Source organism: Brevibacterium permense (assembly GCF_025506275.1).
In the GTDB taxonomy this organism is placed as follows: Bacteria; Actinomycetota; Actinomycetes; order Actinomycetales; family Brevibacteriaceae; genus Brevibacterium; species Brevibacterium permense_A.
This window is the reverse complement of sequence record NZ_QYCP01000091.1, coordinates 57,672-115,342: the sequence shown is the minus strand read 5'-3', so window position 1 is coordinate 115,342 and position 57,671 is coordinate 57,672. Positions and strand designations below refer to the sequence as shown.

Genomic DNA, 57,671 nt, shown 5'->3' with positions numbered 1-57,671 from the left:
GGTCTTCCCTGTCATCGAGGCCGCCAGCCGTCTGGCCGGTCGGACCTACGGAGAGGACGAACACGCCGATGTGCAGCTGCGCGTCGTCGCCGATCATGTCCGTTCGGCCCTGATCATCATCGGCGACGGGGTCCGCCCCGGCAACGAAGGCCGCGGCTACATCCTCCGCCGCCTTCTCCGCCGTGCCGTGCGTGCCATGCGTCTGCTCGGAGTCAAGAAGGAAGTCCTGCCCGAGCTGCTGCCCGTCTCCATGCAGGCCATGAAGCTGTCCTACCCGGAACTCGAAACCGACTTCGATCGCATCTCCCGGGTCGCCTACGCCGAGGAGAAGGCGTTCCTGCGCACCCTCGAATCCGGCACTCAGCTGTTCGCCAATGCCGCGAAGTCACTCGACGGCGCGGACAAGACCATCAGCGGAGACATCGCCTTCGCCCTCCACGACACCCACGGATTCCCCATCGACCTCACTCTCGAGATGGCCTCCGAAGCCGGACTGAGCGTCGACGAGGCCGGGTTCCGTGAGCTGATGAGCGAACAGCGCACCCGCGCCAAGGCCGATGCAAAAGCGAAGAAGGGCGGCGGCCACACCGACCTGTCCGCCTATTCGGCGCTGCTCGACGAAGGTGCCAGTGAATTCGTCGGCTATGACCGACTCGAGTCCGACTCCCGCGTGCGAGGAATCGTCGTCGATGGGGTCGCCGCCGAGGTGCTCACCGCCGGTCAGAGCGGCGACGTCGTCCTCGACCTGACCCCGTTCTACGCCGAATCCGGCGGTCAGCGCGCCGACGTCGGCCTCATCTCCGGCCATGGCTTCACCGCCCGGGTCAGCGACGTGCAGAATCCGGTCAAGGGACTGCCCGCCCACCGGGTCGAGGTCATCGACGGAGAGCTGCGCGTCGGCGACGAGGTACTCGCCGCCGTCGACCACGACCACCGGTTCCAAGGAGCACAGGCCCACACCGCCACTCACCTCGTCCACGCCGCGCTGCGCGAGATCCTCGGCAGCCACGCTGTGCAGGCCGGTTCGCTCAATCAGCCCGGATACATGCGCTTCGACTACTCGTTCCCCGAAGCCCCGAGCATCCAGATGCGCGCCGAGATCGAAGAGGTCGCGAACCTCGCGGTGCGCTCGAACTACGAAGTCGGCACCGAGTACATGTCCTTCGACGACGCAAAGAAGTCCGGTGCCATGGCGCTCTTCGGCGAGAAGTACCCGAATGTCGTGCGCGTCGTCGACATCGGCGGGCCCTTCTCCCGAGAGCTCTGCGGCGGCACCCACGTCGGAGCCTCCGCGGAGGTCGGCCCGATCTCCGTGCTCTCCGAAGCCTCCGTCGGCTCCGGAGTCCGACGTATCGAAGCCGCGGTCGGCATGGACGCCTTCCGGTCCCTGGCCGCCGAGCGGACCATCGTGTCCTCGCTCTCGGAGATGCTCAAGGTCCCCGGCACCGATGTCACTTCACGCGTGTCCGACCTGATGAGCCGGCTCAAGGACGCTGAGAAGGAGATCGCCCGACTCAACGCCCAGCAGCTGCTCGCCTCGGCCGGGAAGTTCCTCGATGAGGCGCAGACCGTGGGCCAGACGCTGTTCGTGCACGCCGAACTCGGCGACATCGCCAATGCCGGAGACATCCGCACACTGGTCACCGACCTGCGCAACCGGGTCGCCGATCGTCAGGCGGTGATCTTCGGCATCGGAGTCAGCAGCGGAAAGCCGGTCGTCGTCATCGCCACCACCGAGGCGGCCCGTGCCGCCGGTCTGCAGGCAGGGAAGCTCGTGTCGCTGGCCTGCGGCAAACTCGGTGGTGGAGGCGGGGGCAAGCCCGACCTCGCCCAAGGCGGCGGCAGCAATCCCGCGGCGATCCCGTCAGCCATCGCGGCGGTCAAGGCAGCCATCCAGTGAGTTTCCGCCGAGGTCGCCGGCTGGGTCTCGACATCGGTTCCGTGCGGATCGGTGTCGCCTCCAGCGACCCCGACGGGATTCTGGCCACTCCGCTCACCGTCGTTCGTCGAGTGGACGAACCGGCGGCGCTGCGGCAGCTGCGCGACATCGTCGACGAATACGAACCCATCGAACTCCTGGTGGGGGACCCGAAGTCCCTTGACGGCGCCGCCCGGGCCGCAGCCACCTCGGCGTTGGAATTCGCCCGCCGGATCGCCGCGGCCACCGGCACGTCTGTTCGCCTCGTCGACGAACGCTTCACCACCGTCGAGGCCCACCAGGCTCTCGCCGCAGCCGGGAAATCGTCACGCCAGCGACGCGAGATCGTCGATGCCCAAGCCGCCGTGATCATCCTCCAGAACGCCCTCGAGCTCGAACACAACACCGGTGTCCCCGCCGGCCGTGAGATGCCCGACGAGGAGAACGACGTATGAGCCCGATCACCGAAGAGTTCTCGACCGACGAAGGACTGTCCCGCGCAGAGATCCGCGCGAAGAAGCGGCGCAGAATGATGCGTCGGCGACGGACGACGACGATCGTGATCATCTGCATCCTCGTCTTCGGCATCGGGGGATTCTTCGGTGTGCGCGCGGCCGGGGGAGTCCTCGACGACCTGTTCGGGCCGAAGGGCGACTACGAGGGTCAGGGCACGAACGAGGTCTCGATCGAGATCGCTCCCGGCTCCTCGGCCCGCACCGTGGCCAACCAGCTCGTCGAAGCCGGAGTGATCATGAACTCCGAGCCCTTCCTCGACGAGATCGAACGCCGTGAGGCGACCATCCAGGCCGGAACCTGGACGATGCGGGAGAAGATGAGCTCGAAGGCCGCGGTCGAAGCGCTCATCAACCCCATCGCCCCGCCGAAGATCACGGTCGCCGAAGGCAAACAAGTTGAAGAGATCAAGGCGATCATGATCGAATCGGGGATGAACGCCGACGAGGTCGACAAAGCCATCGACGATAAGACCCCGAAGGACTACGGACTCGAGATCGAAGCACCGAGCCTCGAAGGCTATCTGTACCCGGCGACGTACGAACTGAACAAGCAGAAGACCGCCGAGGACATCGTCCAGGAGATGGTCGACAAGACCGAGACCGAACTCGACGAACTGGGAATCGAGAGCAAGGACGCCAACCGCATCCTCACTCTGGCCAGCCTCGTGGAAAAGGAATCCCCGGGAGACCCCGAGGTGCGCGCGAAGGTGGCAAGGTCCTTCCTCAACCGCATCTCCGACAAATCGCAGACCGGGGGACTGCTCCAATCGGATGCGACCGTGGCCTATATCCACGGTGCCCGCTCCGACCTGACGACGACGAAGAAGGAACGCCAGTCCGACTCGCCGTACAACACCTACAAGAAGAAGGGTCTGCCTCCCGGGCCCATCAACTCGCCGAGCAAGGGCGCCGTCGAAGCCGCGCTCGAACCCGCCGACGGTGATTGGCAGTTCTTCGTCGCGACGAACCCGGACACGGGGGAGACCAAGTTCGCCGACAACTACGAGGACCACAAGAAGAACGTCGAGATCTATCGCAAGTGGCTGCGCGAACACAGCAAGGACGACGGATAGCCGGTGAGGATACTTGCCGCAGTGCTCGGTTCGCCGATCGCACACTCGAAATCCCCGCTGCTCCACCGCGCCGCCTTCGTTGCGCTGAACCTGGACTCCAGTGAGTACTCCCGGTACGAACTCGGAGCCGACGAGCTCGAGGGATTCCTCGACTCCCACACCGATCACACCGGCTTCTCACTGACGATGCCGTTGAAGGACCGGCTCGTCACACTCGCCGCCGAACGCGGGTGGAACCTCGACGAGACGGCGGCACTGACGGCCGCCGGCAATACGATTGTGCGCCACCGCGGAGACGTTCAGGTGGCGAACACCGACGTCGAGGGCATCGTGCGTGCCATCGCCCCGCACAAGGAATCAGGACCGGCCGCGGCCGGAGGTGCAGGAGACGGTCGGGCGACGATCCTCGGCGCCGGAGCCACGGCCGCCTCGGCGCTCGTGGCCTGCCGCGATCTCGGGATCACACACGTGGACTTCCGCGTCCGCAGCCCGGACCGTGCCCGCCGGGTTCTCGACCTGGCCGAGCGGATCGGTCTGACCGCCTCGGTGGACGACCTGACTCGGATCGGTCCATCGTCGATAGTCATCTCGACGCTGCCCGCCGAGGCGGCGCCCGACCCGATCTGGGATGACTCCTTCGCCCCCGGCGCGATCGCCCTCGACGTCGCCTACGCCGCCGATTCGACCTTCCTCGCCGCGGCAGCCGCACATGGTCTGCGCCCCGTCGCGGGAACCGCCATGCTCGTCGAACAGGCCGTCGCCCAGTTCGAGATGTTCCTCGCCGCAGCCAGGGCCGACGACCCAACCGCGACGGAGACCATGCCGACGTCGAAGACCCTGCCGGCAGCAGACGACCTGACCGCGCGGGTCACGGCGGCCATGTACGCAGCACTCGAGGTCCCGCCGGTCCGGGCGCAGGACTGAACCGGCGATCGCGATGGACACCGGAGTGCTGCACGGGATGACCATCGGTGTCACGGTACTGGTCGCTCTGGCCTGCGGTCTCGTCCTCTCCGCGACCCCGCGGGCCTGGCTCAAGGACGCCTCGCACCTGCAGCGGTGGCAGGCCTCCAGATGGGCACGTGGTCCGGGTCCGGTGATGGGCGGCGTCATCATCGCCGCAGGATCCGCCGTCGTCTTCACCCTCACCGTGCTCGCACCACTTGAGACCGGGTGGAGCGCCTATGCGCCGCTGAGCGAGACGACGTTCGCCCCACTGCAGCCGAACTCGGCCGATCGCATCGTCTCCGCCCTGCTGCTGGGCCTCATCGCAGGCGCCACATCATTCCTCGTCACCGCGGATATCAGCGTACGCAGGCTGCCTGATCGGATCGTCATCCCCCTGTCTCTGGTCGCCCTCGGATTCATCATCACAGGGTCCGTGCTCGGAGCGCTGCCGATGTGGTTCGCGTCATTCTTCGCAGGACTCATCGGCCTCGTCTTCTTCACGGCAGTGCACCTGGTGGGTCGAGCGCTGCGGGCACGGACGATGGGGCTCGGGGACGTCAAGCTCGCGTTCATCGTCTTCGCCGTGCCCGGTCTCTTCGCCCCGTGGGCCCCTGCCCTCGTGCTTGTCGCCATGATGCTCATCAGCGGGGTCTGGGCGCTCATCGGCGCGATCCGAGCCGGTCGGGTGCGCGGGGTGACCATCGCCTTCGGACCGGCCATGCTTTTCGGTATGTGGCTCGGGTGCCTGTTCGCCCCAATCCTTTTGTAGAATCGGTGGAATGTTGAGATGGCTGACTGCAGGCGAATCCCACGGCGAAGCGCTGACCGGGATCATTGAGGGGCTTCCCGCCCATGTACCGATCACCAGGGACGATATTCGTGCGAGCCTGGCTCGCCGCCGACTCGGCTATGGCCGCGGCGCACGGATGAAGTTCGAAGCCGACGAGGTGCGTCTCCTCGGCGGTGTCCGCCACGGGCAGACCTTGGGCTCACCGGTGGCGATCGAGGTCGGCAACACCGAATGGCCGAAGTGGGAATCCGTGATGAGCCCGGATCCCGTCGACGCGTCCGAACTCGAAGGACTGGCGCGCAACGCCCCGCTGACCCGGCCGCGTCCGGGCCATGCCGATATCGTCGGCATGCAGAAGTACGGCTTTGACGAAGCCCGCCCCGTGCTGGAGCGCGCCTCTGCGCGTGAGACCGCGATGCGCGTGGCACTGGGCACGGTGGCCGCGAAGTTCCTCGGCGAACTGGGCATCACCCTCGTCTCCCACACCGTGGCCATCGGCGGCGCCGAACACGCAGCCGATGCGCTGCCCGGACTGCCGACCGCGGCCGATGTCGAAGCCCTCGACGCCGATCCGGTCCGCTGCTTCGACGCCGACCTCTCGGCGGCGATGGTCACCGAGATCGACGCGGCGAAGAAGGCCGGGGACACCCTCGGCGGAGTCGTCGAAGTCCTCGCCTACGACCTGCCTCCGGGCCTGGGCTCCCACGTGCATTGGGACCGTCGTCTCGACTCCCGCCTGGCCGGTGCCCTCATGGGCATCCAGGCGATCAAGGGCGTCGAGGTCGGAGACGGTTTCCTCACCACGAAGCGTCCCGGCTCGCAGGCCCATGACGAACTGGAAGTCGGACCCGACGGATTCCGTCGCACGAGCAATCGTGCCGGCGGCACGGAAGGCGGAATGTCCACTGGCGGTCCGCTGCGCGTGCGGGCGGGGATGAAGCCGATCGCCACGGTGCCGCGTGCCCTGGCGACGGTTGACGTCGAAACCGGTGAGGCCGCGAAGGCGAACCATCAGCGTTCCGACGTGTGCGCAGTTCCCGCCTCGGGAGTCGTCGCCGAAGCCATGGTGGCACTGGTGCTCGCCGAAGCCGTCGCCGAGAAGTTCGGCGGAGACTCCGTTGCCGAGACGAAGCGGAACCTGGACGCCTACGTCGCGGCCATTCCGGAGAACCTCCGCATCGGACAATGAACCACACCCCGCTGCCCAAACCGGTTCCGCCCTTGGAACCGGTCCCCGCCGCGCTCTCGCGCATCGTGCTCTCCGGTCCGCCGGCGGCAGGGAAATCGACGATCGGTCGGCTGCTCGCCGACCGGCTCGGCCTGCCGCTGACGGACACGGACGCGAACATCGTCGACAAGTACGGGGTCATCTCGGAGATCTTCGTCGAACGCGGCGAAGATCACTTCCGACGCATCGAACGCGAGGTCGTGCGCAGAGCACTGCGTCGTCTGCTCGATCGTCCGGGCATCGTGTCCCTGGGCGGAGGAGCGATCCTCAACCCCGGCACCCGAGCTCAGCTGCGACACCCGGCGATCAAGGTCGTGCACATCGATATCGATGTCGACACCGTGGCACAGCGGCTGACCGCCCCGCATCGGCCGCTGCTGCGCGGTGCCGGCAGCCCGGTGGAGAACTGGCTGGCACTGGTCAACGAACGAGAACCTCTGTACGAGCAGGTCGCGACCTTCCGGGTTCAGGCCTCGAACTCACCGCCGTCGACGGTGGTCAATCGAGTCGTCGACGTCCTCACCGGTCTGCAGCGAGCCGAGGAGTATGCGAAATACGCCGATCCCGACGACGACGGATCCGGCCAGCAGCGTTGAGCACAGCCCCGGCGGTGAGAAGCCTGCGACCACATCGGTCACCCGTTTCGCCGCCGGGACCCTGTGAGGGCTAGGCTGGATCCGGCCCATGGAGCAGGTGCCTCGACTCCGAGCACTCACCGGGCGGCCGAGCCTTGAGAGAAGACGATGAACGATCAGGAAGACGGACGAATGAGCCTCACACGCATCAATGTGGACGCCGGCGGGAAGTACCCCGTCCTCGTCGGCCAGGGACTGCTCGGCGAACTGCCCGAGCTGCTCGGAAACCGCGTCGAGAAGGTCCTCGTCATCCACCCCCGCGCACTGCGCACCACCGGCGAGACCGTTCGCGACGACCTCGCCGCCGCCGGTCTCGAGGCCGTGGCTGCGGAGATCCCCGACGCCGAAGAGGCCAAACACGTCCAGGTCGCCGCATTCTGCTGGCAGGTCCTCGGCCAATCCGACTTCACCCGCACGGACGCGATCATCACCGTCGGCGGGGGAGCGGTGAGCGACCTCGGCGGATTCGTCGCCGCCACCTGGCTGCGCGGAATCAAGGTCATCCACATCCCCACCACCGTGCTCGGCATGGTCGATGCCTCCGTCGGCGGCAAGACCGGGATCAACACTGCCGAAGGCAAGAACCTCGTCGGCTCCTTCCATGCACCCGCCGGTGTCCTCGTCGACCTCGACACGCTCGGAACACTGCCGGAGAACGAACTGTTCACTGGCCTCGCCGAGGTGGTCAAGACCGGATTCATCGCCGACCCCGCGATCCTCGATCTCGTGTCGAACCATTCGAAGGACGAGATCGCCGATGTGCACGGCCCCGTGCTGCGCGAACTCATCGAACGCTCCATTCGGGTCAAGGCCGAAGTCGTCTCCGGAGACTTCAAGGAGTCCGGACGCCGGGAGATACTCAACTACGGCCACACCCTCGGCCATGCGATCGAGCACAAGGAGCGCTACCAGTGGCGACACGGTGCCGCCGTATCGGTGGGCATGGTCTTCGCCGCCGAGGTGGCGTCGATGATCAAGAGCCTGCCCTATGAAGTCGTCGACCTCCACCGTGAACTGCTCGGCAAGCTCGGACTGCCGGTGGGCTACCGTTCCGACGTGTGGCCGCAGCTGCTGGACACGATGAAGAGAGACAAGAAGGCCCGCGGAGCGATGCTGCGAATGGTGCTGCTCAGCGACATCGGCGAACCGAGCACCGTGGAGATCCCCGATGCCTCCATCCTCTTCACCGCCTACCAGGAGATCGGCGAGGATTCGCCTACGGTTCCCCTCGGCATCGGCCTCGGCCTCAACTGACCCCGCCCGGATGGAAGCGTCCCGCGCGGCTTGCTAGACTTGCCCAGTGGCGCGTTCGTCGACCCCGCACCTCGGGGTTCTCCGGCGCGTCGTGCCGACTGCGATCACCATTCGGTGATCAGGACTGAACCGAAGAAGGACGAATTAGTGGCGACAACGAACGACCTGAAGAACGGCCTTGTGCTCAACCTCGACAACCAGCTGTGGCAGGTGCTCGAATTCCAGCACGTCAAGCCCGGAAAAGGACCGGCCTTCGTCCGCACCAAGCTGAAGCATGTCATCTCCGGCAAGATCATCGACAAGACCTTCAACGCCGGCACCAAGGTCGAGACCGCGAATGTCGACCGCCGCGATATGCAGTACCTCTACCATGACGGCACCGACTACGTGTTCATGGATGCCAAGGACTACGACCAGGTCAACATCTCCGCAGAGCTCGTCGGCGACGCCGCGAACTACATGCTCGAGAACCAGGATCTGCAGATCTCCTTCCACGAGGGCACCCCGCTCTCTGTGGAGCTGCCGCCCTCGGTGGAACTGACTATCACCCACACGGAGCCCGGACTTCAGGGCGACCGTTCGACCGGCGGTTCGAAGCCCGCGACCCTCGAGACCGGCTACGAGATCCAGGTGCCCCTGTTCCTCGAAGAAGGCGTGAAGGTCAAGGTCGACACCCGCAGCGGCGACTACCTCGGTCGCGTCAAGTAAGTGGCGTCCGCACGTACCCGAGCCCGTCGCCGGGCTCTCGAGCTGCTCTTCGAAGCCGGGCAGCGTCGACTGGCCATGGACGAACTCGTCACCATGCGGTCGAACGATCCCGACTACCCGATGAAGGAATACGCGGTCGAGATCGTCAAGGGCATCACCGAGAAGCAGGCGGAGATCGACGAGATCATCTCCACCTACTCAGAAGGCTGGGCCCTGGATCGGATGCCGGCAGTCGACCGGTCGCTGCTGGAGATCGGAACCTGGGAGATGCTGTTCAACGACGAGGTTCCCGACAAAGTGGCCATCGACGAAGCAGTGTCTCTGGCCAGACAGTTCTCCACAGATGACTCTCCCGGCTTCGTCTCGGGGCTGCTCTCCCGCATCCTCGACGTCAAACCGACACTCATCTGAGGCGGTGGGTCCGCACTCCGGACCCGCCCGCCGGTGGGCACCCCACCGGGTCTACAATCGAATCGAACCACTCCTTTAACCACCGTCCAGAGAGGCGGAGAAGGGGAAATATGACACAGCGAACAGTGCTGGACGCCCCCGATATCTCGCGGGCGATCACCCGCATCGCGCACGAGATCATCGAATCCAACAAGGGCAGCGACGACCTCGTCCTCTTGGGCATTCCGCGGCGCGGAGTTCCGCTCGCCCACCGACTCGCCGAGGCGATCGCCTCAATCTCCGGTCGGCCTGAGACCGCAGGCGAACTCGCCGGCAGCCTCGACATCACGATGTACCGCGACGATCTGCGTGGCGGCTCCTACCGGGCCCCCGAACCCACCACCATCCCGAGTGCGGGAATCGACGCGAAGACCGTCGTCCTCGTCGACGATGTGCTCTTCTCCGGACGCACCATCCGCGCCGCCCTCGACGCTCTCGCCGATGTCGGTCGACCCGCCAAGGTCCGGCTCGCCGTCCTCGTCGACCGCGGCCACCGGGACCTGCCGATCCGTGCCGACCACGTCGGCAAGAACCTGCCGACCTCGAGCAGCGAACGCGTCTACGTCTCCCTGACCGAAATCGACGGAGACGACTCCGTGAGCATCTCGGGAGGCCGCGAATGAAGCATCTGCTCGACACCGCATCGCTGAGCCGAGACGACGCCATCGGCATCCTCGACATCGCCGAGGAGATGACTCTCGTCTCCGAGCGCGAGGTCAAGAAGCTCCCCGTGCTGCGCGGACGCACAGTGGTCAACCTGTTCTTCGAGGACTCCACACGCACCCGACTGTCCTTCGAAGCCGCAGCCAAACGGCTCTCGGCCGACGTGCTCAACTTCTCCGCCAAGGGCTCCTCCGTTTCGAAGGGCGAGAGCCTCCAGGACACGATTCAGACGATCTCGGCGATGGGTGCCGATGCCATCGTCGTCCGCCACTCCGGGGCGGGCACCGCCCACCGCCTCGCCCATACCGGGTGGATCGACGTCCCCGTCGTCAACGCCGGCGACGGCACCCACGAACACCCCACCCAGGCGCTCCTCGACGCGTTCACCCTGCGTCGGGCACTGGCCGGAGTCCCCGCCTCGGGCCCGGCGAAAGGGGGACCGCGCGGTCAGGGGCTCGACGGAGCGAAGGTCGCCATCGTCGGAGACATCCTGCACTCCCGAGTGGCTCGGTCGAACGTCCACCTGCTCGCCCGCCTCGGCGCGGACGTCCACCTCATCGCTCCACCCACCCTGCTGCCCTGGGGGGTGGAGAACTGGCCGGTGACCATCCACTACGACTTCGATTCGGCGCTGAGCGCCGAGGACTTCGCAGCCGTGATGATGCTGCGCGTCCAACATGAGCGGATGCACGAATCCTTCTTCCCCAACGAACGCGAATACGCTCGCTTGTGGGGACTGAGCGCGGCCCGTCTGGCCAAATTGCCGGGGACGAGCTTCATCATGCACCCAGGGCCCATGAATCGCGGCTTCGAAATCTCCGCTGCCGCAGCGGACTCACCCCGCGCCCTCGTCCTCGACCAAGTCGAGAACGGAGTGAGCGTGCGCATGGCGGTCCTCTACCGTCTGCTGACCGGTCAGGAGGAGACCAATGACTGATTACCTCATCCGCGGTGCCGATGTGCTCGGACGCGGAGTCGCCGATATCGCCATCCAGGACGGTCGCATCGTCGACCCCGAGCTGCTGAGCTCAAACGACTATGAGACCGTCGACGCCGCAGGACTCGTGGCCATGCCGGGACTCGTCGATATGCACACCCATCTGCGCGAGCCGGGCAAGGAAGACGCCGAGACCGTGCTCACCGGATCACGCTCAGCCGCCTCGGGCGGGTTCACCTGCGTTCACGCCATGGCGAACACCGCGCCCGTGGCCGACACCGCCGGTGTCGTCGAACAGGTTCACCGGCTCGGCCGCGCCGCCGGATTCACCGAAGTCGTACCTGTCGGTGCCGTGACCACCGGACTCGAAGGAAAGCAGCTCGCCGAGCTGGGAGCGATGGCGCGCTCCGGAGCTCGCGTGCGGATGTTCTCCGATGACGGAATCTGCGTCTCCGACCCGCTGCTCATGCGCCGCGCCCTCGAATACGTCAAGACCTTCGACGGGATCATCGCCCAGCACGCACAGGAACCTCGCCTGACCGAAGGCGCACAGATGAATGAGGGAACGGTCTCGGCCGAACTCGGACTGCCCGGCTGGCCCGCCGTCGCCGAGGAGTCGATCATCGCCCGCGACGTCCTCCTGGCCGAACACGTCGGGTCCCGGCTGCACATCTGCCACGTCTCCACGGCCGGCAGCGTCGACCTCATCCGCTGGGCCAAGGCCCGGGGAATCGCCGTGACCGCCGAGGTGACACCGCACCATCTCATGCTCACCGACGAACTCGTGCGCACGTTCGACCCCGTCTACAAGGTCAACCCGCCGCTGCGCACCGACCGTGACGTGCAGGCGCTGCGTGCAGCGCTGGCAGACGGCACGATCGACGTCGTCGGCACCGACCACGCCCCGCACACGGCCGAACACAAATGCAGCGAATGGACCGCAGCGGCCATGGGCATGGTCGGCATGGAATCCGCCCTGTCGATCGTCGTCGCCGCCATGGCCGACCACGACTTCGACTTCGGCGATGTGGCCCGCGTGATGTCCTCGGCTCCGGCCCGGATCACCGGAGCCTCCGGGCACGGGAGCCTCGAGATCGGGGCGAGTGCGAACATCGTCCTCGTCGACCCGACGGCACCGCACCGCATCGAACCCGCCGACCACGCCACGAAGGGACGCAACAACCCCTTCGCCGGCGTCGAAGTCACCGCGCAGGTCACCGACACCTTCTTCTACGGCCACCGGGTCTTGGCCGCAGGGGCACTCACCACACCCCACCCGGCAGGAGCAACATGGACACCACAGTAGGCACACTCATCGTCGCCGCCGTCATCCTCCTCGTGATCGTCGCGATCGCCTGGGGATGGAGCCGACGCAAACAGGCCCAGTCAGAGGTCGTCACCCCGCCGAAGCCCCATATGGGAATCAAGGCCGTGGGCGAACCCGTCGAAGGCTCCTATGTGTCGACCACGAAGGCCGGCCATCCGCTCGAACGCGTCGCCGTCCACGGTCTGGGCATCCGCACCACCGGGGAACTCGTCGTCACCGACGGGGGAGTGATCATGGACCTGGCCGGACGCGAAGACTTCCTCATCCCGCGCCGCGACATCGTCTCCGTGGACACCACGAACGGGATGATCGGGAAATTCGTCGAACGCGGAGGCATCATCCGCATCACCTGGCACCTCGGCGACACCCTCGTCGATACGGGCTTCCGCGCCCGCTACGCCGCATCCACCACCCCTACCGTCGACCGCATCCGCGAAATGATCGAAGAGGCACAATGAGCTTTTCCACCACCCCCGCCGTCCTCGTCCTCGAAGACGGCCGGACCTTCCACGGATCCGCGTACGGACACATCGGCGAAACCACCGGTGAGGCCGTGTTCGTCACCGCCATGTCCGGCTACCAGGAGACGCTGACAGACCCGTCCTACCACCGACAGATCATCATCCAGGCCGCTCCGCACATCGGCAACACCGGAGTCAACCGCACCGATGACGAATCCGCCCAGATCTGGGCCGCCGGCTACGTCGTCCGCGACGCCTCCCGCATCTCGTCGAACTGGCGGTCCGAAGGCGACCTGGCCGACTGGCTGACCGAATCCGGGATCGTCGGCATCTCCGACGTCGACACCCGAGCCCTGACCCGCCACCTGCGCGACAAGGGAGCCATGCGCGTGGGCATCTTCTCCGGACCCGCCGCCGAGGCGCCCGGATCCGAACTCCTCGCCCGTGTCCAGGCGTCTCCGCAGATGGCCGGAGCCAACCTCGTCGACGAAGTCTCGATCACCGAACCCCGACTCATCCCCGCCCGCGGGGAGAAGCGCTTCAGCGTCGCCGCCGTCGACCTCGGCATCAAATCGATGACCCCCGAACGACTGAGCGAACGCGGAATCGACGTGCACCTGCTGCCGTCGACGATCAGCTTCGAGGAGATCCGGGCCCTGGGCGTCGACGGAGTCTTCTTCTCCAACGGACCCGGCGACCCCGCCACCGCAGACGACCAAGTCGAACTGCTGCGCGCCGTGCTCGACGCCCGAATCCCGTTCTTCGGCATCTGCTTCGGCAACCAGCTGCTCGGTCGGGCCCTGGGCTTCGGCACCTATAAGCTGCCCTTCGGCCACCGCGGAATCAACGTGCCCGTGATGGACCGGACCACGGAGAAGGTCGAGATCACCTCGCAGAACCACGGCTTCGCCGTCGACGCTCCGCTGACAGGCGAGACCACCGCCCCGCACAAGGCCGACTACGGCCGGGTGACCGTCTCCCATGTATGCCTCAACGACGACGTCGTCGAGGGACTCGCCTGCCTCGACATTCCCGCCTTCTCCGTCCAATTCCACCCCGAGGCTGCGGCCGGCCCGCACGATTCGAGCTACCTGTTCGATCGCTTCGTCGACCTCATGTCCGCTTCCCAGGCCGATTCGGCTGCCCAGGCCTAAGGAGAATACCCAATGCCACTGAGACACGACCTCAACTCCGTCCTCGTCATCGGCTCCGGCCCCATCGTCATCGGCCAGGCCTGCGAATTCGACTACTCCGGCACCCAGGCCTGCCGCGTGCTGCGCTCCGAGGGCCTGCGCGTCATCCTCATCAATTCGAACCCGGCGACGATCATGACCGACCCGGACATCGCCGACGCCACCTACGTCGAGCCCATCGATCCGGACGTCATCGAGACGATCATCGAGAAGGAACGCCCCGACGCGCTCCTGCCCACCCTGGGCGGACAGACCGCACTCAACGCGGCCATCGCCCTCCACGACGCCGGAGTGCTCGAGAAGTACGGTGTCGAACTCATCGGTGCCGACGTCGACGCCATCCAGCGCGGCGAGGACCGACAGAAGTTCAAAGACATCGCCGAGGCCTGCGGCGCCGAAGTGGCCAGATCCGCCATCTGCCACACCCTCGACGAAGCCCTGGCATCCGCCGAAGAGCTCAACTACCCGGTCGTCGTCCGCCCCTCGTTCACCATGGGCGGCCTCGGCTCGGGCATGGCCTATGACGAAGCCGATCTGCGCCGCATCGCCGGCGCCGGACTGTCCGATTCCATCACCCACGAGGTGCTGCTCGAGGAATCGATCCTCGGGTGGAAGGAATACGAACTCGAGCTCATGCGCGACAACAAGGACAACGTCGTCGTCGTGTGCTCGATCGAGAACGTCGACCCCGTCGGCGTGCACACCGGCGACTCGATCACAGTGGCCCCGGCACTGACGCTGACCGATCGGGAATACCAGTCGATGCGCGATATCGGCATCGCCATCATCCGGGCCGTCGGCGTGGACACCGGCGGCTGCAACATCCAGTTCGCCGTCGACCCCAAGACCGGACGCATCATCACCATCGAGATGAACCCACGCGTCTCCCGGTCCTCGGCGCTGGCGTCGAAGGCCACCGGCTTCCCGATCGCCAAGATGGCCGCGAAGCTCGCCGTCGGCTACTCGCTCGACGAGATCCCCAACGACATCACGAAGGTCACTCCGGCCAGCTTCGAACCGACCCTGGACTATGTGGTCGTGAAGATCCCGCGCTTCACCTTCGAGAAATTCCCGGCCGCGGATCCGACTCTGACGACGACGATGAAATCCGTCGGCGAGGTCATGGCCCTGGGCCGCAACTTCACCACCGCGCTGCAGAAGGCGATGCGCTCGCTCGAGCAGAAGGACTCCGCGTTCAGCTGGACCGACCTGCCCGACGTCTCTGACGATGACGTCCGCGAATCCGTCCTCGAAGCGATCTCGCACGCCACTGCCGACCGCATCCACTCGGTCCAGCGCGGACTCGCCGCCGGCCTGAGCGCCGAAGAGGTCTTCGACGCCTGCGAGATCGATCCCTGGTACCTCGACCAGATCCAGCTCATCAACGAGGTGGCCGCCTATGTCCGCGACGCCGACGAACTCGACGAGCAGGTCCTGCGGGTCGCGAAGAACCACGGATTTTCCGACGAGCAGCTCGCGGGACTGCGCAGCCTCGACACGAGCGTCGTCACCGGCGTCCGCCACGCACTGCGCGTGCGACCGGTGTTCAAGACCGTCGACACCTGCGCCGGAGAATTCGAAGCGAAGACTCCCTACCACTACTCGAGCTACGACTCCGAGACCGAGGTCATGCCGCGCGAACGCCCGGCCGTGATCATCCTCGGTTCGGGCCCGAACCGCATCGGCCAGGGCATCGAGTTCGACTACTCGTGCGTGCATGCGACCATGGCGATCGGATCCGCCGACTACGAGACGATCATGGTCAACTGCAACCCGGAGACCGTGTCGACCGACTACGACACCGCCGATCGCCTGTACTTCGAACCCCTGACGTTCGAAGACGTCATGGAGGTCTACCACGCCGAACTCGCCGCCGGCGAGGTCCTCGGCGTCGTGTGCACTCTCGGCGGACAGACCCCGTTGGGCCTGGCCGACAAGCTGAAGGCCGCGGGTGTGCCGGTGCTCGGCACCCAGCCCGAAGCCATCGACCTGGCCGAGGACCGCGGAGAGTTCGGAGCCGTGCTGGAGAGGGCCGGACTCACAGCACCCAAACACGGCACCGCGGTGACCGCCGCGGAAGCCGCCGCGATCGCGGAGAACATCGGCTACCCGGTGCTCGTGCGGCCCTCCTACGTGCTCGGCGGACGCGGAATGCAGATCGTCTACGACCGCACCCAGCTGCTCGACTACATGGCCAGCGCCACGGAGATCTCGACCGATCGGCCGGTCCTGGTCGACCGGTTCCTCGAAGACGCCATCGAGATCGATGTCGACGCCCTCTACGACGGCAACGAGGTCTACATCGGCGGAATCATGGAGCACATCGAGGAGGCCGGCATCCACTCCGGTGACTCCGCCTGCGTACTGCCCTCGCTGACTCTGGGCGAGGACGTGCTCGAGCGCGTTCGCCAGGGCACGAAGGCCATCGCCGAAGGTGTGGGTGTGCGCGGACTGCTCAATATCCAGTTCGCCATCGCCGCGGATGTCCTCCACGTCATCGAAGCCAACCCACGTGCCTCGCGGACCGTGCCCTTCGTCTCGAAGGCGACCTCAACCCAGCTGGCCAAAGCCGCGGCGCTCATCGCCGTGGGCCGCACGATCGAGGATCTGCGCGGAGATCTGCTGGCAGCGGTCGGCGACGGCTCGACCCTGCCGCTCGACCATCCGATCGCCGTCAAGGAGGCAGTCCTGCCGTTCCGACGGTTCACCACCGTCGAAGGCAAGATCGTCGACTCGATCCTCGGCCCCGAGATGCGCTCGACCGGTGAGGTCATGGGCATCGACCACAACTTCCCGACCGCCTTCGCGAAGGGACTGCTCGGGGCATCCGTGAAGCTGCCGACCTCGGGCACCGTGTTCGTGTCGGTGGCCGATCGGGACAAGCGCGCCATGGTGCTGCCGGTCAAGGAGCTCGTCGATATGGGCTTCGACGTCGTCGCGACCACCGGCACCGCGACAGTGCTCTCCCGCTACGGAATCAAGACCACACAGGTGCACAAGCACTTCGAGGCCGACGCCGAAGACCGCACGGTCATCGACTACCTCACGGCGGGCACCATCGACATGGTCATCAACGTGCCGTCGGGTCGGCAGGAACGCGCCGACGGCTATGAGATCCGAGCCGCGGCGACCGCGAACTCCGTGCCGCTGATCACGACGCTGGCCGAATTCGCCGCCGCCGTGACCTCCCTCGAGGTCATCCGCGACTCGAAGTTCGACGTGCGCAGCCTGCAGGATTGGAACGCCTGATGTTCGGCACCCGACTGGCAGCCGCCATGGACGAGCACGGACCGCTGTGCGTGGGCATCGACCCGCACGAGCATCTTCTCGCCTCCTGGGGGCTGCCCGCCAGCGCCGCAGGCGTACGGGAGTTCGCCCTCCGCACGGTCTCCGAGCTCAAGGGCTCGGTGGCCGCCGTCAAACCGCAGTCCGCGTTCTTCGAACAGTACGGCTCCGCCGGAGTCGCTGCTCTCGAAGAGACGCTGGCCGCGACCCGGGACGCCGGACTGCTCACCGTCCTCGACATCAAACGCGGTGACATCGGGTCGACCATGGGTGCCTACGCGAAGGCCTACCTCGACCCCGCCTCGGCGCTGGCCGCGGACTCGATCACGGTCTCGCCCTACCTCGGATTCGGCTCCTTGGAGCCGGCCTTCGAACTAGCTGCCGCTCACGACAAGGGCGTGTTCGTCCTGGCACTGACCTCGAACCCGGAAGGGGCAGAAGTCCAGCATGCCGTGAGAGACCGCGAATCGGTGGCCGGATCGATCGTGTCCCGAGTCCGGCAGCGCAATGCTCAGGCACTGGGGACACCCGACGACCTCGGTCCCTTCGGACTCGTCGTCGGAGCGACCATCGGCACCGCCGCGCGCGATCTGGGATTCGATCCCAGCGACTGCGGGGGACCGATCCTCGCTCCGGGCGTCGGCGCACAGGGCGCGGGCCTGACCGAGCTGCGGGCCGTCTTCGGCGACCGGGCGCTGAAATCGGGACAGGTGCTCGCCACCGCCTCCCGGGCGGTGCTCGGTGCCGGACCCGACGGACTGGCCGAAACCGCCGCCGCGCTCAATCGTGCGCTGACGGTCACCGACTGAACAGCGGTGTTCGGATCGCGGGGGCGGTCCGAACACCGGATTCGGTGCTCCGTCGACGGGCGGATTCCGGCTCGCCACACCACAAATTTCTGCTCATATCGCCTCTCGGCAGGGATTTTGTCTTAGACTGAGACAACTTCCCTACCTGCCCGTTCATGGTGACAGAGGAGACAAAGTGGCACTCGAACCGTTGACCCCGCAACAGCGTTCCGCTGCGTTGGACAAAGCGTTCAAGGCACGTCAGGTACGAGCCGAAGTGAAGTCGGCGCTGAAGACCGGCGATACCGATCTCGCGGCCGTGCTCAAGAAGGCAGCAGACGACGAAGCACTGGCGAAAATGCGTGTGCTCGATCTGCTCAGAGCTCTGCCCGGAGTCGGCGACCGGCGCGCCGAAGCCGCCATGGAAGAGGTCGGCATCGCCACCTCCCGTCGGATCAAAGGTCTGGGCGTGCACCAGAAGTCCGCCCTGTTGGAGAAATATTCCTGAGTGTGACAACCTCAGATCTGTGAATAATCGACTCACCGTCCTCGCGGGTCCGACCGCCGTCGGAAAAGGCACCATCAGCACCTATATTCGGCAGAACCACCCCGAGGTCTGGTTCTCCGTGTCGGCCACGACTCGCCCCAGGCGCCCCGGTGAGATCGATGGTGTCCATTATCACTTCCTCACCGACGACGCCTTCGACGCCCTCATCGCCGAGGATCGCCTGCTCGAATACGCCGTCGTCCACGGACGCCACCGCTACGGCACGCCTTCGGCTCCGGTGGAGGAGAAGCTCGACCAGGGGATTCCCGCGCTGCTGGAGATCGATCTGCAGGGAGCCCGCCAGGTCAAAGAGAAGATGCCCGATGCCCGCTTCGTCTTCCTCGCCCCGCCCAGCTGGGAGGAACTCGTCTCCCGACTGACCGGTCGAGGCACCGAAACGGAGGAGGAGCAGGAGCGACGACTGGCCACCGCGAAACGCGAATTGGCCGCCGAATCGGAGTTCGATGTGACCATTGTGAACGACCACGTTCGCACTGCGGCCGAAGAACTCCTATCATTGATGGGTATATCCACTTCCGATTAGATGGGAATCTCCTTGCCCGCACAGCCTGAAGGCATCACCAACCCTCCGATCGACGATCTGCTCAACGTCACCGGTTCGAAGTACGAACTGGTCTCGATCGCGGCAAAGCGCGCCCGTCAGATCAACTCGTACTACGCCCAGCTGCAGGAGGGACTGCTCGAGAACGTCGGTCCGCTCGTCACGCCGGGCACCAACGAGAAGCCTCTGTCGATCGCTCTGCGTGAGGTCAACGAGTCGAAGATCGTCGCCCGCGAGGTCTCCGAAGCTGACTTCATCCAGGCCGCACCCGAGGCCGAAGCCACCGCTCCTGTGAGCAACGACGGCGCGATCGACTTCAGCGACCAGTGAGAATCGTACTCGGCGTCGCCGGTGGGATCGCCGCCTACAAAGCGGCACACATCATCCGGCGACTCCGGGAGCTCGACCACAGCGTCAAGGTCGTTCCGACGGCCAACGCACTGAAATTCATCGGTGCCCCCACTCTTGAGGCCCTGTCCGGTCAGACCGTGACCACCGATGTCTTCGACGAGATCGACACAGTCAATCACGTCCGCATCGGACAGGAAGCCGAACTCGTCATCATCGCCCCGGCGACCGCCGATCTGATCGCGAAGCTCGCCGCCGGACGTGCCGATGATCTGCTCACCGCCTCCGTGCTCACCACGACCGCCGAGGTGGTGGTGGCCCCCGCCATGCATACGGAGATGTGGCTCAACCCCGCCACAGTCGCCAACATCGCGACCCTGCGCTCCCGCGGCGTCCATGTCCTCGACCCTGCTGTCGGACGTCTCACCGGCCCCGATTCCGGTCCTGGCCGACTGCCCGAACCCGAGGAGATCGTCGACTTCGCGCTCTCGGTCAAGGACGGCACCGCCGGCGACTCGGCAGACGCGTCCACCGACCCCAGCGGTGCTCTGTCCGGTCGTCGCATTGTGATCAGCGCAGGCGGCACGCGGGAAGCACTCGACCCGGTGCGCTTCCTCGGCAACCGCTCCTCAGGCAAACAGGGCATCGCGCTGGCCAAGGCCGCTCATGCCGCGGGCGCATCAGTCGAACTCGTCGCCGCGAACATCGACACCGGTCTGCTGACGGGACTGCCTGCGGGCATCACGGTGACTCCAGTCGAATCCACATTGGAGCTGCAGTCGGCGATGCATATCGCCCAGACGCGCGCCGATGCCATCATCATGGCCGCTGCCGTCGCCGATTACCGACCTGCTGAGACCACCGAGTCGAAGATGAAGAAGTCCGGAGACGACGGTCTGACTCTGCGTCTCGTGCAGAACCCGGACATCCTGCGCGGACTCGTCGACGAGCGCAGCCGTCAGACCACCCTCCGCCATCAGATCATCGTCGGATTCGCCGCGGAGACCGGTGACGCCGCCACCGCTGCCCTCGACTACGCTCGAGCCAAGTTCGAGCGCAAAGGCATCGACCTTCTCGTATTCAACGACGTCTCCGACGACCGCGCCTTCGGCCACGATGACACCATGGTCCAGATCATCTCCTCCGATCGCGGCGCGATCGTCGTCGGCGAGGAATTCCACGGGTCGAAGGACCATGTTTCACAAAAGGTCATAGCGGCCGTCTCCGACCAATTCACCCACGTAGAATCGACAACGTGACACACACAAATCTGCGTTTCTTCTCATCCGAGTCCGTCACCGAGGGACATCCCGACAAGATCTGCGACCAGATCAGCGATGCGGTGCTCGACGACCTGCTCCGGCAGGACCCCAACGCCAAAGTGGCTGTGGAGACCATGGTCACCACCGGCCTCGTCCATGTCGCCGGTGAGGTGAATACGGCCGCCTACGCCGATGTCGCCGGAATCGTGCGCAGCCTCATCACGGGCATCGGCTACGACTCCTCGGACACCGGCTTCGACGGACACTCCTGCGGAGTCTCCGTGTCCATCGGCAGCCAGTCCACGGACATCCACTCGGGTGTGACGAATCCGCTGGACTTTCGCGAGGCTGTCGAATCCTCCGACCACGGCACCAGCCTCGGCGCCGGGGATCAGGGACTGATGTTCGGCTATGCCGACAACTCCACCGATGTGCTCATGCCGCTGCCCATCCACCTGGCCTCCCGGATGGCCGAGCAGCTCTCCGAGGTGCGCAAGTCCGGTCGGCTCGACTATCTGCGACCCGATGGGAAGACGCAGCTGACACTGGGCTATGACGGCGACGAAGCGGTGTCGATCGAGAACGTCGTCGTCTCCACCCAGCACTCGGCGGAGACCAGCCAGTCGCAGCTGCACACGGATATCAAGGAACTCGTCATCGATCCGGTGATCGCCGACTCCGGTCTTGACACCTCGGGCGCGAACATCCACATCAACCCTGCCGGCCCCTTCGTCACGGGCGGGCCGATGGGCGATGCAGGCCTGACCGGACGAAAGATCATCGTCGACACCTACGGCGGCTTCTCCCGTCACGGCGGCGGTGCGTTCTCCGGCAAGGACCCTTCGAAGGTCGACCGTTCAGCGGCCTACGCTATGCGCTGGGTGGCGAAAAACGTCGTCGCCGCCGGTCTGGCAGACCGAGCCGAGGTGCAGGTGTCCTATGCGATCGGCCGAGTCGATCCGATGGGGCTCTACGTCGAGACCTTCGGAACGGAGAAGGCGGACCCCGCGGCCATCTCGGCTGCCATTCGCGAGGTCTTCGACCTCCGCCCTGCGATGATCATCCAGGAACTCGACCTGCTGCGCCCGATCTACTCGCAGACCTCGACCTACGGCCACTTCGGCCGTGAACTGCCCGATTTCACCTGGGAGGTCACGGACCGCGCCGAGGATCTGCTGCGCGCCGTGTCCTCCAACTAGTCTGCCGTCGGCGTGGACGAACCCCTCCCGATCGACACCGGCACCTCGGCCGAGGGCCAGGTTCCCCTGGCCCCGACCGAACCGGTCGCCCGAGTGCTTATCGACCATCCCGTCCCGCACCTGGCGCGGACCTTCGACTATGCGGTGCCGGAGAAGCTCGCCGAGGCTGCCCTGCCCGGTGTGCGGGTGCGGGTGAAATTCGCTGGAAAGCTGCGCGACGGCTATCTGCTCGAACGCGTCGAGACGTCGGACCACTTCGGTCCGCTGGCGACGATCCAACGCATCAGCGGCCCCATTCAGGTGCTGAGTGCGGATCTGCTCGCCTTGAGCGAAGCTGTCGCCCGTCGCTACGGCGGCACCCTCGCCGATGTGCTGCGCCTGGCCATCCCACCGCGTCATGCCCGCGGCGAGAAAGCCGTGCTCAAGGCGGAGAAGGCGGGAGATCCGGCCGCACAGACCGCCGCGGACCCAGCGACCGGACCGAACGACGGGCCGGCGGATGATCCGCAGCTGCTCCGCCGTCTCGGCGAATGGGTTCTAACAGCGGGGACTGAACCCACGGCCGACGATGCCTCGGAATCGCCTCGGCGCAGAGCCTTAGCGTGCACACCCGGGCCGACGCCGGGCCTCAGCTGGATCCGTGCCGGACTCGATGCCGCACGGGCGAGTCTCGAGGCCGGCAGATCCGTGCTCTGGCTTGTGCCCGATCATCGTGAACTCGCCGTGCTCCATTCGACCCTCACGCAAGCTGGGATCGCGGAGGTCTCGGTGCTCAGTGCCGACCAGTCACCGGAGCTGCGGTGGCAGGCCTGGCTGCGCGGACTGCTCGGACACACGCGGATCACGATCGGCACACGTGCGGCGGCCTTCGCCCCCGTCGCGGATCTCGGACTCATCATCTGCACCGATGACGCGAACCTCAACTACCTCGATCAGCACGCCCCGTACCCGCATGCCCGAGAGGTCTGCCTGCTGCGGTCGACGATCGAGGACACCGAGCTGCTCTTCGTCTCCACCGACCGCAGCGCCGAAGTGCAGCGCCTCGTCGAGATCGGCTGGCTCGCTGACTTCACACCGGTCGGACCGGCCAGGCGGCATGCCGCCCCCGTCGTCTTCGTCCCCGATGAGGACCGGGACCCCTTCGCCTGGCAGCGCATTCCCAGCCGCGCCTGGCAGATCATGCGAACAGCGCTGCGTCCGCGTCCCCGGGACGGCGGAGTGCCCGGTCCGGTGCTCGTACAAGTGCCGCGCTCCGGCTACTATCCCGTCTTCGCCTGTGCCCGCTGCCAGGAAGTCGCCCGCTGCCCGCAATGTCAGGCGACGCTGACCACACAATCGGAAGTCGGTCCCTTCGCCTGCCGGTCCTGCGGCTTTCACTCGGAGACGTTCAGCTGTCTGCGCTGCCATTCGAACCGTGTGCGATCGATCGTGCGCGGCCGGGCCCGCACCGTCGAAGAACTCGCCCGGGCGCTGCCCGATATCGAGATCGTCGAATCCGGAGGCGATCACATCTCCACTGCCCTCGACGAGACCCCGCGGTTAGTGGTCGCCACCACCGGAGCCGAACCCTATGTGCTCGGCGGCTATGCCGCGGCGATACTCTTGGATTCGCTGTGGCCGGGACCCTGGATGCGCTCGATCGACGAAAGTGTGGCACGTCGACTGCGTGCCGCCTCACTTGTGCGCTCACGCGATGACGGGGGAGTCGTCTACCTCGGCGACGAAGACGAACTCATCCGGCAGACCCTGACCGCCTTCGACCCCACGACCTTCATGTCACGACAGCTGAGCGACCGGAAGGCCCTCGGCTTCCCGCCCTACCGACGGATCCTCGAACTCACGGGAGCAGGTGCCGACATCGACGAGGTGCTCGAACAGATCGGCGAGGTCGAGGAACTCCTGCGCGAGGACGCCGAGGACGGACAGCGCAGCGTCAGCGCCTACCCGTTCTCCGCCGGAGACCGCGTCGGAACGAGAGCGGCCGAGATCATCGCCTCCCGGTCGGCCAAGAAGCAACGGCAGGTGCGCGTGCGCATCGATGATCCCCGGTCGCTGTGACGGCGCGGCGAACCAGTAGAATCCAAGTCGTGGATATCGTCTTCGCCGGCACCCCTGATGTCGCAGTTCCCGCCCTCGAGGCATTTGCCGAATCGAGCCACCGCATCCGTGCGGTGCTCACCCGACCCGATGCGCCCGTCGGACGGAAGAGGGTCCTCACCCCGTCACCGGTGAAGACTCGCGCTCTCGAACTCGGACTGCCCGTCATCGAAGCCGGGCGACTGCGCGGCGACGTCATCTCCCAGCTGCAGGCACTCGATGTCGACGCTGTCGCCGTCGTCGCCTTCGGCGCCATCGCCGGACCCGCCGCACTGGCCACCGCCCGACTCGGCTGGTTCAACCTCCACTTCTCACTGCTGCCGGCCTACCGTGGGGCCGCCCCCGTGCAGCGCGCACTCATAGGCGGCGAGACCACCAGCGGAGTCAGCGTGTTCCGCATCGACGAAGGCATGGACACCGGCCCCGTGCTGCGACGACTCGAACTGCCGCTCAACCACGCGGATGTCGCCGAAGCTCTCGACGACTATGCGCGCCGCGGGGCCCCCGAACTCGTCGCAGCCTTCGACGATCTCGCCGCCGGCACCGCTGCCCCGACCCCGCAGACCGGTGCGTCCAGCCATGCGGAGAAGATCACCGTCACCGACGCCCACCTCGATCTGTCCGCTCCGGCCGCCCGGGTCATCGACCGGGCCCGCGGAACCAGTCCCGCACCGGGACCATGGGTGGAACTCGACGGAAAGAGGACGAAGCTCTTCGGACTCACACCCGCACCCGAAGTGACTACCCCCGGGGCTGTCGGCGACCTGACCACCTGGCAGCAGCAGCCGGTGCTGCGCTGCGGTGACGGCTGGGTCAGGGTCGAACAGATCCAACCCTTCGGCAAGGCCCGGATGGCCACGGCCGACTTCCTGCGCGGCCGTGGAGACGTGACCTTCGACCCCTATACCGAGAGGCAAGCATAAGAGCCATGGCTGAGTCAGCAGGCAGAGACCGCCGAGGCGGCAGCCGCGGAAGCGAAGGCAATCGCAGGCAGCGCAGAGGCAGCCCCAGAGACACCGACCGACGCGGCGGCCACGGCCGCGGACGAAGCGATCGCGGAGACCAGGATCGCGGAGGTCAGGGTCGCGGAGGTCAGGGTCGCGACCGCCCCCGTCAGGACCGTGGAGCACCACAGGGGGAACGGACCGGGAAGAACCTGCCGCGGCGCATCGCCTGGGAAGTCCTCCTCGACGTGGCGACGAAAGACGCCTACGCGAACCTGCTGCTGCCGGCCAAACTCTCCCGCACCCATATGGGCGCTCAGGACGCTGCCTTCACCACCGAACTCACCTACGGAACCCTGCGTCGGCAGAAGTTCTACGATGCGGTCATCGCAATCGCCTCGTCCCGAGCCGTCGACAAGATCGATCCCGAACCCCTGGCAGCAATGCGCCTCGGCGCCCATCAACTGCTGTCGATGCGGGTGCCCAACCATGCTGCACTGTCCGAAACCGTGGCCGTGGTCAAACGATCGGCGGCGAAGACCGCCGGATTCGTCAATGCCGTGCTCCGCCGCATCTCGGAAGCCGAACCCACCGAGTGGCTCGACCGTGTCACCGCCGAGGTTGACGAGACCACTCGACTGGCGATCGAACATTCCCACCCCGAATGGGTCGTCCGGGCACTGAACCAGGCGCTCAAGGGACATGGCCGCGACGCCGCCGAGCTCGAAGCTCTCCTCGAAGCCGACAACGCACCCGCGAAGGTCGGAGTGACCGCCCTGCCCGGACTCATCGACCGCGCCGAACTGCCGGGGGAACCCACCCCGCTGTCACCGATCGGCGTCACCCTGGAGACCGCAGTTCCCCGGGACGTGGCAGCCGTGGCCGACGGACGTGCCCGCGTCCAGGACGAAGGATCCGCTCTTGTGGCCCTCGCCCTGGTCGATATCGACGCACCCACCGGAACCTGGGCCGACCTGTGCGCCGGGCCCGGCGGCAAGGCCGCCGTCCTCGGTGCCGCGGCCGCCGGCGAATCGACGACATTGGAGGCCTTCGACTCCAGCGAACACCGTGTCGACCTCGTCCGCGACTCCACCAAGGCGCTGACCAACGTCACCGCCGCCGTTCGCGACGGACGCGACGCCCGCGGACCCTACTCGAAGATCCTCGTCGACGTACCCTGCTCCGGACTCGGTGCCCTGCGCCGCCGGCCCGAAGCCCGCTACCGCAGATCGCCCGAAGACATCACGTCCCTGACCCGACTGCAGCGCGAACTGCTCGCCGCTGCCCTCGATGCCTGCGCGCCCGGGGGAGTGGTCGCCTACTCGACGTGCTCACCGCACTACGCCGAAACCGTACTCATCGTCGACGAGGTTCTGCGCCTGCGAGCCAAGTCGGGAAGCGCGGACATCGAGATCCTCGACACCCCGGCCGCGCTGTCGGCGATCACCGGCACCGAGGCGGAGTCGTTCGCGTCTGTGACCCGTGAAGGCGGGCGATACGCCCAGCTCTGGCCCCATGTCCACAACAGCGACGGAATGTTCCTGGCCCTCCTGCGAAAGGCGAAATGACCCATGTCGATCGACATCAACCCCTCCATCCTGTCCTCGGACTTCTCCGATCTGCGCGGTGAGCTCGAGAAGATCAGCACCGCCGATATGGCCCATATCGACGTCATGGACAACCACTTCGTGCCGAACCTCACCTTCGGCCCGCCCGTCGTCGAACGCATCCAGGCGATCTCACCGATCCCGCTCGACGCACACCTCATGATCGCCGACGCCGACCGCACCGCTCCCGTGTACGCGGAGATCGGCTGCGCCTCGGTGACCTTCCACGCCGAGGCGGCCGCCGCCCCCGTCCGTCTCGCCCGGGAACTGCGCCGTCTCGGGGCCAAGGCCAGCCTCGCCCTCAAACCGGCCACCCCGATCGAACCCTTCATCGACCTCCTCGGCGAATTCGACCAGATCCTCATCATGACCGTCGAACCCGGATTCGGCGGTCAGAAGTTCCTCGACGTGTGCCTGCCGAAGATCACTCGGACCCGCGAAGCGATCTCTGCTTCCGGACTCGAGATCAAGCTGCAGGTCGACGGGGGAGTCTCCGCCTCGACGATCGACCGTGTCGTCGACGCCGGCGCCGACGTCCTCGTCGCCGGCTCCGCCGTCTACGGTGCCGACGATGCCGCAGCCGCCATCAGCGAACTGCGCACCCTCGCCGCCGCACACACCCACTGACCGAAACGGGCCGTACTATGCTTACGGCCCACACCTGAAGAGAGCCTGTGATGGACCTGTTCGACTGGTTGAATACCCCGGCATTCGAACTGCTGGGCAAGCCTGTGCCGTACTCCGACCTGTTCGGCAACATCTGTGCGCTGGCCACGGTCGTTCTGGCGCTGCGCCGGAACATCCTGTCCTGGCCGGTGCAGATCCTCGGCTCCATCCTCCTCTTCTCCGCCAGTCTCTCCGCCGGCCTCGGCGGCAACGCCTCCCGGCAGGTCGTCATCATCGTCGCCGCGGTCTGGGGATGGACGCAATGGAAGAAGTCCAAGGCCGCCGCCGGTGAAGTCCTCGTCCGCTGGGCGAGTTGGAAGGAACGGGCGATCCTGCTCGCGGCTCTCGTCGTCGGCACCGGAGTCTTCGGCTGGGTCCTCGCCCTGGGCGGATGGTCCTGGAACCCCTACCCCGACGCTTATATCTTCATCGGTTCGATCGTGGCCATGTACGCCCAGGGCCGGGCCATCGTCGAATTCTGGTTCGTCTGGCTCGCCGTCGACCTCGTCGGCATCCCGCTGGCGATCTCCGGCGGACTCGTCTTCTCCGGAGCCGTGTACCTGTTCTTCCTCGTCATGGTCATCCTCGGACTCATCGACTGGTCGAAGCGGTCACGACAGACGATCTCTGCGCCTCACCGTCCGGCCACCGACATCGGCCGCGACCCCGAGGACTGAGGTCAGTCGCCGACAGCACCGGTGAGACCCGGCCCGCCGCGTTTTAGAACATGAGACCCCGAATGCTGCGGCCGATGCGGATGCATTACGCTGGAGAAGTGAAGACCTTTGAGACTCTCTACGCCGAACTCCAGCAGAAATCCCTCGATCGCCCCAACGGTTCGAAGACCGTGGCCGAACTCGACGCCGGAGTCCATGCGATCGGCAAGAAGGTCGTGGAAGAGGCTGCCGAAGTATGGATGGCCGCCGAATACGAAACCAAGGAAGAGCTCGCCGAGGAGATCTCGCAGCTGCTCTACCACGTGCAGGTGATGATGATCGCCAAGGGGCTGACCCTCGACGACGTCAACACCCACCTGTAAGACCTTCCCACGAACCTGACCGCCCCGACGCCATCGAACTCCAAAGGGACCCCATGCTGCGTGTAGCCGTGCCCAACAAGGGCGCACTGTCCGAAGCCGCCTCCGACATGCTCAGCGAGGCCGGATACTCCACTCGACGCGGAACCAAGACCCTGGTCCATCAGGATGAGGTCAACGGAGTCGAATTCTTCTATCTGCGTCCCCGCGACATCGCCATCTACGTCGGCTCCGGAATCCTCGACGCCGGAATCACCGGCCGTGACCTGCTGCTCGAGTCACAGGCCGAAGCCGAAGAGGTGCTCGGCCTCGGATTCGGCGCCTCGCGCTTCTTCTACGCCGGCACCGCCGGCTCCTTCACCTCGGCCGAGCAGCTGGCCGGTGCCCGCATCGCCACGAGCTTCCCGAACCTCGTGGATGCCGACCTGCAGCGACGCGGAATCGCGGCAACCACCGTGCAGCTCGACGGAGCGATCGAGGTCTCCATCCAGCTCGGAGTCGCCGACGCCATCGCCGATGTCGTCGAGACCGGCTCCACGCTGCGGGCCGCGGGACTCGAAACCTTCGGCGAGCCGCTGCTCGAATCAGAAGGTGTGCTCATCCAGCGCGCCGGAGCCGAATCCCGCATCGGCGTGCTCAAACGCCGTCTCGAATCGGTCATGGTCGCCCGCCAGTATGTGCTCGTCGACTACAACATCGAACAGCGCCTGGTTCCCGAGGCGATCTCGCTGACCCCGGGGCTCGAATCCCCGACCGTGTCCCCGCTGCAGGAGACCGGGTGGGTCGCCGTGCGCGTCATGGTCGAAGCGAAGGAAGTCAACAACGTCATGGACCGGCTCTACGGAGTCGGGGCGCGTGCGATTCTGGTGACGAACATTGGCGCCTGCCGAATCTGATCTGGCCGTGTTCCGGCCCCGACAGGTGCGCGTCGTCAGCATCGTCGGTGCCGTTGCCGTGACCGCTGGGTTCGCGGTCCTGTCCGTGGCGCTGTTCGTCGTGGACTGGGAACCGTGGACAGTCCTCGACATGATATGGATGAACCTGCTGGGCATTCTCTTCGGAGCCGCCCTGCTGCGCATCTCCGATATCCAGGCCCGACCCACCGAGGACGGTCTGGTGGTCAAGAATATGGTGCGCACCCGTCGGCTCGACTGGGGACAGATCCTCGGTGTGACGTTCTCACCCGAGGGCGATGACCCGTGGCCCCTGTTGGACCTCACGGACGGCACCACCTGCGCGGTGATGGCGATCCAGCACGCAGACGGTCGCCGCGCCCATGCGGAGGTCGCACGATTGCGTATGCTCATCAAGAGAAGCACCCACTTCAAGGAGGATTAGGAATGGCGAACGAGACACCCGAGGCAGGACCCCTGACCGGATACACCGTCGTCGATCTCTCTCGTGCCCTGGCCGGCCCACATGCAGGAATGATGTTCGGCGATCTCGGCGCGCGGGTGATCAAGGTCGAGAACCCCGGCAAGGGCGATGATTCGCGGTCCTGGGGGCCTCCCTTCGTCGGGCCTGCGGACAATCCTCAGGCCACCTACTTCTTCTCGTGCAACCGCAACAAGGAATCCATCGCCCTCGACCTCAAATCCGACACGGGCAAGGACACCCTGACCGGACTCATCGCACGCGCCGATGTGCTCATCGAGAACTTCCGCTCCGGTGTCCTCGACCGACTCGGCTTCTCCACCGCCCGCTGCATGGAGATCAACCCGCGCCTGATCATCCTGTCCATCACCGGATTCGGCCACGACGGTCCGGAAGCCTCGCGCGCCGGCTATGACCAGATCGCTCAGGGTGAAGCCGGGCTGATGTCGCTGACCGGTTCGGGACCCGATGATATGCAGCGCGTGGGTGTGCCGATCGCCGACCTGCTCGCCGGAATCTACGGCTCATACGGCGTGCTGGCGGCCCTGCTCGAACGTGAACGCACCGGCAAGGGCAAGGTCGTGCGCACCTCGCTCATCGCGGGAATGGTCGGCGTCCACGCCTTCCAAGGCACCCGGGCCACAGTGGCCGGTCAGGAACCGCAGCCCGGCGGCAACCACCACCCTTCGCTGTCGCCCTACGGCCTCTTCACCTGCCGCGACGGCGCCGTGCAGATCTCCGTGGGCAACGAGAACCTGTGGCAGAAGTTCTGCACTGCCTTCGACATCGATCCCGCCACCGAGGGCATGGCCGTCAACTCCGAGCGCGTGGACAACCGCCCCGCCGTCATCGAACTCATCGAAGACCGCTTCTCCGCCTACGACGCGGCCGAACTTCTCGCCAAGCTCACCGAGGCGGGAATCCCGTCCGGCACGGTGCGCACCCTTCCCGAGGTCTACCAGTGGGAGCAGGCTCTCAGCCAGGGACTCAAGGTCTCCGTCGACCACCCCGTGCTCGGCGACATCGACCTGCCCGGACCGCCGCTGCGCTTCTTCGACGCCGATTCCTCCGGTGAGGTCGAAACCACCCGCACCGCTCACGATGCCCCGCCGCTGCTCGACGAAGACGCGGAATCCATCGTGGCGTGGCTCGCCGACGGAAACTGAACGGAACCGCCATGACACGTCTCAACGCACTCGAGCTCGTCGACGTCGTCCTCGACGAAGGATCGTATCTGTCCTGGGACACCACTCCCGTCCAGCCCGCCGGCGGGATCTCCGACGCCTACGCCGCTGAACTCGAAGCCGCGGCGCAGAAATCCGGAGTCGACGAATCCATCATCACCGGCGAAGGCACCATCGCCGGCCGTCGCGTGGCCGTGATCGCCGGCGAATTCCGCTTCCTCGCCGGGTCGATCGGCGTGGCCGCGGCCGAACGCCTCGTCGACGCCATCGAACGTGCGACCCTCGAAGGGCTGCCCCTGCTGGCCGGTCCCGCCTCGGGCGGCACCCGCATGCAGGAGGGCACCATCGCCTTCCTGTCGATGGTGAAGATCACGAACGCCGTCATCGCCCACCGCAAGGCCGGACTGCCCTACCTCGTCTACCTGCGCCATCCCACCACCGGAGGAGTCTTCGCCTCCTGGGGATCGCTGGGGCACGTCACCGTGGCCGAACCCGGATCCCTCATCGGATTCCTGGGCCCTCGGGTGTATGAGGCCATCTACGGAGAGAAGTTCCCGGAGAACGTGCAGACCGGGGAGAATCTGCACAAGATGGGCATCGTCGACGCCGTCATCGGACCCGAACGCATCGCCGGCACCGTCTCCCGCGTCCTCGACGTGCTCATGGGCGCCAAGGAAGTTCCGAGCTCGGTGCCGGACCCGGACACGGCCCCCGACCGCGTGGACCCGAACTCCGATGCCTGGGCCGCGATCACCAGCTCGCGTCGCCCCGAACGCCCCGGAGTCCGTGACGTGCTGCGCACCGCAGCGAACACCGTGCTGCCGCTCAACGGCACCGGCGAAGGGGAGAAAGACCCCGGACTGCTGCTGGCTCTGGCGAAGTTCGGTTCCGCACCGTGCGTCGTCCTCGGCCAGGATCGATTCCGGCAGGACTCCCGCGCACCCATGGGCCCGGCGGCCCTGCGTGAGGCTAGACGCGGAATGCGATTGGCCGCGGAGCTGCACCTGCCGCTCGTGACCGTCATCGACACCCCCGGGGCGGCCCTGTCGAGGGAAGCCGAAGAAGGCGGCATCGCCGGCGAGATCGCCCGGAGCCTCGCCGACCTCGCCAACCTCGACGCTCCGTCCGTCTCGCTCATCCTCGGTGAGGGATCCGGGGGCGGAGCACTGGCCCTCATCCCGACCGACCGGGTGCTCAGCGCCGAACACGGCTGGCTCTCGCCCCTGCCGCCCGAAGGCGCCTCGGCGATCGTGCACCGCACGACCGAGCGAGCTGCCGAGATGGCTCAGAGCCAGGGCGTGCACGCTCCCATGCTGCAGGCCAACGGAGTCGTCGACCGGATCATCGCCGAACATCCCGACGCCAGCGATGAACCGCTCGACTTCGTCGCCAGGGTCGGTGAGACACTCGAATACGAACTCATCTCGCTCATGCGCGAACCTTCGGCCAGGCGCCTGGCCCGCCGAATGGATCGCTACCGGGGCCTGGGAATCTAGGAGGACTGCGTGGTAGCTGTCAGAGTCATCCCCTGTCTGGATGTGGACGGCGGACGCGTCGTCAAGGGAGTGAAGTTCGCCGACCTCAGGGACGCCGGCGACCCCGTCGAGCTCGCCCGCCGCTACGGCGAATCCGGAGCCGACGAACTCACTTTCCTCGACGTCACGGCCAGCAGCGGTGACCGGGAGACCGTCCACGACATCGTCCGCGCCTGCGCCGAAGAGGTCTTCATCCCGCTCACCGTCGGCGGAGGGATCCGCAGCGTCGCCGACGTCGACCGGCTGCTGCGCGACGGAGCCGACAAGGTCTCGGTCAACACCTCGGCGGTGAAGAACCCGGAACTCATCAGCGAGATCTCCCGACACTTCGGCAACCAGGTCCTCGTCCTCTCCCTCGACGCACGGCGCGCACAGGGCGCGAGCACGGAATCCGGCTTCGAGGTCACCACCCGCGGCGGCCGCCAAGGCACCGGTCGCTGTGCCATCGACTGGATCCGGGAAGCCGCCGACCGCGGGGTCGGCGAGATCCTGCTCAACTCCATCGACGCCGACGGCACACGCGAGGGATTCGACCTCGAACTCATCCGCGCCGCCCGCGCAGCCGTCGACGTACCGCTCATCGCCTCGGGCGGCGCCGGAAAGGTCGAACACTTCGCTCCGGCGGTGGAAGCCGGAGCCGATGCCCTGCTGGCCGCCAGCGTCTTCCACTTCGGCACCCTGAGCATCGCCGAGGTCAAGGACGCCCTGCGTGCGGAGGGAATCGACGTCCGATGAGCAGCGACATCGACGCGACTCCGGAGAACTGGCGGGAGATCATCCTCACGAACGACGCCGGGCTCATCCCCGTCATCGTCCAAGAGGCCACGAGCGGAGAGGTGCTCATGCTCGCGTGGATGGACGTCGAAGCCGTCTCCCGCACACTGGAGACGAAGCGGGCCACCTACTGGTCCCGCTCCCGGCAGGAATACTGGGTGAAGGGGGAGACCTCTGGCCATGTCCAGCACGTCCGCTCGCTCAGTCTCGACTGTGATGCCGACGCCCTGCTCATGCTCGTCGACCAGACCGGACCCGCCTGCCATACGAACACCCCGACCTGCTTCACCGGAAGGACCATCAGTGTCGACTGACCCAGCGGCGAACCCCACCGACCTGCCGATCCGACCCAGCCTCGACGAGTTCCGCGCCCTCGGCGCCGACCATCGTCTGGTGCCGGTCCACACCCAAGTGCTCGCGGACTCGGAGACCCCGCTGAGCCTCTACCGCAAACTCACCGACGGCGGACCGGGCAGCTTCCTCTTCGAATCCGCAGTCGCCGGATCCTGGGCCAGGTACTCCTTCATCGGCTCGGCGCCCGTGGCCACCCTCATCTCGACCGCACACGATTTCCACTGGACCGGCACCCCTCCGGTCGGCATCCCCACCGACGGCGACGTCCTCGACGCGGTCACCGCCACCCTCGACCTCCTCGCCGTGGCCGAAGCGGAATCGGAGCTGCCGCCCATGGTCTCGAGCTTCGTCGGCTACTTCGGATGGGACATCGTCCGTCGCTTCGAGAGGCTCGGGCCGCCGCGGCCCAATGAACACCACCTGCCGACCGTGCAGCTGATGATCCCCGGCGATATCGCCGTCTTCGACCACTATTCGGGAATGGTCACCCTCGTGGCCAACGTATTCAACGTCAACGGCACCGATACCGGCATCGACGACGCCCACGCCTCGGGAGTCGCCCGCATCGCCGCGATGTGTGAGCGTCTGCAGCAGCCCAGCCCGGCAGATGTCCTGCGCCCCCGGAAAGCCGACCCCGAGGTGTCCACCCGCACCCAGCCGCAGGTGTACCTCGACGGTGTGGAGACGGCGAAGCAGAAGATCGTCGACGGCGAGATCTTCCAAGTCGTCATCGGCCAGCGCTTCGACACACCGTGCGAGGCTGATGCGCTGAGCGTGTACCGGATGCTGCGGCATGCGAACCCGAGCCCCTTCATGTACCTGCTCAACCTCCATGACGACGGAGGGGAACCGGTGAGCATCATCGGCTCCTCTCCCGAAGCACTCGTGACCGTCCGGTCGGGAGAGGTGGTCACCCACCCGATCGCCGGTTCACGCCCCCGCGGGATCACACCGGAAGCCGATGACGCCTTGGCTCGAGAGCTCCTGGCCGATGAGAAGGAACGAGCCGAGCACCTCATGCTCGTCGACCTCGCCCGCAACGATCTGGCGAAGGTCTGCGCGGCCGGAACCATCGACGTCAGCGAGTTCATGGACATCGTCCGCTACAGCCACATCATGCACATCAGCTCGACCGTGCGCGGCGAACTCGAACCCGGAACCACCGCCATCGATGTGCTGCGGGCGACGTTCCCCGCCGGCACGCTGTCGGGTGCGCCCAAACCCCGGGCGCTGCAGATCATCGACGAACTCGAACCCGTCGGGCGTGGAATCTACGGGGGAGTGGTCGGCTATATGTCCTTCAGCGGCGACCTCGACCTCGCCATCGCCATCCGCACCGGGGTGCTCCGGAACGGCACGATGAGCGTCTACGCCGGAGGCGGCCTCGTTGCCGACTCCGTGCCCGAGACCGAGTACCAGGAATCCGAGAACAAGGCCGCAGCAGTGCTGCGTGCCGCCGCCACGGCCGACGCATTGGATGCGGCGGAGGGAAGTCAGAGGTGAGGCCATGACGAAATCACGCGGTGTCCTCATGGTCCTGGTCATCGCCGCTGCACTGTGGGCGCTGACGATCTCCGCCTGGCAGGCCGGTGCCGGAGGCGACACGCTCGGACCCAGCGGAGTGGCGAAGGTCACCGAGGATCCGAGCTCCCAGACCTCGCCCGTGGCCACCGCGTGTGTGGCGATCATCGCGGTCTCGGGACTGCTCGCCGCGATGCTCGGGCGGATCGGACGCTTCGTCGTCCTGGGACTGGCCGGCATCGCCGGAATCGGCTATGGGATCACCGCACTCAGCGCCGCCTCGGCGCCGGGAGCCACTTCCTGGGCGATCATCGCCGCAGTGGCCGCAGGCATCGGCGTCATCGGCATCATCTGGGTCGCCGTCGCCTCGAACGGGTGGACGAACTCCAACCGTTACGCCCGCACCGCCGAATCCGCCTCCGGGGAATTCGATTCCGCCGCGACCTGGGACGCACTGTCCCGCGGAGAAGACGTCGAAGACGCACTCGACGACGAAACGTCGACCGACCCGGACACCGACCCGGATTCGAAATGACCTTGTGACCGGGTCGGTGTCCGGTCAGCCGAAGAAGCGTGACACAATGGAGGAAAGATTCCTCACGCGTGTCACGCACTCACACAAAGGAGCGCCATGTCGCAGTCCCTCGCCCGCAACGGAGCCGCAGATCTCGACAAATCCACGATCGACTACGCAGCGATCGCCGATCCCGGTCACGGCAACTCGGTGGCGGGATGGACCGGAGTCGTCATCATGCTCATCGGCATCACGGTCGGCTGTGTGGGATTCACGATCCACAATCCCACGATCACCTACATCTCCATCGGCATCGTCGCCCTCGGCGTCGTCGTCGGCCTGATCCTGCGCGCCGTCGGACTGGGCAACAAGCCGAAGAAGAAATGACAGTCCTCATCGACATCATCTCCGGCGTGCGGGAAGATCTGCGGACACGCCGGAACGAGGTTCCGCTGAGCGAGATCACCGCGCGGGCCGCGGCGGCCGAGCCGGTCCGCCCCTTCGACCTGTCCGCCGACTTCGGCGTCATCGCCGAGGTCAAGCGGAAGTCACCCTCCCGCGGTGACCTCGCCGAGATCCCCGACCCCGGCACTCTCGCCGGTCTGTACGCCGCCGGGGGAGCCCGGGCCATCAGCGTGCTCACGGAATCCCGCCGCTTCAACGGCAGCCTCGCCGACCTCGACTCGGTGCGCGCAGCCGTGGACATCCCGGTCCTGCGCAAGGACTTCATGGTCGACGAATACCAGTTCCATGAAGCCCGTGCCCACGGTGCCGATATCGTTCTGCTCATCGTCGCAGCACTCGATCCCGTGCAGCTGGGCGAATTCCACGCCCTGGCCACGGAACTGGGGATGACGGCGCTCGTCGAGACCCACAACCGCGAAGAGCTGGAGATCGCGACGGAACTCGGTGCCGAACTCATCGGCGTCAACACCCGCAACCTCAAGGATCTCAGCGTCGACACCGACCGGTTCGCGCCCCTGGCCGAACTCGCTCCCGCCGGCTGCACCCTCGTGGCCGAGTCCGGCGTCGCCGGAGCCGCTGAGGTGTCGAAGTACGCGGACTCCGGAGCCGACCTCGTGCTCGTCGGCGAAGCACTCGTCACCGGCGGCCGTCCGCAGGCCGCAGTCGAGGAGTACACCGCACTCGGCCGGGAACGCCGCTCCCTGTCCGCATCCTGAACCCCGCCCGCGTCGGCCGCTGCAGGTGACCGACGATGGGCTGACACCGCACCCATTCCGGCGTCCGGTGAGACGTAGTCTCTCCGCCCCATAGGCCGGCGCCACGAGGAGATCGAGAAGGACCGCAATGACCGATTTGAGCGAGGAGACCGGACCGTACTTCGGCGAGTTCGGAGGCAGGTTCATCCCCGAAGCACTGATCCCGGCACTCGACGAGATCGAAGAGACCTGGCGCAAATCCCAGGTGGATCCGGCCTTCACCGACGAACTCCTCACTCTGCAGCGCAGCTACATCGGCCGGCCGTCTCTGCTCACCGAGGCCACACGCTTCGCCGAGCACTGCGGCGGTGCTCGAGTGTTCCTCAAACGAGAAGACCTCAACCACACGGGCAGCCACAAGATCAACAACGCCCTGGCTCAGGCTCTGTTGGCCAAGCGGATGGGCAAGACCCGTCTCATCGCCGAGACCGGAGCCGGACAGCACGGAGTCGCCACGGCGACCGCCGCGGCCCTGCTCGACATGTCCTGCGTGGTCTACATGGGCGAGGAGGACACTCAGCGCCAGGCCCTCAATGTCGCGCGCATGCGTCTGCTCGGAGCCACGGTCAACGCCGTGACCAACGGCACCCGCACTCTCAAGGACGCGATGAACGAAGCCATGCGCGACTGGGTGGCCAACGTCGATGACACCCACTATGTCATCGGCACGGTCGCCGGTCCTCACCCGTTCCCGGCGATGGTCCGCTCCTTCCAGAACGTCATCGGGGTCGAAGCCCGCGAACAGATCCAGGACATGGCCGGTCGCCTGCCCGACGCCGTCTGCGCCTGCGTCGGCGGCGGATCGAACGCGATGGGACTCTTCGCCGCCTTCCTCGGCGATGCGGACGTGAAGATCTTCGGCTTCGAAGCCGGCGGCGAAGGAGTCGACTCCGGCCATCACGCCGCCCGGTTCTCCGGCGGACGCCCCGGTGTCCTCCACGGCTCCGCCACCTACATCCTCCAGGACGCCGACGGACAGACCCAGGCCTCCCACTCGGTCTCCGCCGGACTCGACTACCCATCGGTCGGCCCCGAGCACTCCCACCTCCATGTCACCGGGCGAGTGACGTACGAACCCGTCGTCGACGAGGAGGCGATGGAGGCCATGCGACTGCTCTCCCGCACGGAGGGCATCATCCCCGCCATCGAATCCGCTCACGCCCTGGCCGGAGCCATGCGCATCGGCCGTGAGCTCGGACCCGACGCAGTCCTGCTGGTCAATCTCTCCGGCCGCGGCGACAAGGATATGACGACCGCCGCGAAATGGTTCGACTACATCGACGAAGGAGCGGTGCAGGTATGACGCACTCAGGTCCACGCACAGGAACCACCCTCGACGCCGTCGCCGAGGCCGGCCGCAAGGCCGCACTCATCGCCTACCTGCCCGTCGGCTTCCCGACCGTGGCCGGTTCGACAGAGGCGATGGTCGAACTCGTCCGCAACGGCGTCGACATCATCGAGGTCGGTCTGCCGTACTCCGACCCCGGAATGGACGGCCCTGTCATCCAGCGCGCCGGTGAAGCGGCACTGGACAACGGTGTGCACACCTCCGATGTCTTCACCGCAGTCGAAGCCATCGCCGAAGCCGGCGGCACCGCCGTCGTCATGAGCTACTGGAACCTCGTGCTCCAGTACGGCGTCGACAGCTTCGCCCGTGACCTCGCCTCGGCTGGGGGCGGCGGAATCGTCACTCCCGACCTCATCCCCGATGAGGCAGGACCGTGGCTGGCAGCCTCCGAGAAGCACGACCTCGACCGCATCTTCCTCGCCGCACCCTCGTCGACGCCCGAGCGACTGGCCCGCATCGTCGAGCACAGCTCCGGATTCGTCTACGCCGCCTCGACCATGGGTGTCACCGGCGTCCGCTCCGAAGTCGACAACCATGCGCGCGGTCTCGTCGCCCGGCTGAAGGAGGCCGGAGCCGAACGCGCCTGCGTCGGCCTCGGCGTGTCTAACCGCGAACAGGCGGCCGAGGTCGCCGAATACGCCGACGGCGTCATCGTCGGCTCCGCCCTCGTCCGGGCGCTGGACTCCGAAGGAGTGGCCGGAGTCGGTCGCCTCGCCGCTGAGCTCGCAGAAGGGTGTGCATGAGCTTCAGCCCGGCATGGGTCGTCTTCACAGTCCTCGGCATCGGACTCGCGCTGTGGATGACAGGCATCCAGTGGCGCGCCCGCGGCGGCCATAAGGGAGACCTATGGGCCATCACTGTCGTCGGTCTGCCTGCGGCAATCATCGGCGGACGCCTCGGACATCTGCTCGCGGCGCCGGACACCTATTTCGGCCCCGACGGCAGCCCGCTGCGGGCGCTGGTGGTCTGGGACGGCGGATTCAGTTTCTGGGGAGCCACCATCCTCGGCTTCCTCTCCGTCTGGGTGCTCACCCGCATCCAAGGCATCAGGTTCCGACCGCTGCTCGACTCGGTCGCACCGGGGCTCATCCTCGGCCACGTCGCCGGCGCCTTCAGCGATTGGTTCGACGGTCGCCTCGAACTGGTCACGGTGCTCACCGAATCGGCGTGGAACCTCATCGCCTGTGTTGTGCTCATCATCGTGTCCAAACGCCTCCGGCTCGGCTACGGACAGGTCTTCGCTCTGTATCTGTGCCTGTTCGGCCTCGGCCGCATTCTGCTCGAGGCCCTGCGGATCGGAACACCCGCCGCCGAGGACGCGCGCCTGCTCCTCGGGCTGCCGTTCAACGTGTGGACGGCCATCCTCGCCCTGCTCATCGGCCTCGGCTGGCTCATCGTCTCCCGCCTGCGGCACCGCACCTACGAGACCGGTGTCTACATGCACGGGTCCCGGACTCTGCTGCGCCGCCATCGCCGGGGAAAGCACACCTTTGAGATCAATGCACCCAATATCGCCGAGGCGGCCGCAGCCTCGGGAGCCCCGCTGCCGTCCGTAGCGCGGGTGGCCGATCCGGACGATCAGCGCGGTCACGGCGGCACCGGGGCACCGACATCACGGAGCTCGACCGTGACCTCGTCCCCCGCCGCAGCTGCCGACGCGACTGCCGGTGCTTCTGCGCACCATGCAGACGCCGACGATGCGGCGTCTGCGACGGTGGGCAGCACCGCGAATGGCACCGACCCGGACGACTCGGAGCCCGAGAACGAATCCGGGATCGATCTCAGCGGTCGCCACAGCTTCGGATTCTTCGGGGCGGTCACCTCGGCGATCTCGATCGTGCCGGATGTGCGGGGGAAATCAGCCCCCGCATCGCACGACGAAAACCCCCGAATGTCCGAAACTCAAGACAAATAGGTTCGCACTTCGTTCCTTTTTCTGCTTTTTCTGAAATTGCACATGGTGTAAGTTGATACTCCGGCCGTGAGAGTCATCTCACAGCCGGGTCCGGAGACACCCTTTCCGGACTCGTCCAAACCGCAGAGGACAGCGCCGTCTTTTCGGGAAGCACTCAACACCGAGAAGGCAGCATATGAACCACAGCGCTCAGTCGACCCCCAAGACCACGGCCCCACCTGGCCGCATCGGGCTCTACGATCCGGCGCTCGAACACGACAACTGCGGCCTGGCCCTCATCGCCCGTTACAGGGGCGGAGCCGACCACACCGTCATCACCCAGGCCCTCGACGCTCTGCGCAGGCTCGAACACCGCGGCGGAATCGGTTCCGACGACGGGACCGGAGACGGTGCCGGACTGACCATCCAGATCCCGCATGACTACTTCACCGCCCGCCTCGGCGAATCCGGAATCTCGCTTCCGGCGCCGGGCAGCTACGCCATGGGCATCGGCTTCTTCGCTCAGGACTACGCCGCCGATCTCAACGCCGTCACCGCCCCGCTGACCACGCAGACGCAGCCCGATTTCAGCGTTGACGCCGCAGGCGTCGACCAGGACGCACTCGTGTCCCGGATCGCCGCGGAAGAAGGGCTGGAGGTCCTCCACGTGGAAGCCGCGGCCGTCGACCCCGGAGTGCTCGGCAGGATCGCCGCGGAGACCATGCCCTCCATGCGCTACGTGTTCTTCGGCCTCGACCAGAACCACCCCGCCCGCGATGAGAACGATCTCGCCCGCCGGGCGTTCATCGTGCGGAAGCGACTCGACAACGCCGGACTCTACTTTCCGTCGCTGTCGCCGACGACGCTGACGTTCAAAGGCATGCTCTCCACCGCTCAGCTCGACCGCTTCTACACCGAGCTCGGCGACGAACGCCTCACCTCGGCGATCGCTCTCGTCCACTCCCGGTTCTCCACGAACACCTTTCCCTCCTGGCAGCTGGCGCAGCCGTTCGGCACGATCGCCCACAACGGCGAGATCAATACGGTGCGCGGCAATCGGAACTGGATGCAGGCACGCGAATCCGCCCTGGCCAGCGACCTCCTCGAATCTCCGGTCGCAGGGACTTCCAAGGGACTCGACCGGATCTTCCCGATCATTCCCGCCGGAGCCTCGGACTCCGCCTCATTCAACTCGGTCCTCGAACTCATGGTCGCTTCCGGCCGGTCGCTGCCGCAGGCCATGCTGATGATGATTCCCGAAGCCTGGGAGAACAACCCGGCCATGTCCGAGGAGCGGCGGGCCTTCTACGAATACCACTCGCTGCTCATGGAGCCCTGGGACGGACCCGCCTGCGTCGCCTTCACCGATGGTCGACTCGCCGGAGCCGTGCTCGACCGCAACGGCCTGCGCCCGGCCCGGTACATCATGACCGAGGACACCGTCGTGCTCGCCAGCGAAGCCGGAGTCGTCGACCTGCCCGAAGCCGATGTCACGGCCCGCGGACGACTGACCCCCGGCAGGATGTTCCTCGTCGATGTGGAAGCCGGACGCATCATCTCCGATACGGAGATCAAGAACAGTCTCGCCACCGAACATCCCTACCGCGAATGGGTCGACGCCTCGGCCACCAGACTGGCCGAACTGCCCACCCGTGTCCACGTCAGCCATCCCGGCTCGTCGGTCCGGAGACGACAGCGGACCTTCGGATACACCGAAGAAGAGCTGCGTGTGCTCATCGCTCCGATGGCCGAGACCGGTACGGAGCCGTTGGGTGCGATGGGAAGCGACACCGCGATCGCGGCGCTGAGCACCCGCCCCCGGCTGCTCTTCGACCACTTCCACCAGAACTTCGCCCAAGTGACGAACCCGCCGTTGGACTCCATCCGCGAGGACATCGTCACGAGCATGTCGGCCGGCATCGGCCGCGAAGGCAACCTGCTGTGCTCAACCCAACCCGACTCCGCCCATATCCTGCTCGAGCGGCCGGTGATCGACAACGACGAGCTCACGGCGATCGCGCACCTGTCCGGAAGCCACCTCGGCGAGGGAATCACCAGCCCCTCGGTGACGCTGTCGGGACTGTACCCGGTCGGCGCCGGTGAGGACGCGATGGCCGCTCGTCTCGCCGACCTGTGCGCGGAGGCGAGCGCCGCAGTCGCCGAGGGCGCAGTGTTCCTCATCCTCACGGACCGAGAGTCGAACTCTGAATACGCGCCGATCCCGTCGCTCCTTCTCACCTCCGCCCTGCACCACCACCTCGTCCGCGAGCGCAGCCGCACGCAGGTGAGCATCATCGTCGAGGCCGGAGACGTCCGCGAGGTCCACCATGCGGCCACGCTCGTGTCCTTCGGCGCCTCGGCGGTCAACCCGTACCTGCTCATGGAATCGGCAGAGGATCTTGTCAGATCCGAACGGATCCGAGGCATCAGCGCAGAGGCGGCTGTGGCCAATGTGCTCACTGCGCTGAACAAGGGCCTGCTGAAGATCATGTCGAAGATGGGCATCTCGACCGTCCAGTCCTACCACGGGGCGCAGACCTTCGAGGCTCTTGGACTGGCGGATTCGGTCATCGATGAGCACTTCACCTCGACCCCGCATCAGCTCGGCGGCAAGACGCTGGACGACATCGCGGCCGAGACGACGGCGCGGCACGCCGATGCCTATCGTGAGGACCATCCGCGTCCTGCGCACCGGAACCTGCTCGTCGGCGGCGAATTCCAGTGGCGGAGGGAAGGCCCCGGTCACCTGTTCAACCCGGAGACGATCTTCAAACTGCAGCACTCGACGGCCACCGGTCGCTTCGACATCTTCCGGCAGTACACGCGTGCCGTCGACGAACAGTCCGCCGAGCTGATGACTCTGCGCGGGCTCTTCGACCTGGTCCCTACCGAATCGGGACCGATCGACATCTCCGAGGTCGAACCTGCCGAAGCCATAATGCGCCGCTTCTCCACCGGAGCCATGAGCTACGGCTCGCTGTCGGCCGAAGCGCACGAGACGTTGGCGATCGCGATGAACTGGATCGGCGGAAAATCGAATACGGGAGAGGGCGGCGAGGACACCGAGCGCCTGCTCGACCCGGAGCGTCGGTCGGCGATCAAGCAGATCGCCTCCGGTCGGTTCGGCGTCACCAGCCACTACCTCACCGCCGCCGACGACCTGCAGATCAAGATGGCTCAAGGTGCCAAACCCGGTGAAGGAGGTCAGCTGCCGGGGGAGAAGGTGTACCCGTGGATCGCGAAGACCCGCCATGCCACTCCCGGAGTCGGCCTCATCTCGCCGCCGCCGCATCACGACATCTATTCCATCGAAGACCTCGCTCAGCTCATCCACGACCTCGGTCGAGCCAACGCGGCTGCCCGCGTCCACGTCAAACTCGTCTCCGGCATCGGAGTCGGGACTGTGGCCGCCGGAGTGGCGAAGGCCGGAGCCGATGTCGTGCTCATCTCCGGCCATGACGGGGGCACGGGTGCCAGCCCGCTCAACTCGCTCAAACACGCCGGAACACCTTGGGAGCTCGGACTGGCAGAAGCCCAGCAGACCCTTGTGCTCAACGGTCTGCGCGAACGGATCAGCGTCCAGGTCGACGGGCAGCTGAAGACCGGTCGCGACGTCATCATCGCTGCCCTGCTCGGGGCCGAGGAATTCGGCTTCGCCACCACCGCCCTCGTCGTCTCCGGATGCATTATGATGCGGGTCTGTCACCAGGACACCTGCCCGGTCGGCGTGGCCACGCAGAACCCGAAGCTGCGCGAGCGGTTCCACGGTCAGGCCGACCATGTCGTGAACTTCTTCACCTTCATCGCTGAGGAGGTCCGCGGCTACCTCGCACAGCTGGGACTGCGCAGCCTCGACGAGGCGATCGGCGCCGTCGAACGTCTGCGCATCGACGCAGATCGGGCGGCCGCCTCGGGACTGGATCTCGACCTGACCCCGATTCTGACGGTTCCGACCGATCTCGACGGCGCTCCCGCCTCGGCGAGAGTGAGCCGGACGCGCACACCACGTGACTTCGCGGGCGAACTCGATGTTCGACTGCTGGAGCAGGCAGGAGCGGCTGTCACTGCCGGCTCCCCGGTGCACCTGAACGCCGAGGTGGAGAATACGGACCGGTCGGTGGGCACCCTGCTGGGCCACCGAGTGACTCAGGCTCACGGCGCGGATGGGCTGCCCTCGGGAACCGTGCGCGTATCCCTGAAAGGCACAGCCGGTCAGTCCCTGGGCGCCTTCATGCCGCGCGGTGTGAGCATCGAGCTGCGCGGCGACGCCAACGACTACGTCGGGAAGGGACTGTCGGGCGGCACGATCAGCGTCGCGCCTCGCCCGGAGAACTCCACCCGACCGGAACACAACGTCATCGCCGGCAACGTCATCGGCTACGGCGCGACGTCCGGGTCGATATTCCTGTCGGGAACGGTCGGCGAGAGATTCCTCGTGCGCAACTCAGGCGTCGAAGCCGTGGTCGAAGGCATCGGAGACCACGGACTCGAATACATGACCGGGGGTGTGGCGGTCATCCTCGGACCCACAGGGCGCAACTTCGCGGCCGGGATGTCCGGAGGCACGGCCTTCGTCCTCGACTTCAACCCCAGTCGACTCAACCCGAAGGAACGAGCCGCGGGCGTCTTCAGATTCGGCGGCATCGGCGACTCCGATGTGCCGATCCTGCAGAGACTGCTGAGCGACCACGTCGCGGCGACCGGTTCTCCGCTGGCCGGCGAACTGCTGGCCGGACTCGACCGCGGCCAGGACATCCTGTCCCGTTTCACCAAGATCATTCCCGTCGCCTATGCGCGAATCAAAGACATCCAGGAGGAACTCGAGAACAGCGGCGAAACCGCCGATTCCGAGAACACCTGGCAGACCATTCTGGAGGCCGCACATGGCTGATCCGCGAGGATTCCTCACCACCACCGAACGCGAACTCCCTGCCCGCAGGCCCGTGCCGATTCGGCTCATGGACTACTCCGAGGTCTACGAAAAGGGGGATCCGGCACAGCTGCGCCGACAGGCTTCTCGCTGCATGGACTGCGGCGTGCCCTTCTGCCACCAAGGATGTCCGCTGGGCAACCTCATTCCGGAGTTCAACGACGCCATGTATCGCGGGGAGCTGTCGCGCGCCGTGGAACTGCTCCACGCGACGAACAACTTCCCCGAATTCACCGGCCGGGCCTGCCCGGCACCGTGTGAGAACGCCTGCGTGCTCGGCATCAACCAACCTGCCGTGACGATCAAGCAGGTCGAAGTCTCCATCGTCGACGACGGATTCGCCGCCGGACTCATCATCCCCGTCGTCCCTGACCGGATCACCGGTCACACCGTCGCCGTCATCGGCTCCGGACCGGCCGGACTCGCCGCCGCACAGCAGCTGACCCGAGCCGGGCACACCGTCGTCGTCTTCGAACGTGAGGACCGCCTCGGCGGACTGCTGCGCTACGGCATCCCGGACTTCAAGCTCGAGAAGCACCATATCGACCGCCGCCTGACCCAGATGCGTGCCGAAGGCACACGGTTCGAAACCGGAGTCGAGATCGGCCGCGACATCGACTTCGCCGCACTGCAGACCCGCTTCGACGCGGTTCTGGTGGCCACCGGAGCCACCGTGCCACGCGATATGGAGCTGCCGGGGCGCGGACTGGACGGAGTCGAATTCGCGATGGACTACCTCGTGCCGTCCAACCGGGCACAGGCGAGCGACGCGGCCTCGGCCACAGACTCGGCACCGTTCATCGATGCGGCCGGCAAGCACGTCGTCATCATCGGCGGCGGAGATACCGGAGCGGACTGCCTGGGCACGGCTCTGCGCCAGGGAGCCGCCTCGGTGACGACTCTGGCCATCGGCGCCCAGCCGCCGGTCGAGCGCGGGGCCGACTCGCCGTGGCCGACGGTGCCGCGGATCTTCGAGGTCCAATCCTCACACGAGGAGGGCGGAACCAGGCGGTATCTGGCCTCGACGACGCGGTTCGTCGGAGACGACTCGGGCAAGGTGTGCGGAATCGAAGTCGCACAGACGCAGTTCGCCGACGGCCGCCGCATCCCGACACCGGGCACGGAGCACGTCATCCCCGCCGATCTCGTGCTGTTGGCACTGGGATTCAGCGGACCGGAGACGGCGCTGATCGACCTCGAAGCCGGTGCCGGTGGGGCATTCGACCGGGCCGAGGACTATGCGGCGCAGCCGGGAGTCTTCGTCGCCGGCGATGCCGGGCGCGGGCAGTCGCTCATCGTCTGGGCCATCGCGGAAGGACGTGCCGCGGCCGCGGAAGTCGACCGGTTCCTGACCGGGTCGACGAGGCTGCCGGCACCCGTGCGGCCCACCGACGTAGGGTTCAAATGCTAAGATAGTGCATGTCAGAAATTGAGAAGGGGCGGTGGTGCGGCACAGCGAAGTGCCGCACTCACATCGCCCGTGACCAGCGGAGAGCGGTGGCGTCCGCCCGCTGAGACTTTAGGTAGGGTGGAGCGTATGAGGCGTGCAAAGATAGTCGCAACTTTAGGTCCGAACCAGAACTCCTATGAAGAGATCCGCGAGCTCGTCGATGAAGGCGTCGATGTCGCCCGATTCAATCTGAGCCACGGAAAACGAGAAGAGCACGAAGAGAAGTTCGCCTGGGTCCGCCAGGCCGCCCTCGACACCGGACGCCCTGTTGCCGTCCTGTTGGACCTGCAGGGTCCGAAGATCCGCGTGGGCACTTTCGCCAATGGCAAGGAAGAGCTCGTCGAAGGGGCCTCTTTCACCATCACCAGCCGTGACGTCCCCGGCACCGCAGAGCTCGTGTCCACGACCCTGCCGACCCTGGCAGAAGACGTCTCCGTGGGCGATCCGCTGCTCATCGACGACGGGCGCCTGCGCCTGCGCGCCACCGAGGTGACCGACACCGATGTGGTCACCGAGGTCGAGATCGGCGGAACCATCTCCAACCACAAGGGCATCAACCTCCCCGGCGTCCCGGTCTCCGTTCCCGCTCTGTCGGAGAAGGACGTCGACGATCTCAGATGGGGGCTCCAGCTCGGCTTCGACTGGGTCGCACTGTCCTTCGTCCGCAGCCCCAAGGACATGGATGATGTGCGCGCGGTCATGGACGAAGTCGGCATCACGGCTCCGGTCATCGCCAAGCTCGAGAAGCCGCAGGCAGTCGACCAGCTCGATGAGGTCATCGACGCTTTCGACGGAATCATGGTCGCCCGCGGCGACCTCGGCGTCGAGCTGCCGCTCGAGCAGGTCCCGATCGTGCAGAAGCGGGCGGTCGAGATCGCCCGCCAGCAGGCCAAGCCTGTCATCGTGGCCACGCAGATGCTCGAGACGATGATCGATGCGCCGCGGCCCACCCGCGCCGAGGCCAGCGACTGCGCGAACGCCGTCCTCGACGGCGCCGATGCGCTCATGCTCTCCGGCGAGACCTCGGTCGGTGCCCACTGGGTCGAGGCGATCCGGACGATGAGCCGGATCATCGGCTCCACCGAAGAGCACGGTCTCGAGCGGATCCCGGCACTGGGCACCGTCCCGCACACGAAGGGCGGAGCCGTCACCGCCGCTGCCGTGCAGATTGCTGAGCAGCTCGATATCGACCTCCTGTGCACCTTCTCACAGACCGGCGACTCCGTGCGGCGCATGTCGCGGCTGCGCCCGGCTTGGCCCATCCTCGGCTTCACGCCCGACCCGCAGGTCCGCCATCAGCTGGCGCTGACCTGGGGGGTGCGCCCGTACCTCGTGAAGACCGTGCGCCACACCGACCAGATGGCGCGCCAGGTCGATGCCGTTCTGCTGGCCGACGGCACCGCCCGCGAAGGCGATCAGAGCATCCTCGTGGCCGGTTCGCCTCCCGGGATTCCCGGTTCGACGAACGCTCTGCGCATCCACACCATCGGTGATGCCGCCAAGGGTGTGACGGCCGCCTATCAGGATGCTTCGGACTCCGAGGAGGACCCGCTGGCCGGATACGGAGTCGTGGCCGAAGCGCCTATCACCCGTGAAGTGCCGATCGTGCGCGAGGGCCACTCTCCCCGCCACTGATTGCCACCAGGCTCAAACGCCGGCGGCGTCCGCCCTCATGATCACGGGGCGGGCGCTGCCGGCGTCTCTGTGTTCGGAGCCGGGCGGGAACCGATTCCGAATTGCGAGACAGATCACAGGGAAGCGGGGAATTTTGCAGATTGCTCAACAGTTGTGCACTCTGTTGCCTAATCCTCCCTGCGGATCTCAGAGGGGAGGACCCGCTAGGAGAGGAATTCAATGAGACTGCCCGCATGGAGCAAGTCCTTCGGAGTGCAGGTGACCATCGCACTCGTCGCCGGTGTCATCCTCGGGCTCATCGCCCGCTCATGGGGACCGGTCAGCGACACCGCTGACAACTGGCTCGGCCAGACCCTGGACACCATCGGCTCGTCGTATGTCACACTGCTCAAGGCCGCTGTCGTCCCACTGGTCATCACCGCGATCATCGCGAGCATCGGCAATCTGCGCAATGTCACCAACGCCGCCAGGCTGGCGATGTCGACCCTGCTGTGGTTCGCCCTCACCGCTCTCATCGCCGTCGTCCTCGGACTCATCATCGGCATCGTCATGCAGCCCGGCGCCCACGCCGATGCCGCTTCGCTCAACGCCGGTGCACCCGACTCCCAGGGCAGCTGGCTGGGCTTCCTCACCGGACTGATCCCGGTGAACTTCCTCGGGCTCGAGGTGGCCACCGCACCCGATGACGCCGGAGTCATGACCTCCGAGGTCAACTTCAACATCCTCCAGCTCATCATCGTCTCCGGTGCCATCGGCATCGCCGCGGTCAAGGTCGGCAAGGCCGCAGAGCCGTTCCTCCAGTTCACCGAGGCGGCCCTGGCCGTGGTTCAGAAGGTCGTCTGGTGGATCGTGCGGATCGCCCCGATCGGTACGCTCGGCCTCATCGGCAACGCAGTGAACTCCTACGGCTGGTCGACGATGGGCTCGCTGCTGTGGTTCGTCGTCGCCGTCTACGTCGGTCTAGCGATCGTCTTCTTCATCGTCTACCCGGCCCTGGCTCGGGCCAACGGACTGTCGGTGCGCCAGTACTTCTCCGGAGTCTGGCCGGCCACTCAGATGGGCTTCGTCTCCCGCTCGTCGATCGGCACCATGCCCGTGACGCAGAAGGTCGCCACCGACAACTTCGGGGTGCCCCACTCCTACGCCGCCTTCGCCGTGCCCTTCGGCGCGACGACGAAGATGGACGGCTGCGCCGCGATCTACCCCGCCATCGCTGCCGTGTTCGTCGCACAGTTCTTCGGCATCGATCTCTCCCTCATCCAGTACCTGCTCATCATCTTCGTCGCCGTCATCGGCTCTGCGGCCACGGCCGGTACGACTGGCGCGACCGTGATGCTCACCCTGACCCTGTCGACCCTGGGCCTGCCCCTCGAAGGCGTCGGTCTGCTGCTGGCTATCGAGCCGATCGTGGACATGGGGCGCACCGCGCTCAACGTCTCCGGCCAGGCACTCGTCCCGGCCATTGTGGCCAAGCGGCATGAGATCCTGGACGTGGAACGTTACGATGCCCCGCGCATCAACGGCTACGTTCCGACCGAGGAGGACGCAGATGTCGACGAGACCCGCACCGAGGACGCCCGCAGTCAGAGTTGATCTACTCCCAGCCGAGGGGATGGTCGAGCACGATGTCCTGCAGGTGACATCCCTGCTCGGCCGCCTCGTCGATGCAGGTGCCGCTCTCGGCTGGGTCTCAGCTCCGTCTGTCGAGGAGATCGCGGATGTCGTCGGCCGCCTGTCCGCGGGCACTGACACCGGGGATTCCGCTGCCGCAATCGCTCGCACCGGAACCGAGATCACCGGCTTCGCTTACTGGAATCGGTACGCTCGCCCGACGTTCCGCCCACATGTCGACATCGAAAAGGTGGCCGTCGCCCCGGACGCTCAAGGTCAGGGCGTGGGCAGGAAGCTGATGGAGGCGCTCATTCGGGCGGCACGTCTCCACAGGACTGAGGTTGTCACTCTCGATCTGCGCGGAGACAACGCTGCGGCCATCGGTCTCTACGAATCCCTCGGCTTCACCCGATACGGACGACTCCCGGATTTCGTGGCAGTGGGCGAGAAGCGATACGACACGCTGCTGTACTCCCTCGACCTGCGCGCAGCCCAGTGAGATCGCCTGGACTGAACCCACCCCCGACTCTCTGAGGGCAAATCCAGGTCACCATCGGATACATTCCGCCGCACGAAATGTCCGATAGCGACCTGGATTCGGGAGTTGGAGTCCGCCGTCACCTGGGAAACACAGAAGGCACTGTCGACATCACGTTCGACAGTGCCTTCGTCCGTACCGGATGCGGGACTCGAACCCGCACGTCTTTCGACAATGCATTTTGAGTGCACCGCGTCTACCAATTCCGCCAATCCGGCTAGTCACAAGCTGTCCTCTCAGGACCGCCTGTGCAACGGGGACGATTCTACTGTGCGCGCGGACCGATTGCACAATCGCCACCCGCCGAGGATGCACTCCGGTGGCCACCGTCACCGCTCGTGGCCACCCTCACAGAATAAACTTCCGGGTCCGCTGGCCATGACGCTGAGCGCCTGGTCTAGACTGGTGCCGTGCTTTCAAACAGCGAAGAATCAACTTCAGATGAGTCCGTGCCGGTTCGCCGCGTAGTCGTGGCCGAAGACGAGGCCGTGATTCGTCTCGATATCGTAGAAATGCTCCGCGAGGTCGGCTATGACGTCGTCGGTGAGGCGGCGGACGGCGAATCCGCCATCCGCCTGGCTGAGGAGCTGCGCCCGGACCTCGTCGTCATGGACATCAAGATGCCCATCCTCGACGGAATCTCCGCCGCCGAGCGCATCGCCAGGGCCCGCATCGCCCCCGTGGTGCTGCTCACCGCCTTCTCGCAGAAGGAGCTCGTCGAGCGGGCCCGCGATGCGGGTGCCATGGCCTATGTCGTCAAGCCGTTCACCTCGGCCGACCTCATCCCGGCCCTGGAGATCGCGCTCTCGCGTCATGCCGAGATCAGCTCGCTCGAGTCCGAGATCTCCGATCTCACCGAACGCTTCGAGACCCGCAAGCTCGTCGAGCGCGCCAAGAGCCTCCTTCAGACCTCCATGGGTCTGAGCGAGCCCGAAGCCTTCCGGTGGATCCAGAAGACGTCGATGGACCGTCGCCTGACGATGCGCGAGGTCGCTGAGACCGTGCTCAAGCAGATCGGCACGAAGAAGTAATCACCTCCCGGACCAGACAAGGTCCGGACCCGGAACCCGAGAGGGCCGGCGAATCCCGAGTCGGATTCGCCGGCCCTCTGCTTTCGCCGTGGACTTTCGCCGAGAAGGCGCTGTGCCTCAGCCTTTCGGCTCGGTCTTCAGGATCATATTCGTGATCCGCACGATCGATAGCAGGCGCCCCGCCTCGTCGGTCATCTTCACCTCATGGGAGACGATCGTGCGTCCCTGGTGGAGCACCTCGGCGCGACCGGTCACCACGCCCTCTCGCGCGGCACGCAGGTGAGTGGCGTTGAGATCGACCCCGACGACGTTCTTTCCGCCGGAGAGCAGATACGAATGCATCGACGCCAGGGATTCGGCGAGAACGACGTGGCCGCCTCCGTGGAAGAGACCCATCGGCTGCCGATTGCCGACGACGGGAGCGGTGGCCACGACATGATCGTGAGCGAGCTCGACGAACTCGATTCCCATCCTCTCGGCCAACTCGCCCCCGGACCCCGGCGTGCGCAGCTGCCCGAGCAGCGTGTCTATCTCCTCAGTTGTGGTGTGAGCGGTCAGGGACACGTCGGGACGCAGCATCGATTCTCCTTCAAGTCAGCTTCGAACGCTAGGCTATGCCATGTGAGTCACTCAAACGAATCCCTCCTGCTCATCGACGGACACTCCCTGGCCTACCGGGCATTCCACGCCCTGCCGGTCGAGAACTTCTCCACCAGCACCGGTCAGACGACGAACGCCATCTACGGCTTCATCTCCATGCTCATCAACGTCCTCCGCGACGAAGAGCCCAGCCACGTGGCCGTGGCCTTCGACCTCGGACGCCAGACGTTCCGCCTCGAGGAATACCCCGAGTACAAGGCCGGACGGGCGAAGACTCCGCCCGAGTTCCACCCGCAGATCGACCTCATCAAGGACATCGTCACGGCGATGGGCATCCGGGTCGTGACGAAGGAGGGCTTCGAAGCCGATGACGCTCTGGCGACGATGGCGAAGATGGGCACGGACGCCGGCGCAGCCGTCGAAGTGATGAGCGGAGACAAGGATTCGTTCCAGCTCGCCTCCGCCCGGGTGACGATCCTCTACCCGAAACGCGGAGTCAGCGATCTCAACCGGATGACGCCGGCCGCGGTCGAGGAGAAGTACGGGGTGAGCCCCGCGAACTACCGGGGTCTGGCCGCACTCGTCGGTGAGAAGGCCGACAACCTGCCCGGTGTACCCGGAGTCGGTGACAAAACCGCCGCGAAATGGCTCACCGCCCACGGCGATCTGCCCGGGGTGTTGGACAATGCTGACACGATCGGCGGCAAGGTCGGGGAGAAGCTGCGCGACCATATCACCGAGGTGGAGCGGAACTACCGACTCAACCGCCTCCTCGACGACGTCGACCTGGGGTTGGAGTTCGACGACCTGGTCTGGGGCGAAGGCGACCCGGCCGAGCTGTCGAGCCTGTTCGACCAACTCGAATTCCAGGCCCTCGGCAAGCGTCTGGCCGCGATCTTCCCCGAGGCCGGAACCGAGTCCGAGCCGGCACCGGCACGCGAGACGAACATCGAGACCGTCGACATCGACACTCTGCTGACGAAGATCGCCGACCATGATGTGCTGGCGCTCGATTCCGACGCCTCCTTCGAACTCGGCCACGGCCAGGCACGGACCCTGGCGGTCTCCGCCGAACCCGGCCGGGCCTGGGTCGTCGACCTCGCCGAGGCGGGGCAGAAGGTCGTCGGTGCGCTCGGATCAGCCCTGGGTGGGCATTCGCTCATCCTCCACAGTTCGAAGCTGCAGATCAAAGCGTGGGAGTCGATGGGACTGTCCGTGACGGATATCGCCGGGGACACGGCCCTGGCTGCCTACCTCCTCGTGCCCGATGCCCGGTCCTATGAACTCGGGCAGATCGCCGCCGACCGTGCCGGAATCGATCTCAGCGAACCCGAGGCCGATTCCGGACAGCTCGCCCTGGACCTCGACTCCGATGCCGCGGTGACCACGCACGGCCAACGTGCCGCCGCTCTGCTCGAGGTCCACGAGGTGCTCGCGAAGGCCGTCGAGGAAGCGAACATGACTCAGGTGTACCGCGAGATCGAACTGCCGCTCGTGCCCGTGCTCGCGCGCATGGAAGCGACCGGGATCGCCGTCGACGAGACCGGACTGTCGAACCTCATCGACGAATTCACGAAACAGGCCGAAGCCAGCGCGAGGGAGGCCTATGAGGCGATCGGCCACGAGGTGAACCTCGGTTCTCCCAAGCAGCTGCAGACCGTGCTCTTCGACGAACTCGATATGCCCAAGACCAAGCGGACGAAGACCGGCTATACGACCGATGCCGACGCCCTGGCCGAACTGTTCGTCAAGACCGAACACCCTTTCCTCCAACACCTGCTGGCCTACCGGGATTCGACGAAGCTCAAGCAGACCGTCGTCGGACTGCGGGGGAGCGTTGCCGACGACGGCCGCATCCATACCACCTACCAGCAGACCGTGGCCGCCACCGGACGGCTCTCGTCCCTGGATCCGAACCTGCAGAACATTCCGGTGCGGACCGAATCGGGTCGACGCATCCGCGACATCTTCATCGCCGACCCCGAGGTGGCCGAGGGGACTCTGCTCACCGCCGACTACTCGCAGATCGAAATGCGGATCATGGCTCATCTGTCCGGCGATGCCGCGCTCATCCAGGCGTTCAAGGACGGTGAGGATCTGCACTCCTATGTCGGCTCGAAGGTCTTCGGAGTCGGCATCGACGATGTGGACTCCGAGATGCGTTCGAAGGTCAAGGCCATGTCCTACGGGTTGGTCTACGGGCTCTCCGCCTACGGCCTCTCTCGGCAGCTGGCGATCGGCGTCGATGAAGCCAAGGGGCTGATGGACCAGTACTTCGAGCGCTTCGGTGCCGTCAAGGACTACCTCGACGATATCGTCGAGCAGGCTCGCGCCAACGGGTTCACGGAGACCATCATGGGCCGTCGTCGTTATCTGCCGGCGTTGCACAGCGACCGTCGGCAGCTGCGGGACATGGCCGAACGCGCAGCACTCAACGCTCCGATCCAGGGTTCGGCAGCCGACATCATGAAGATTGCCATGCTCAAGGTGGCCGCCCGTCTGGACGATCTGCAGTCGCCGATGCTGCTGCAGGTCCATGACGAGATCATCGTCGATGTCCGTCCGGACGAGATCGATGAGGTGAAGACGATCGTCACGGAGGAGATGGGATCGGCGTTCGAACTCGATGTGCCTCTGGACGTCAACGTCGGCACCGGCCGCTCCTGGCACGCCGCCGCCCACTGACCCGCTGCCCGCTGACTCGCCGCTCTCGTTCAAGCGCAAGCGCAGAAAACTGTCTCGTCCGCGCTCATTCAAGCGTCCCCGCAGTTTGCGCGCCGTGTACCACACGACAAACGCGCTAGCGTTTGAACGGGAGCGTGACGGGTGAGATGCGCGGGGCGAGGACGGCTTGAATGTGGACGCCGTGGGCTGACGGACTGGCACGGTGATAGCCGCAAGCGCGTCACGATCCGCATAGGCTGACGGCATGACGAGCGAATCCGAAGACGCACGCGAGCTGGAGAGCTTCACAGCAGGCACCAAACGGATCACTGCTCTTGTGAGTACGATCGGTGATGAACGGTGGGCGGCGCCGGGGCTCGGCAGATGGGATGTCCGCGGCCCCGTCGGTCATACGAGCAGAGCATTCAACATGCTCGTGACCGCCCTGGACCGACCGGCGGAAGCGTTCAATGCTCTGTGCGAGTCAGCCCTCACCAAGGTCTCCACGCTGAGCCCCGCAGACGCGGATGCGACGATCATGACGGCGGCCGGGGGAATGCGGGCCGGAGACTATGTGCGCACACGGACCTGCGAACTCGTCGTCCACGGAATCGACATCGACGCCGCACTCGGCGTCGAACCCACTGTTCCGGAGGCCGCGCTCCGGGAATCATTGGCGCTCGCAGCGGGGCTGGCGATGCAGAGCGGAACGAGCAGTTCAGTGCTCGCCGGGCTGACCGGCCGTGGGGGACTGGCCGAGGACTTCACAGTCCTCGGCTGAGGATCGTCCCTATATCGGTCCCGGCTGCGGATATGTGCCCAGGCAGCCGATCTGACAGGACTGGGCTTTCGGCCCAGTCAGTCCTTGGTCAGGGTGGTGGAGAAGATCGCGGTACCGGGCATGAGCGCACCGCGCAGCGGCGACCAGCCGCCCCAAGCGGTCCGATTCTCCTCGGGCCATTCGGGTTCGGTCACCGAATCGATCGTGAAGCCGGCCTCGACGAGGAGACGGACCCAGTCGCTCATCGTCCGGTGATGCTCGGCGTAGACCGGCTGACCATCCGAAGACAGCTCGACGTACGGAGTGCGATCGAAGTACGAGTACTCAACCGTCAGACCGGCCTCACCCGGAACATCGGGGAACATCCACCGCATCGGGTGAGTCGTCGAGAAGACCCACTGTCCGCCGTTGCGCAGCACTCGGGCCACCTCGGCGAAGACGACCTCGGCGTCCTTGACGAAGGGCAGGGCACCGTAGGAGGAGAACGCGCGATCGAAGCTGTTCGATGCGAACGGCAGCTGTCGGGCATCGGCGAGAAGGAACGTCGGGGGAGTCGCCTCGGCGCTCAGGGGATGTTCGCGCTGCAGACGCGAGGCCTGCTCGAGCATTCCGGCCGAGACGTCGACACCTGTGGTGATCGCGCCCTGCTCGGCCAGCCACCGGGAGCACTGACCGGCACCGCAGCCGACCTCGAGAACCTGCTTCCGGTCGACATCGCCGAGGAGGCGCACATCGGATTCGTGAATTCCTTCCGGACACCAGATGAAATCCGAGGCCCCGAGGAACGTGCCGTGTTCGGCGAGATACTCCTCGGCCGAGTTGTCCCAATAGCTGCGATTGGCCCGGACGGAAGCCTCTTCGTCGATCGGGAGATAGCCACCGCTGATGACCTCGGCTCCGTCAGTTCCTTCGCTCATGGTTCCTCCGTGGCCCCAGGTGGTGATGATTCGTCTCTTCGGCGTGCATTCACGCCCAATAAGGTGCTAGCATTGACAACCGTATGCGCCTGTGCATACAAGTCCAAATTCGCAATCGAGACCGGATTCGGTTCTTGCGGCAACTTACACGACCTGCCGCCAGGGTACCGGATCTGGACCAATATTCCATCGGAGTCCCTACCTATATGACCACCACCACGCCGGAATCGGTGCAGCCGAAGCAGGTCGCTGTCAACGACATCGGAACCGCTGAGGATTTCCTCGCCGCCGTCGATGAGACCATCAAGTACTTCAACGATGGCGACATCGTTGAGGGCGAAGTCGTCAAGGTCGACCGTGACGAAGTCCTCGTCGACATCGGATACAAGACGGAAGGCGTCATCCTCGCACGTGAGCTTTCCATCAAGCACGATGTCGATCCCGGCGAAGTCGTCGAGGTCGGGGACGAAATCGAAGCCCTCGTTCTTCAGAAGGAAGACAAAGAGGGTCGTCTCATGCTGTCGAAGAAGCGCGCTCAGTACGAGCGTGCCTGGGGCGACATCGAGAAGATCAAGGAAGACGACGGCGTTGTCACCGGCACCGTCATCGAGGTTGTCAAGGGCGGCCTGATCGTCGACATCGGACTGCGCGGCTTCCTGCCCGCGTCCCTGGTCGAGATGCGCCGCGTCCGCGACCTCGCTCCCTACATCGGCCAGCAGGTCGAAGCCAAGATCATCGAGCTCGACAAGAACCGCAACAACGTGGTCCTGTCGCGCCGTGCCTGGCTCGAGCAGACCCAGTCGGCCGTCCGTCACGACTTCCTGCAGACCCTGCAGAAGGGCCAGGTCCGTCCTGGTGTCGTGTCCTCCATCGTCAACTTCGGTGCGTTCGTCGACCTCGGTGGTGTCGACGGACTCGTCCACGTCTCCGAACTGTCCTGGAAGCACATCGATCACCCGGGTGAGGTCGTCACCGTGGGCGACGAAGTCACCGTCGAGGTTCTCGACGTCGACATGGACCGTGAGCGCGTTTCGCTGTCGCTCAAGGCCACCCAGGAAGATCCTTGGCAGCACTTCGCTCGCACGCACGTCATCGGACAGATCGTGCCGGGCAAGGTCACCAAGCTCGTTCCGTTCGGTGCATTCGTGCGCGTCGAAGACGGCATCGAAGGCCTCGTCCACATCTCCGAGCTGGCCGTGCGCCACGTGGATCTGCCCGAGCAGGTCGTCTCGGTCGACGAGACCATCTACGTCAAGGTCATCGACATCGACCTGGAGCGCCGCCGCATCTCGCTGTCGCTGAAGCAGGCGAACGAAGGCGTCGACCCCGAGGCCGAAGAGTTCCTCGACCCCGCT

52 protein-coding genes and 1 tRNA gene (2 of these 53 cut by a window edge) are annotated in these 57,671 nt (G+C 66.1%); 50 read left to right on the top strand and 3 right to left on the bottom strand.

Features of this window, described 5'->3' with window-relative positions:
* From alaS to D3I60_RS12665, 46 genes are all read left to right on the top strand, one after another.
* Window positions 1-1,900 carry the 3' portion of an alanine--tRNA ligase gene (alaS, locus tag D3I60_RS12890; RefSeq protein ID WP_262776700.1) on the top strand. The gene continues 755 nt to the left of window position 1, outside the view, so the window shows 1,900 of its 2,655 coding nt (coding positions 756-2,655); the start codon falls outside the window, past its left edge; it ends in the stop codon at window positions 1,898-1,900.
* Entirely contained in the window at window positions 1,897-2,373 is a 477-nt protein-coding gene (gene ruvX, locus D3I60_RS12885) for a Holliday junction resolvase RuvX (protein WP_262776699.1), read from the top strand. The genes alaS and ruvX overlap by 4 nt, the downstream gene beginning before the upstream one ends.
* Window positions 2,370-3,506, top strand: coding sequence for an endolytic transglycosylase MltG (gene mltG, locus D3I60_RS12880; protein WP_262776698.1), 1,137 nt, complete (start codon window positions 2,370-2,372; stop codon window positions 3,504-3,506). The genes ruvX and mltG overlap by 4 nt, the downstream gene beginning before the upstream one ends.
* A 3-nt stretch (window positions 3,507-3,509) precedes the next feature.
* The gene (locus D3I60_RS12875; protein ID WP_262776697.1) at window positions 3,510-4,430 is read left to right on the top strand and encodes a shikimate dehydrogenase family protein; all 921 of its coding nucleotides are present in this window, start codon (window positions 3,510-3,512) and stop codon (window positions 4,428-4,430) included.
* A gap of 13 nt (window positions 4,431-4,443) precedes the next feature.
* Window positions 4,444-5,223 carry a prepilin peptidase gene (locus D3I60_RS12870; protein WP_262776696.1) on the top strand — a complete coding sequence of 260 codons (780 nt, stop codon included), beginning with the start codon at window positions 4,444-4,446 and terminating at the stop codon, window positions 5,221-5,223.
* 10 nt (window positions 5,224-5,233) lie between these two features.
* Window positions 5,234-6,433: a chorismate synthase gene (aroC, locus tag D3I60_RS12865; protein ID WP_262776695.1), complete on the top strand. Its 1,200-nt coding sequence runs from the start codon at window positions 5,234-5,236 to the stop codon at window positions 6,431-6,433.
* Window positions 6,430-7,068: a shikimate kinase gene (locus D3I60_RS12860; RefSeq protein ID WP_262776694.1), complete on the top strand. Its 639-nt coding sequence runs from the start codon at window positions 6,430-6,432 to the stop codon at window positions 7,066-7,068. Before aroC ends, D3I60_RS12860 begins: the two co-directional genes overlap by 4 nt.
* A gap of 171 nt (window positions 7,069-7,239) precedes the next feature.
* Entirely contained in the window at window positions 7,240-8,361 is a 1,122-nt protein-coding gene (gene aroB, locus D3I60_RS12855; protein WP_262776693.1) for a 3-dehydroquinate synthase, read from the top strand.
* Between the two features lie 147 nt (window positions 8,362-8,508).
* Entirely contained in the window at window positions 8,509-9,069 is a 561-nt protein-coding gene (efp, locus tag D3I60_RS12850; RefSeq protein WP_262776692.1) for an elongation factor P, read from the top strand.
* Window positions 9,070-9,480 carry a transcription antitermination factor NusB gene (gene nusB / locus D3I60_RS12845; RefSeq protein WP_262776691.1) on the top strand — a complete coding sequence of 137 codons (411 nt, stop codon included), beginning with the start codon at window positions 9,070-9,072 and terminating at the stop codon, window positions 9,478-9,480.
* Window positions 9,481-9,590: 110 nt separating this feature from the next.
* Complete coding sequence (gene pyrR / locus D3I60_RS12840; protein WP_262776690.1) at window positions 9,591-10,142, top strand: bifunctional pyr operon transcriptional regulator/uracil phosphoribosyltransferase PyrR; 552 nt, start codon at window positions 9,591-9,593, stop codon at window positions 10,140-10,142.
* Window positions 10,139-11,119, top strand: coding sequence for an aspartate carbamoyltransferase catalytic subunit (locus D3I60_RS12835; protein WP_262776689.1), 981 nt, complete (start codon window positions 10,139-10,141; stop codon window positions 11,117-11,119). Before pyrR ends, D3I60_RS12835 begins: the two co-directional genes overlap by 4 nt.
* Window positions 11,112-12,425: a dihydroorotase gene (locus D3I60_RS12830; protein WP_262776688.1), complete on the top strand. Its 1,314-nt coding sequence runs from the start codon at window positions 11,112-11,114 to the stop codon at window positions 12,423-12,425. Before D3I60_RS12835 ends, D3I60_RS12830 begins: the two co-directional genes overlap by 8 nt.
* Window positions 12,410-12,904, top strand: a complete 495-nt coding sequence (locus D3I60_RS12825; RefSeq protein WP_262776687.1) for a PH-like domain-containing protein — start codon at window positions 12,410-12,412, stop codon at window positions 12,902-12,904. The genes D3I60_RS12830 and D3I60_RS12825 overlap by 16 nt, the downstream gene beginning before the upstream one ends.
* Window positions 12,901-14,061: a glutamine-hydrolyzing carbamoyl-phosphate synthase small subunit gene (carA, locus tag D3I60_RS12820; RefSeq protein ID WP_262776686.1), complete on the top strand. Its 1,161-nt coding sequence runs from the start codon at window positions 12,901-12,903 to the stop codon at window positions 14,059-14,061. Before D3I60_RS12825 ends, carA begins: the two co-directional genes overlap by 4 nt.
* Window positions 14,062-14,073: 12 nt before the next feature.
* The gene (carB, locus tag D3I60_RS12815) at window positions 14,074-17,349 is read left to right on the top strand and encodes a carbamoyl-phosphate synthase large subunit (RefSeq protein ID WP_262776685.1); all 3,276 of its coding nucleotides are present in this window, start codon (window positions 14,074-14,076) and stop codon (window positions 17,347-17,349) included.
* Complete coding sequence (gene pyrF / locus D3I60_RS12810) at window positions 17,349-18,194, top strand: orotidine-5'-phosphate decarboxylase (protein ID WP_262776756.1); 846 nt, start codon at window positions 17,349-17,351, stop codon at window positions 18,192-18,194. Before carB ends, pyrF begins: the two co-directional genes overlap by 1 nt.
* Before the next feature lie 175 nt (window positions 18,195-18,369).
* Window positions 18,370-18,681: an integration host factor, actinobacterial type gene (gene mihF / locus D3I60_RS12805; protein ID WP_262776684.1), complete on the top strand. Its 312-nt coding sequence runs from the start codon at window positions 18,370-18,372 to the stop codon at window positions 18,679-18,681.
* Between the two features lie 19 nt (window positions 18,682-18,700).
* The gene (gene gmk, locus D3I60_RS12800) at window positions 18,701-19,264 is read left to right on the top strand and encodes a guanylate kinase (protein WP_262776683.1); all 564 of its coding nucleotides are present in this window, start codon (window positions 18,701-18,703) and stop codon (window positions 19,262-19,264) included.
* The gene (gene rpoZ, locus D3I60_RS12795) at window positions 19,265-19,612 is read left to right on the top strand and encodes a DNA-directed RNA polymerase subunit omega (RefSeq protein WP_025777823.1); all 348 of its coding nucleotides are present in this window, start codon (window positions 19,265-19,267) and stop codon (window positions 19,610-19,612) included.
* On the top strand, window positions 19,609-20,889 hold the full coding sequence (gene coaBC / locus D3I60_RS12790; protein ID WP_262776682.1) for a bifunctional phosphopantothenoylcysteine decarboxylase/phosphopantothenate--cysteine ligase CoaBC: 1,281 nt from the start codon (window positions 19,609-19,611) through the stop codon (window positions 20,887-20,889). The genes rpoZ and coaBC overlap by 4 nt, the downstream gene beginning before the upstream one ends.
* A complete protein-coding gene (metK, locus tag D3I60_RS12785) occupies window positions 20,886-22,091 on the top strand; it encodes a methionine adenosyltransferase (protein WP_262776681.1) in 1,206 nt (401 codons plus the stop codon). The genes coaBC and metK overlap by 4 nt, the downstream gene beginning before the upstream one ends.
* A gap of 12 nt (window positions 22,092-22,103) precedes the next feature.
* Entirely contained in the window at window positions 22,104-24,149 is a 2,046-nt protein-coding gene (locus tag D3I60_RS12780; protein ID WP_262776680.1) for a primosomal protein N', read from the top strand.
* Between the two features lie 29 nt (window positions 24,150-24,178).
* Window positions 24,179-25,111, top strand: coding sequence for a methionyl-tRNA formyltransferase (locus tag D3I60_RS12775; RefSeq protein ID WP_262776679.1), 933 nt, complete (start codon window positions 24,179-24,181; stop codon window positions 25,109-25,111).
* Between the two features lie 5 nt (window positions 25,112-25,116).
* Window positions 25,117-26,700: an RsmB/NOP family class I SAM-dependent RNA methyltransferase gene (locus tag D3I60_RS12770; protein ID WP_262776678.1), complete on the top strand. Its 1,584-nt coding sequence runs from the start codon at window positions 25,117-25,119 to the stop codon at window positions 26,698-26,700.
* Window positions 26,701-26,703: 3 nt separating this feature from the next.
* Window positions 26,704-27,366 carry a ribulose-phosphate 3-epimerase gene (rpe, locus tag D3I60_RS12765; protein ID WP_262776677.1) on the top strand — a complete coding sequence of 221 codons (663 nt, stop codon included), beginning with the start codon at window positions 26,704-26,706 and terminating at the stop codon, window positions 27,364-27,366.
* Window positions 27,367-27,416: 50 nt separating this feature from the next.
* Window positions 27,417-28,082 carry a nicotinamide mononucleotide transporter family protein gene (locus D3I60_RS12760; RefSeq protein ID WP_262776676.1) on the top strand — a complete coding sequence of 222 codons (666 nt, stop codon included), beginning with the start codon at window positions 27,417-27,419 and terminating at the stop codon, window positions 28,080-28,082.
* A gap of 98 nt (window positions 28,083-28,180) precedes the next feature.
* Window positions 28,181-28,444 carry a phosphoribosyl-ATP diphosphatase gene (locus D3I60_RS12755; RefSeq protein WP_262776675.1) on the top strand — a complete coding sequence of 88 codons (264 nt, stop codon included), beginning with the start codon at window positions 28,181-28,183 and terminating at the stop codon, window positions 28,442-28,444.
* A gap of 53 nt (window positions 28,445-28,497) precedes the next feature.
* Window positions 28,498-29,337, top strand: a complete 840-nt coding sequence (gene hisG / locus D3I60_RS12750; protein WP_172169683.1) for an ATP phosphoribosyltransferase — start codon at window positions 28,498-28,500, stop codon at window positions 29,335-29,337.
* 7 nt (window positions 29,338-29,344) lie between these two features.
* Window positions 29,345-29,779 carry a PH domain-containing protein gene (locus tag D3I60_RS12745; protein ID WP_262776674.1) on the top strand — a complete coding sequence of 145 codons (435 nt, stop codon included), beginning with the start codon at window positions 29,345-29,347 and terminating at the stop codon, window positions 29,777-29,779.
* A gap of 2 nt (window positions 29,780-29,781) precedes the next feature.
* A complete protein-coding gene (locus D3I60_RS12740; protein ID WP_262776673.1) occupies window positions 29,782-30,981 on the top strand; it encodes a CaiB/BaiF CoA transferase family protein in 1,200 nt (399 codons plus the stop codon).
* Window positions 30,982-30,992: 11 nt separating this feature from the next.
* Window positions 30,993-32,495, top strand: coding sequence for an acetyl-CoA carboxylase carboxyltransferase subunit alpha/beta (locus D3I60_RS12735; RefSeq protein WP_262776672.1), 1,503 nt, complete (start codon window positions 30,993-30,995; stop codon window positions 32,493-32,495).
* A 9-nt stretch (window positions 32,496-32,504) separates the two neighbouring features.
* On the top strand, window positions 32,505-33,269 hold the full coding sequence (hisF, locus tag D3I60_RS12730; RefSeq protein ID WP_262776671.1) for an imidazole glycerol phosphate synthase subunit HisF: 765 nt from the start codon (window positions 32,505-32,507) through the stop codon (window positions 33,267-33,269).
* Window positions 33,266-33,622 (top strand): phosphoribosyl-AMP cyclohydrolase, encoded by a 357-nt coding sequence (gene hisI, locus D3I60_RS12725; protein ID WP_262776670.1) that lies wholly within the window; start codon window positions 33,266-33,268, stop codon window positions 33,620-33,622. Before hisF ends, hisI begins: the two co-directional genes overlap by 4 nt.
* Window positions 33,525-35,165: an anthranilate synthase component I gene (gene trpE, locus D3I60_RS12720; RefSeq protein ID WP_440588576.1), complete on the top strand. Its 1,641-nt coding sequence runs from the start codon at window positions 33,525-33,527 to the stop codon at window positions 35,163-35,165. Before hisI ends, trpE begins: the two co-directional genes overlap by 98 nt.
* A 4-nt stretch (window positions 35,166-35,169) precedes the next feature.
* Window positions 35,170-35,718 carry a Trp biosynthesis-associated membrane protein gene (locus D3I60_RS12715; RefSeq protein ID WP_262776668.1) on the top strand — a complete coding sequence of 183 codons (549 nt, stop codon included), beginning with the start codon at window positions 35,170-35,172 and terminating at the stop codon, window positions 35,716-35,718.
* Window positions 35,719-35,814: 96 nt separating this feature from the next.
* Window positions 35,815-36,084, top strand: coding sequence for an HGxxPAAW family protein (locus tag D3I60_RS12710; protein ID WP_262776667.1), 270 nt, complete (start codon window positions 35,815-35,817; stop codon window positions 36,082-36,084).
* Window positions 36,081-36,878, top strand: coding sequence for an indole-3-glycerol phosphate synthase TrpC (gene trpC, locus D3I60_RS12705; protein ID WP_262776666.1), 798 nt, complete (start codon window positions 36,081-36,083; stop codon window positions 36,876-36,878). The genes D3I60_RS12710 and trpC overlap by 4 nt, the downstream gene beginning before the upstream one ends.
* A 127-nt stretch (window positions 36,879-37,005) precedes the next feature.
* A complete protein-coding gene (trpB, locus tag D3I60_RS12700) occupies window positions 37,006-38,220 on the top strand; it encodes a tryptophan synthase subunit beta (protein WP_262776665.1) in 1,215 nt (404 codons plus the stop codon).
* Window positions 38,217-39,008 (top strand): tryptophan synthase subunit alpha, encoded by a 792-nt coding sequence (gene trpA, locus D3I60_RS12695; RefSeq protein ID WP_262776664.1) that lies wholly within the window; start codon window positions 38,217-38,219, stop codon window positions 39,006-39,008. The genes trpB and trpA overlap by 4 nt, the downstream gene beginning before the upstream one ends.
* A complete protein-coding gene (locus D3I60_RS12690; RefSeq protein ID WP_262776663.1) occupies window positions 39,005-40,180 on the top strand; it encodes a prolipoprotein diacylglyceryl transferase in 1,176 nt (391 codons plus the stop codon). Before trpA ends, D3I60_RS12690 begins: the two co-directional genes overlap by 4 nt.
* Before the next feature lie 175 nt (window positions 40,181-40,355).
* A complete protein-coding gene (gltB, locus tag D3I60_RS12685) occupies window positions 40,356-45,050 on the top strand; it encodes a glutamate synthase large subunit (RefSeq protein WP_262776662.1) in 4,695 nt (1,564 codons plus the stop codon).
* Window positions 45,043-46,500, top strand: a complete 1,458-nt coding sequence (locus D3I60_RS12680; protein ID WP_262776661.1) for a glutamate synthase subunit beta — start codon at window positions 45,043-45,045, stop codon at window positions 46,498-46,500. The genes gltB and D3I60_RS12680 overlap by 8 nt, the downstream gene beginning before the upstream one ends.
* A 126-nt stretch (window positions 46,501-46,626) precedes the next feature.
* Window positions 46,627-48,174, top strand: a complete 1,548-nt coding sequence (pyk, locus tag D3I60_RS12675; RefSeq protein ID WP_262776660.1) for a pyruvate kinase — start codon at window positions 46,627-46,629, stop codon at window positions 48,172-48,174.
* Between the two features lie 219 nt (window positions 48,175-48,393).
* Window positions 48,394-49,767 carry a dicarboxylate/amino acid:cation symporter gene (locus D3I60_RS12670; RefSeq protein WP_262776659.1) on the top strand — a complete coding sequence of 458 codons (1,374 nt, stop codon included), beginning with the start codon at window positions 48,394-48,396 and terminating at the stop codon, window positions 49,765-49,767.
* A 19-nt stretch (window positions 49,768-49,786) separates the two neighbouring features.
* The gene (locus tag D3I60_RS12665; RefSeq protein ID WP_262776658.1) at window positions 49,787-50,284 is read left to right on the top strand and encodes a GNAT family N-acetyltransferase; all 498 of its coding nucleotides are present in this window, start codon (window positions 49,787-49,789) and stop codon (window positions 50,282-50,284) included.
* Window positions 50,285-50,459: 175 nt separating this feature from the next.
* On the opposite strand, the gene D3I60_RS12660 is transcribed toward D3I60_RS12665, so the two are convergent.
* Window positions 50,460-50,541 (bottom strand) — tRNA-Leu (locus D3I60_RS12660).
* A 192-nt stretch (window positions 50,542-50,733) separates the two neighbouring features.
* Between D3I60_RS12660 and D3I60_RS12655 the strand changes: the two genes are divergently transcribed.
* On the top strand, window positions 50,734-51,354 hold the full coding sequence (locus D3I60_RS12655) for an ANTAR domain-containing response regulator (protein WP_373284070.1): 621 nt from the start codon (window positions 50,734-50,736) through the stop codon (window positions 51,352-51,354).
* A gap of 117 nt (window positions 51,355-51,471) precedes the next feature.
* Here D3I60_RS12655 and D3I60_RS12650 read toward each other — a convergent pair whose 3' ends face one another.
* A complete protein-coding gene (locus D3I60_RS12650; RefSeq protein WP_262776657.1) occupies window positions 51,472-51,933 on the bottom strand; it encodes a PaaI family thioesterase in 462 nt (153 codons plus the stop codon).
* A 42-nt stretch (window positions 51,934-51,975) separates the two neighbouring features.
* On the opposite strand from D3I60_RS12650, the gene polA reads away from it, so the two are divergent.
* The gene (gene polA, locus D3I60_RS12645) at window positions 51,976-54,639 is read left to right on the top strand and encodes a DNA polymerase I (protein ID WP_262776656.1); all 2,664 of its coding nucleotides are present in this window, start codon (window positions 51,976-51,978) and stop codon (window positions 54,637-54,639) included.
* A gap of 244 nt (window positions 54,640-54,883) precedes the next feature.
* A complete protein-coding gene (locus tag D3I60_RS12640) occupies window positions 54,884-55,399 on the top strand; it encodes a maleylpyruvate isomerase family mycothiol-dependent enzyme (protein WP_262776655.1) in 516 nt (171 codons plus the stop codon).
* Window positions 55,400-55,476: 77 nt separating this feature from the next.
* On the opposite strand, the gene D3I60_RS12635 is transcribed toward D3I60_RS12640, so the two are convergent.
* Window positions 55,477-56,316: a class I SAM-dependent methyltransferase gene (locus D3I60_RS12635; protein ID WP_262776654.1), complete on the bottom strand. Its 840-nt coding sequence runs from the start codon at window positions 56,314-56,316 to the stop codon at window positions 55,477-55,479.
* A 206-nt stretch (window positions 56,317-56,522) separates the two neighbouring features.
* Between D3I60_RS12635 and rpsA the strand changes: the two genes are divergently transcribed.
* On the top strand, window positions 56,523-57,671 hold the 5' portion of the coding sequence (gene rpsA / locus D3I60_RS12630) for a 30S ribosomal protein S1 (RefSeq protein ID WP_139467300.1). It continues 336 nt past the right edge of the window; 1,149 of the gene's 1,485 nt are visible here — the first part of the coding sequence; it begins with the start codon at window positions 56,523-56,525; the stop codon falls past the right edge of the window.

What these genes read in the sequence shown, in the direction of transcription:
- mltG (WP_262776698.1), top strand. Translation starts at nt 2,370, where the DNA reads ATGAGCCCGATCACCGAAGAGTTCTCGACCGACGAAGGACTGTCCCGC.
- D3I60_RS12870 (WP_262776696.1), top strand. Translation starts at nt 4,444, where the DNA reads ATGGACACCGGAGTGCTGCACGGGATGACCATCGGTGTCACGGTACTG.
- aroC (WP_262776695.1), top strand. Translation starts at nt 5,234, where the DNA reads ATGTTGAGATGGCTGACTGCAGGCGAATCCCACGGCGAAGCGCTGACC.
- D3I60_RS12860 (WP_262776694.1), top strand. Translation starts at nt 6,430, where the DNA reads ATGAACCACACCCCGCTGCCCAAACCGGTTCCGCCCTTGGAACCGGTC.
- aroB (WP_262776693.1), top strand. Translation starts at nt 7,240, where the DNA reads ATGAGCCTCACACGCATCAATGTGGACGCCGGCGGGAAGTACCCCGTC.
- pyrR (WP_262776690.1), top strand. Translation starts at nt 9,591, where the DNA reads ATGACACAGCGAACAGTGCTGGACGCCCCCGATATCTCGCGGGCGATC.
- D3I60_RS12835 (WP_262776689.1), top strand. Translation starts at nt 10,139, where the DNA reads ATGAAGCATCTGCTCGACACCGCATCGCTGAGCCGAGACGACGCCATC.
- D3I60_RS12830 (WP_262776688.1), top strand. Translation starts at nt 11,112, where the DNA reads ATGACTGATTACCTCATCCGCGGTGCCGATGTGCTCGGACGCGGAGTC.
- D3I60_RS12825 (WP_262776687.1), top strand. Translation starts at nt 12,410, where the DNA reads ATGGACACCACAGTAGGCACACTCATCGTCGCCGCCGTCATCCTCCTC.
- carA (WP_262776686.1), top strand. Translation starts at nt 12,901, where the DNA reads ATGAGCTTTTCCACCACCCCCGCCGTCCTCGTCCTCGAAGACGGCCGG.
- carB (WP_262776685.1), top strand. Translation starts at nt 14,074, where the DNA reads ATGCCACTGAGACACGACCTCAACTCCGTCCTCGTCATCGGCTCCGGC.
- pyrF (WP_262776756.1), top strand. Translation starts at nt 17,349, where the DNA reads ATGTTCGGCACCCGACTGGCAGCCGCCATGGACGAGCACGGACCGCTG.
- rpoZ (WP_025777823.1), top strand. Translation starts at nt 19,265, where the DNA reads ATGGGAATCTCCTTGCCCGCACAGCCTGAAGGCATCACCAACCCTCCG.
- D3I60_RS12770 (WP_262776678.1), top strand. Translation starts at nt 25,117, where the DNA reads ATGGCTGAGTCAGCAGGCAGAGACCGCCGAGGCGGCAGCCGCGGAAGC.
- rpe (WP_262776677.1), top strand. Translation starts at nt 26,704, where the DNA reads ATGTCGATCGACATCAACCCCTCCATCCTGTCCTCGGACTTCTCCGAT.
- D3I60_RS12760 (WP_262776676.1), top strand. Translation starts at nt 27,417, where the DNA reads ATGGACCTGTTCGACTGGTTGAATACCCCGGCATTCGAACTGCTGGGC.
- hisG (WP_172169683.1), top strand. Translation starts at nt 28,498, where the DNA reads ATGCTGCGTGTAGCCGTGCCCAACAAGGGCGCACTGTCCGAAGCCGCC.
- D3I60_RS12740 (WP_262776673.1), top strand. Translation starts at nt 29,782, where the DNA reads ATGGCGAACGAGACACCCGAGGCAGGACCCCTGACCGGATACACCGTC.
- D3I60_RS12735 (WP_262776672.1), top strand. Translation starts at nt 30,993, where the DNA reads ATGACACGTCTCAACGCACTCGAGCTCGTCGACGTCGTCCTCGACGAA.
- hisI (WP_262776670.1), top strand. Translation starts at nt 33,266, where the DNA reads ATGAGCAGCGACATCGACGCGACTCCGGAGAACTGGCGGGAGATCATC.
- trpE (WP_440588576.1), top strand. Translation starts at nt 33,525, where the DNA reads ATGCCGACGCCCTGCTCATGCTCGTCGACCAGACCGGACCCGCCTGCC.
- D3I60_RS12715 (WP_262776668.1), top strand. Translation starts at nt 35,170, where the DNA reads ATGACGAAATCACGCGGTGTCCTCATGGTCCTGGTCATCGCCGCTGCA.
- D3I60_RS12710 (WP_262776667.1), top strand. Translation starts at nt 35,815, where the DNA reads ATGTCGCAGTCCCTCGCCCGCAACGGAGCCGCAGATCTCGACAAATCC.
- trpC (WP_262776666.1), top strand. Translation starts at nt 36,081, where the DNA reads ATGACAGTCCTCATCGACATCATCTCCGGCGTGCGGGAAGATCTGCGG.
- trpB (WP_262776665.1), top strand. Translation starts at nt 37,006, where the DNA reads ATGACCGATTTGAGCGAGGAGACCGGACCGTACTTCGGCGAGTTCGGA.
- trpA (WP_262776664.1), top strand. Translation starts at nt 38,217, where the DNA reads ATGACGCACTCAGGTCCACGCACAGGAACCACCCTCGACGCCGTCGCC.
- D3I60_RS12690 (WP_262776663.1), top strand. Translation starts at nt 39,005, where the DNA reads ATGAGCTTCAGCCCGGCATGGGTCGTCTTCACAGTCCTCGGCATCGGA.
- gltB (WP_262776662.1), top strand. Translation starts at nt 40,356, where the DNA reads ATGAACCACAGCGCTCAGTCGACCCCCAAGACCACGGCCCCACCTGGC.
- D3I60_RS12680 (WP_262776661.1), top strand. Translation starts at nt 45,043, where the DNA reads ATGGCTGATCCGCGAGGATTCCTCACCACCACCGAACGCGAACTCCCT.
- pyk (WP_262776660.1), top strand. Translation starts at nt 46,627, where the DNA reads ATGAGGCGTGCAAAGATAGTCGCAACTTTAGGTCCGAACCAGAACTCC.
- D3I60_RS12670 (WP_262776659.1), top strand. Translation starts at nt 48,394, where the DNA reads ATGAGACTGCCCGCATGGAGCAAGTCCTTCGGAGTGCAGGTGACCATC.
- D3I60_RS12665 (WP_262776658.1), top strand. Translation starts at nt 49,787, where the DNA reads ATGGTCGAGCACGATGTCCTGCAGGTGACATCCCTGCTCGGCCGCCTC.
- D3I60_RS12650 (WP_262776657.1), bottom strand. Translation starts at nt 51,933, where the DNA reads ATGCTGCGTCCCGACGTGTCCCTGACCGCTCACACCACAACTGAGGAG.
- D3I60_RS12640 (WP_262776655.1), top strand. Translation starts at nt 54,884, where the DNA reads ATGACGAGCGAATCCGAAGACGCACGCGAGCTGGAGAGCTTCACAGCA.
- D3I60_RS12635 (WP_262776654.1), bottom strand. Translation starts at nt 56,316, where the DNA reads ATGAGCGAAGGAACTGACGGAGCCGAGGTCATCAGCGGTGGCTATCTC.